Annotated in this window: 54 protein-coding genes and 2 tRNA genes (2 of these 56 only partly in view); 25 read left to right on the top strand and 31 right to left on the bottom strand. The window is 63.5% G+C overall.

The genetic code is table 11. The features are described 5' to 3' along the window. On the top strand, positions 1-112 hold the 3' end of the coding sequence (locus tag PAF18_RS09670; protein ID WP_271115534.1) for a GntR family transcriptional regulator. 587 nt of this gene lie to the left of the window's left edge; the window shows 112 of its 699 coding nt (coding positions 588-699); the start codon falls outside the window, past its left edge; the stop codon is at positions 110-112. Positions 113-151: 39 nt separating this feature from the next. Here PAF18_RS09670 and PAF18_RS09665 read toward each other — a convergent pair whose 3' ends face one another. The 4 genes from PAF18_RS09665 to PAF18_RS09650 all read right to left on the bottom strand — a co-directional run bounded on the left by PAF18_RS09665 (position 152) and on the right by PAF18_RS09650 (position 6,236). Next, complete coding sequence (locus tag PAF18_RS09665) at positions 152-1,225, bottom strand: DUF475 domain-containing protein (RefSeq protein ID WP_271115533.1); 1,074 nt, start codon at positions 1,223-1,225, stop codon at positions 152-154. A gap of 198 nt (positions 1,226-1,423) precedes the next feature. After that, positions 1,424-2,569: an OpgC domain-containing protein gene (locus tag PAF18_RS09660; protein WP_271115532.1), complete on the bottom strand. Its 1,146-nt coding sequence runs from the start codon at positions 2,567-2,569 to the stop codon at positions 1,424-1,426. Position 2,570: 1 nt separating this feature from the next. Continuing rightward, positions 2,571-4,616, bottom strand: a complete 2,046-nt coding sequence (mdoH, locus tag PAF18_RS09655) for a glucans biosynthesis glucosyltransferase MdoH (RefSeq protein WP_271115531.1) — start codon at positions 4,614-4,616, stop codon at positions 2,571-2,573. Between the two features lie 60 nt (positions 4,617-4,676). After that, on the bottom strand, positions 4,677-6,236 hold the full coding sequence (locus PAF18_RS09650; RefSeq protein WP_271115530.1) for an OpgD/OpgG family glucan biosynthesis protein: 1,560 nt from the start codon (positions 6,234-6,236) through the stop codon (positions 4,677-4,679). 326 nt (positions 6,237-6,562) lie between these two features. Between PAF18_RS09650 and exbB the strand changes: the two genes are divergently transcribed. From exbB to PAF18_RS09635, 3 genes are read left to right on the top strand one after another with little or no spacing between them, the layout of a single operon-like run. Next, on the top strand, positions 6,563-7,393 hold the full coding sequence (gene exbB, locus PAF18_RS09645) for a tonB-system energizer ExbB (RefSeq protein ID WP_271115529.1): 831 nt from the start codon (positions 6,563-6,565) through the stop codon (positions 7,391-7,393). Between the two features lies 1 nt (position 7,394). Continuing rightward, the gene (gene exbD / locus PAF18_RS09640; RefSeq protein WP_271115528.1) at positions 7,395-7,856 is read left to right on the top strand and encodes a TonB system transport protein ExbD; all 462 of its coding nucleotides are present in this window, start codon (positions 7,395-7,397) and stop codon (positions 7,854-7,856) included. Continuing rightward, positions 7,853-8,821 carry an energy transducer TonB gene (locus PAF18_RS09635; RefSeq protein WP_271115527.1) on the top strand — a complete coding sequence of 323 codons (969 nt, stop codon included), beginning with the start codon at positions 7,853-7,855 and terminating at the stop codon, positions 8,819-8,821. The genes exbD and PAF18_RS09635 overlap by 4 nt, the downstream gene beginning before the upstream one ends. A gap of 28 nt (positions 8,822-8,849) precedes the next feature. On the opposite strand, the gene PAF18_RS09630 is transcribed toward PAF18_RS09635, so the two are convergent. Genes PAF18_RS09630 through PAF18_RS09620 form a run of 3 tightly spaced genes read right to left on the bottom strand, consistent with a single transcriptional unit; the run spans position 8,850 to position 14,177 of the window. Beyond that, positions 8,850-12,206: an error-prone DNA polymerase gene (locus PAF18_RS09630; protein ID WP_271118101.1), complete on the bottom strand. Its 3,357-nt coding sequence runs from the start codon at positions 12,204-12,206 to the stop codon at positions 8,850-8,852. A gap of 32 nt (positions 12,207-12,238) precedes the next feature. Next, positions 12,239-13,717: a Y-family DNA polymerase gene (locus PAF18_RS09625; protein ID WP_271115526.1), complete on the bottom strand. Its 1,479-nt coding sequence runs from the start codon at positions 13,715-13,717 to the stop codon at positions 12,239-12,241. Then, positions 13,659-14,177 (bottom strand): ImuA family protein, encoded by a 519-nt coding sequence (locus tag PAF18_RS09620; protein WP_353620647.1) that lies wholly within the window; start codon positions 14,175-14,177, stop codon positions 13,659-13,661. Before PAF18_RS09620 ends, PAF18_RS09625 begins: the two co-directional genes overlap by 59 nt. A 377-nt stretch (positions 14,178-14,554) precedes the next feature. Here PAF18_RS09620 and PAF18_RS09615 point away from each other — a divergent pair, with 377 nt between their 5' ends. After that, positions 14,555-15,715 (top strand): LysR family transcriptional regulator, encoded by a 1,161-nt coding sequence (locus PAF18_RS09615; RefSeq protein ID WP_271118100.1) that lies wholly within the window; start codon positions 14,555-14,557, stop codon positions 15,713-15,715. 114 nt (positions 15,716-15,829) lie between these two features. On the opposite strand, the gene dctP is transcribed toward PAF18_RS09615, so the two are convergent. The 5 genes from dctP to PAF18_RS09590 all read right to left on the bottom strand — a co-directional run bounded on the left by dctP (position 15,830) and on the right by PAF18_RS09590 (position 19,599). Further along, entirely contained in the window at positions 15,830-16,921 is a 1,092-nt protein-coding gene (gene dctP, locus PAF18_RS09610; RefSeq protein ID WP_271115524.1) for a TRAP transporter substrate-binding protein DctP, read from the bottom strand. A 25-nt stretch (positions 16,922-16,946) separates the two neighbouring features. Continuing rightward, positions 16,947-18,245, bottom strand: a complete 1,299-nt coding sequence (locus PAF18_RS09605) for a TRAP transporter large permease (RefSeq protein ID WP_434802254.1) — start codon at positions 18,243-18,245, stop codon at positions 16,947-16,949. 88 nt (positions 18,246-18,333) lie between these two features. After that, positions 18,334-18,849, bottom strand: coding sequence for a TRAP transporter small permease subunit (locus PAF18_RS09600; RefSeq protein ID WP_271115523.1), 516 nt, complete (start codon positions 18,847-18,849; stop codon positions 18,334-18,336). A gap of 211 nt (positions 18,850-19,060) precedes the next feature. Then, positions 19,061-19,134 (bottom strand) — tRNA-Gly (locus PAF18_RS09595). 42 nt (positions 19,135-19,176) lie between these two features. Next, positions 19,177-19,599 (bottom strand): DUF1489 family protein, encoded by a 423-nt coding sequence (locus PAF18_RS09590; RefSeq protein WP_271118098.1) that lies wholly within the window; start codon positions 19,597-19,599, stop codon positions 19,177-19,179. A 50-nt stretch (positions 19,600-19,649) separates the two neighbouring features. Between PAF18_RS09590 and PAF18_RS09585 the strand changes: the two genes are divergently transcribed. The 5 genes from PAF18_RS09585 to PAF18_RS09565 all read left to right on the top strand — a co-directional run bounded on the left by PAF18_RS09585 (position 19,650) and on the right by PAF18_RS09565 (position 27,118). Continuing rightward, positions 19,650-20,813, top strand: a complete 1,164-nt coding sequence (locus tag PAF18_RS09585) for an AI-2E family transporter (protein ID WP_353620646.1) — start codon at positions 19,650-19,652, stop codon at positions 20,811-20,813. A gap of 6 nt (positions 20,814-20,819) precedes the next feature. After that, positions 20,820-21,506 (top strand): P-loop NTPase family protein, encoded by a 687-nt coding sequence (locus PAF18_RS09580; protein WP_271115521.1) that lies wholly within the window; start codon positions 20,820-20,822, stop codon positions 21,504-21,506. 123 nt (positions 21,507-21,629) lie between these two features. Next, entirely contained in the window at positions 21,630-23,795 is a 2,166-nt protein-coding gene (locus PAF18_RS09575; RefSeq protein ID WP_271115520.1) for an RNA degradosome polyphosphate kinase, read from the top strand. 51 nt (positions 23,796-23,846) lie between these two features. Next, positions 23,847-25,373 (top strand): Ppx/GppA family phosphatase, encoded by a 1,527-nt coding sequence (locus tag PAF18_RS09570; protein WP_271118097.1) that lies wholly within the window; start codon positions 23,847-23,849, stop codon positions 25,371-25,373. A gap of 149 nt (positions 25,374-25,522) precedes the next feature. Beyond that, the gene (locus PAF18_RS09565; RefSeq protein ID WP_271115519.1) at positions 25,523-27,118 is read left to right on the top strand and encodes a solute:sodium symporter family transporter; all 1,596 of its coding nucleotides are present in this window, start codon (positions 25,523-25,525) and stop codon (positions 27,116-27,118) included. A gap of 188 nt (positions 27,119-27,306) precedes the next feature. Here PAF18_RS09565 and groL read toward each other — a convergent pair whose 3' ends face one another. Next, positions 27,307-28,959, bottom strand: a complete 1,653-nt coding sequence (groL, locus tag PAF18_RS09560) for a chaperonin GroEL (RefSeq protein ID WP_271115518.1) — start codon at positions 28,957-28,959, stop codon at positions 27,307-27,309. A 53-nt stretch (positions 28,960-29,012) separates the two neighbouring features. After that, a complete protein-coding gene (gene groES, locus PAF18_RS09555; RefSeq protein ID WP_271115517.1) occupies positions 29,013-29,300 on the bottom strand; it encodes a co-chaperone GroES in 288 nt (95 codons plus the stop codon). 183 nt (positions 29,301-29,483) lie between these two features. Here groES and PAF18_RS09550 point away from each other — a divergent pair, with 183 nt between their 5' ends. The 7 genes from PAF18_RS09550 to PAF18_RS09520 all read left to right on the top strand — a co-directional run bounded on the left by PAF18_RS09550 (position 29,484) and on the right by PAF18_RS09520 (position 35,502). Beyond that, positions 29,484-30,497 (top strand): TraB/GumN family protein, encoded by a 1,014-nt coding sequence (locus tag PAF18_RS09550; protein ID WP_271115516.1) that lies wholly within the window; start codon positions 29,484-29,486, stop codon positions 30,495-30,497. Between the two features lie 128 nt (positions 30,498-30,625). Then, on the top strand, positions 30,626-31,543 hold the full coding sequence (locus PAF18_RS09545) for a manganese-dependent inorganic pyrophosphatase (RefSeq protein WP_271115515.1): 918 nt from the start codon (positions 30,626-30,628) through the stop codon (positions 31,541-31,543). Positions 31,544-31,607: 64 nt separating this feature from the next. Then, positions 31,608-32,474 (top strand): TIGR01459 family HAD-type hydrolase, encoded by an 867-nt coding sequence (locus tag PAF18_RS09540; protein ID WP_271115514.1) that lies wholly within the window; start codon positions 31,608-31,610, stop codon positions 32,472-32,474. 3 nt (positions 32,475-32,477) lie between these two features. Next, positions 32,478-32,999: a gamma-glutamylcyclotransferase family protein gene (locus PAF18_RS09535; RefSeq protein WP_271115513.1), complete on the top strand. Its 522-nt coding sequence runs from the start codon at positions 32,478-32,480 to the stop codon at positions 32,997-32,999. 93 nt (positions 33,000-33,092) lie between these two features. After that, positions 33,093-34,022 carry a bifunctional riboflavin kinase/FAD synthetase gene (locus PAF18_RS09530; protein ID WP_271115512.1) on the top strand — a complete coding sequence of 310 codons (930 nt, stop codon included), beginning with the start codon at positions 33,093-33,095 and terminating at the stop codon, positions 34,020-34,022. Beyond that, complete coding sequence (locus PAF18_RS09525) at positions 34,022-34,462, top strand: YcgN family cysteine cluster protein (protein ID WP_271115511.1); 441 nt, start codon at positions 34,022-34,024, stop codon at positions 34,460-34,462. The genes PAF18_RS09530 and PAF18_RS09525 overlap by 1 nt, the downstream gene beginning before the upstream one ends. Continuing rightward, positions 34,459-35,502 (top strand): threonine aldolase family protein, encoded by a 1,044-nt coding sequence (locus PAF18_RS09520; protein ID WP_271115510.1) that lies wholly within the window; start codon positions 34,459-34,461, stop codon positions 35,500-35,502. The genes PAF18_RS09525 and PAF18_RS09520 overlap by 4 nt, the downstream gene beginning before the upstream one ends. On the opposite strand, the gene PAF18_RS09515 is transcribed toward PAF18_RS09520, so the two are convergent. Together PAF18_RS09515 and PAF18_RS09510 are read right to left on the bottom strand one after the other, a co-directional pair. Next, positions 35,499-36,266: an alpha/beta fold hydrolase gene (locus PAF18_RS09515; protein WP_271115509.1), complete on the bottom strand. Its 768-nt coding sequence runs from the start codon at positions 36,264-36,266 to the stop codon at positions 35,499-35,501. The two genes, PAF18_RS09520 and PAF18_RS09515, sit on opposite strands and share 4 nt — an antisense overlap. Beyond that, on the bottom strand, positions 36,266-36,865 hold the full coding sequence (locus tag PAF18_RS09510; protein WP_271115508.1) for a 2-hydroxychromene-2-carboxylate isomerase: 600 nt from the start codon (positions 36,863-36,865) through the stop codon (positions 36,266-36,268). The genes PAF18_RS09515 and PAF18_RS09510 overlap by 1 nt, the downstream gene beginning before the upstream one ends. Before the next feature lie 99 nt (positions 36,866-36,964). On the opposite strand from PAF18_RS09510, the gene PAF18_RS09505 reads away from it, so the two are divergent. Beyond that, positions 36,965-37,984 carry a ribose-phosphate pyrophosphokinase gene (locus PAF18_RS09505; RefSeq protein ID WP_271115507.1) on the top strand — a complete coding sequence of 340 codons (1,020 nt, stop codon included), beginning with the start codon at positions 36,965-36,967 and terminating at the stop codon, positions 37,982-37,984. 15 nt (positions 37,985-37,999) lie between these two features. Here the strand turns inward: PAF18_RS09505 and PAF18_RS09500 are convergent, their stop codons facing one another. From PAF18_RS09500 to rpmH, 10 genes are all read right to left on the bottom strand, one after another. Beyond that, entirely contained in the window at positions 38,000-38,518 is a 519-nt protein-coding gene (locus PAF18_RS09500) for a SixA phosphatase family protein (protein WP_271115506.1), read from the bottom strand. Positions 38,519-38,656: 138 nt separating this feature from the next. After that, complete coding sequence (argB, locus tag PAF18_RS09495) at positions 38,657-39,556, bottom strand: acetylglutamate kinase (RefSeq protein ID WP_271118096.1); 900 nt, start codon at positions 39,554-39,556, stop codon at positions 38,657-38,659. Positions 39,557-39,658: 102 nt separating this feature from the next. Next, positions 39,659-40,309 (bottom strand): ribosome biogenesis GTP-binding protein YihA/YsxC, encoded by a 651-nt coding sequence (gene yihA / locus PAF18_RS09490; protein WP_271115505.1) that lies wholly within the window; start codon positions 40,307-40,309, stop codon positions 39,659-39,661. Next, positions 40,306-41,112: an MOSC domain-containing protein gene (locus tag PAF18_RS09485; protein WP_271115504.1), complete on the bottom strand. Its 807-nt coding sequence runs from the start codon at positions 41,110-41,112 to the stop codon at positions 40,306-40,308. Before PAF18_RS09485 ends, yihA begins: the two co-directional genes overlap by 4 nt. Next, entirely contained in the window at positions 41,112-42,986 is a 1,875-nt protein-coding gene (gene yidC, locus PAF18_RS09480) for a membrane protein insertase YidC (protein ID WP_271115503.1), read from the bottom strand. The genes PAF18_RS09485 and yidC overlap by 1 nt, the downstream gene beginning before the upstream one ends. A 253-nt stretch (positions 42,987-43,239) precedes the next feature. Beyond that, on the bottom strand, positions 43,240-44,037 hold the full coding sequence (locus PAF18_RS09475) for an EAL domain-containing protein (protein WP_271115502.1): 798 nt from the start codon (positions 44,035-44,037) through the stop codon (positions 43,240-43,242). Positions 44,038-44,097: 60 nt separating this feature from the next. Further along, positions 44,098-44,997, bottom strand: a complete 900-nt coding sequence (ttcA, locus tag PAF18_RS09470; RefSeq protein WP_271115501.1) for a tRNA 2-thiocytidine(32) synthetase TtcA — start codon at positions 44,995-44,997, stop codon at positions 44,098-44,100. 29 nt (positions 44,998-45,026) lie between these two features. Further along, positions 45,027-45,275, bottom strand: a complete 249-nt coding sequence (gene yidD, locus PAF18_RS09465; RefSeq protein ID WP_271115500.1) for a membrane protein insertion efficiency factor YidD — start codon at positions 45,273-45,275, stop codon at positions 45,027-45,029. Continuing rightward, the gene (gene rnpA, locus PAF18_RS09460) at positions 45,272-45,709 is read right to left on the bottom strand and encodes a ribonuclease P protein component (RefSeq protein WP_434802213.1); all 438 of its coding nucleotides are present in this window, start codon (positions 45,707-45,709) and stop codon (positions 45,272-45,274) included. Before rnpA ends, yidD begins: the two co-directional genes overlap by 4 nt. Positions 45,710-45,756: 47 nt before the next feature. Beyond that, positions 45,757-45,894 carry a 50S ribosomal protein L34 gene (gene rpmH / locus PAF18_RS09455; RefSeq protein WP_271115499.1) on the bottom strand — a complete coding sequence of 46 codons (138 nt, stop codon included), beginning with the start codon at positions 45,892-45,894 and terminating at the stop codon, positions 45,757-45,759. A 253-nt stretch (positions 45,895-46,147) separates the two neighbouring features. On the opposite strand from rpmH, the gene PAF18_RS09450 reads away from it, so the two are divergent. Together PAF18_RS09450 and PAF18_RS09445 are read left to right on the top strand one after the other, a co-directional pair. Continuing rightward, complete coding sequence (locus PAF18_RS09450; protein WP_271115498.1) at positions 46,148-47,572, top strand: sensor histidine kinase; 1,425 nt, start codon at positions 46,148-46,150, stop codon at positions 47,570-47,572. Between the two features lie 53 nt (positions 47,573-47,625). Then, positions 47,626-47,702: transfer RNA gene (locus PAF18_RS09445), tRNA-Arg, on the top strand. A gap of 323 nt (positions 47,703-48,025) precedes the next feature. On the opposite strand, the gene trpS is transcribed toward PAF18_RS09445, so the two are convergent. Then, positions 48,026-49,045 (bottom strand): tryptophan--tRNA ligase, encoded by a 1,020-nt coding sequence (gene trpS, locus PAF18_RS09440; protein WP_271115497.1) that lies wholly within the window; start codon positions 49,043-49,045, stop codon positions 48,026-48,028. A gap of 81 nt (positions 49,046-49,126) precedes the next feature. Between trpS and PAF18_RS09435 the strand changes: the two genes are divergently transcribed. Continuing rightward, on the top strand, positions 49,127-49,828 hold the full coding sequence (locus tag PAF18_RS09435; protein WP_271115496.1) for a rhomboid family intramembrane serine protease: 702 nt from the start codon (positions 49,127-49,129) through the stop codon (positions 49,826-49,828). A gap of 204 nt (positions 49,829-50,032) precedes the next feature. On the opposite strand, the gene PAF18_RS09430 is transcribed toward PAF18_RS09435, so the two are convergent. Both PAF18_RS09430 and PAF18_RS09425 read right to left on the bottom strand, forming a co-directional pair. Continuing rightward, positions 50,033-51,337, bottom strand: a complete 1,305-nt coding sequence (locus PAF18_RS09430; protein ID WP_271115495.1) for an MFS transporter — start codon at positions 51,335-51,337, stop codon at positions 50,033-50,035. 95 nt (positions 51,338-51,432) lie between these two features. Beyond that, a complete protein-coding gene (locus tag PAF18_RS09425) occupies positions 51,433-52,269 on the bottom strand; it encodes an enoyl-CoA hydratase (protein ID WP_271118094.1) in 837 nt (278 codons plus the stop codon). Between the two features lie 15 nt (positions 52,270-52,284). Here PAF18_RS09425 and PAF18_RS09420 point away from each other — a divergent pair, with 15 nt between their 5' ends. Continuing rightward, a complete protein-coding gene (locus PAF18_RS09420) occupies positions 52,285-52,704 on the top strand; it encodes a PaaI family thioesterase (RefSeq protein ID WP_271115494.1) in 420 nt (139 codons plus the stop codon). On the opposite strand, the gene PAF18_RS09415 is transcribed toward PAF18_RS09420, so the two are convergent. Then, a complete protein-coding gene (locus PAF18_RS09415; protein WP_271115493.1) occupies positions 52,701-53,363 on the bottom strand; it encodes a DUF8692 domain-containing protein in 663 nt (220 codons plus the stop codon). The genes PAF18_RS09420 and PAF18_RS09415 overlap by 4 nt on opposite strands. A 239-nt stretch (positions 53,364-53,602) precedes the next feature. On the opposite strand from PAF18_RS09415, the gene rplM reads away from it, so the two are divergent. Further along, the gene (gene rplM, locus PAF18_RS09410) at positions 53,603-54,067 is read left to right on the top strand and encodes a 50S ribosomal protein L13 (RefSeq protein ID WP_271115492.1); all 465 of its coding nucleotides are present in this window, start codon (positions 53,603-53,605) and stop codon (positions 54,065-54,067) included. A gap of 2 nt (positions 54,068-54,069) precedes the next feature. Next, positions 54,070-54,582 carry a 30S ribosomal protein S9 gene (rpsI, locus tag PAF18_RS09405; protein WP_271115491.1) on the top strand — a complete coding sequence of 171 codons (513 nt, stop codon included), beginning with the start codon at positions 54,070-54,072 and terminating at the stop codon, positions 54,580-54,582. A gap of 113 nt (positions 54,583-54,695) precedes the next feature. On the opposite strand, the gene PAF18_RS09400 is transcribed toward rpsI, so the two are convergent. Beyond that, a complete protein-coding gene (locus PAF18_RS09400) occupies positions 54,696-55,598 on the bottom strand; it encodes a DMT family transporter (RefSeq protein WP_271115490.1) in 903 nt (300 codons plus the stop codon). 163 nt (positions 55,599-55,761) lie between these two features. On the opposite strand from PAF18_RS09400, the gene PAF18_RS09395 reads away from it, so the two are divergent. Then, a protein-coding gene (locus tag PAF18_RS09395; protein ID WP_434802212.1) for a DMT family transporter crosses the window boundary here: on the top strand, positions 55,762-55,763 show a 2-nt sliver of it. The gene runs 415 nt beyond the window's last position; a 2-nt sliver of its 417-nt coding sequence is all that appears in the window; only part of the start codon is in view: it crosses the right edge, with 2 bases visible at positions 55,762-55,763; its stop codon lies beyond the right edge, outside the window.

Genomic DNA, 55,763 nt, shown 5'->3' with positions numbered 1-55,763 from the left:
GGCGGCGCGGGATGCCGTGCAGGCCGAGACGGCGATGCGGCGGCATATGGAGCGCGCGCAATTCGCCCGGCTGAAGCGGTTGCGTGAGGCGGAGGCAGGTCGCGGCGCCTAAGGTCGTTTCCGGAACGCAACCTGCCACTCTGTGGGGCGCTCAGGCCTCGTCGTGACTATTCGCGCGGTTCCAGCGGATCGAGGACCACAGCGAGATCCCGATCAGACCTGCGCCGCCCAGGCCGGTGATGACTTCGGGAATCTTGATCAGCGACTGCATGAACATGATTACCGACAGCGCGATGATCGCATAGAAGGCGCCATGCTCGAGATAACGATACTCGGTCAGCGTGCCCTTCTCGACCAGCATGATGGTCATCGAGCGCACATACATCGCCCCGATCCCCAGCCCGATGGCGATGACGAACAGGTTCTGGGTCAGCGCGAAAGCACCGATCACCCCGTCGAAGCTGAACGAGGCATCGAGCACTTCCAGATAAAGAAACGCGCCGAGCCCGCCCTTGGCCGCCGCGCTGGTCGCCTCCTGCGTGCTGTCCAGCAACCCGCCAAGCACCTCGACCAGCAGGAAGGTCAGCAGACCCCAGATCGCCGAGCGGAAGAACACCTGCGACTCTTCCCCTTCGAGGAAGCGGGAAAACACCAGAACGGTGACCAGAACCACGGCGACTTCGATGCCGCGGATCGTCGCGTATTTCTGCATCTTGCCTTCCAGCCAGCGGACCCAGTGCACGTCCTTTTCGTGGTCGAAGAAGAAGGACAGCCCGACCATCATCAGGAAGGTGCCGCCAAAGGCTGCGATCGGCAGGTGGGCGTCATGCATGATCTCGGCATATTGTTCGGGCTTTGCGGCCGCGAGCACGATCGCCTCCCACGGGCCGATCCGCGCGGCGATCACCACGATCAGTAATGGAAACACGATCCGCATGCCGAACACGGCGATCAGGATCCCCCAGGTCAGGAATCGGCGCTGCCAGACCGGGGTCATGTCCTTCAGCTTGTTGGCGTTGACGATGGCGTTGTCGAAGCTGAGCGAGATTTCCAGCACCGCGAGCACCGCGCAGATGAAGAAGATCGTCAGCATGCCGCCAAGCGTTCCGGTCATCTGCCAGCCGAGCACCGCGCCAAGCGCCAGCCCGGCGATGGTCACGATAAACGCCCATTTGAAGTAAGACATCATGCCGCGGGCGGGCATGTCCTGAGTCGCAGTATGCATGAAAGCATTCCGTCGCGGCTGGTGAGAAAAGCAGTGCCGACATCACGGATGTGCCGCCACATCCGCCAGAGGGGCCCGGTCACCTCAGACTGCGTCCGCCTGTGCGGATGGGCGCAATCTAGGGTAGCTGGCGGGATTTGCAATGGGGCATGGCCGACCGCTCGGAAGCGCGCGGAACCTAGCCGTCCCGCCACTGGCTCAATGCGCGGCAGTCGGCGGGCCAGGTAGCGGCGCGGCCGGTTTCGGTTTGCCCCTGGACCTGTATCGATCTGCCAGGATACCCGCCAGCCAGAGCGCTCCGATCGTCCAGATGTCGACCGACAGGCGGTAGCCTGTGCCGGCCCCGTCCGGAAGGCTCATCAGCGCATCCCCGATCACCGATAGCATCACGCAGGTGACGAAGGTGACCAACCCGCCGCGACCGATCACGCCCAGCGCGCGCCCGAGACGTGTTTCGGCCAGCCAGGCGAATGCGGGAGCAAAGGGGATAGCGACCAGCCACGCCGAGATGAGGATGCCGACATAGCGCACCCAGTCGAGTGACCATTTATCGATCGGACCTATTAACTCCTTGATCGACGCCAGGAGTTCCGCCCCTTGCGGCCCCATCCGCCAGAGCTGGGTCAGCAACGCCATGCCGATCAGCCCGATCAGCGCGACCACGGCGAAGGCCCTGCTGTTGCGGCGCAGCACCGGCATGATCTGCTCGCGAAACGCGCCCATGGCGACGCCGGTGTAGAACAGCAGCTGCCAGCCGAACGGATTGAACAACATGCCGCCATCGGCGCGGTGATTGGGCAGCATCTCGTTCAGCGGTATGGCGAAATACCAGACCAGCACCGAACCCGCCGCAAAGGCGAAGGGGAAGCGCAGCATCAGCGGCAAGGTGATCGGGGTAAATGCCAGAACGACCACGTAAAGCGCCAGCACATCCAGCAGGTTTGGTTGCAGCCACATCAGCCCCAGCGTGCCGACATAGCCAAGCGGGTTTTCGATGATCCAGCGGGAATATTGCGACCAGATCGCGGTGTGATCGAAGCCGATTTCGAACAGGCCGCGCGACAGCAGCGCCACCAGAACCCCGCCCAGCACGAGCGCGAACCAGACTTGGATGGCGCGCTTGAGGAAACGAAGCTGCGCGGCGCGGCGACCCTGTTTCGCCTCGACCGAGATCCAGACGAGACCGACAAGGAAGCCGGAGAGCAGGACGAAAAGCTCGGCCGCATCGAAGACCGCGAAGCGTGCGAGCGTGAAGCCGCGCAGCACCCCATCCGGCATATGATCCACCATGATGGCGACGAGCGCGTATCCGCGCAGCATGTCCAGTGCGGCTATTCTTTTCATCTCACCCAGGCAAACGCGACCACTGTTCAATCAGATCAGGGTCGTTGAGTAGTGCCTGCCGCTCGGAGCGGTCAAGGAAGCCCAGTGCCTCGGATCGGCTGCTTGCCGCCGCTATCTTGGCGGAAGCGGCAATATCCGGCAGCCGGTCGGCGACGCTCCGCTCAATCTGCGGCGGGATCGTGCCGATATAGGCGTTCCTCGCCTCGGGGTTGCGGCCGAGTTCGATGATCGCGTCGGCGGGACCGCGCAGGTGGCGGGCTTGGTTGACCGAGTCAGCCATGATGTCGGGAATCAGCCGCTCTTCCGGTGTGACCAGCAGACCCGCCGCGCGCGCCCATCGCCCGAGCACGGGCGAGGCACTCCACCGCGACGTGAAGGGAGCAAGCACCAGCCCGGCAAGGATCGGCGACAGCCAGATGATCTGCCCCGGCGCCAGATAGGTGATCGCCACGGTCGTCGCCACGCCCGCAGCGACATGGATCCAGTGGCGGCGCAGCACTACTCCCCAGCCAGGCATCGAGCCCTTGCGGACCTGACTTTCCCAGCCAGAGTTGCGGCCCATCAGGATTTCGGCGATCTGCCTTGTCTGAATCAACATCTGCACGGGCGCGATCAGCGCGGACATGATGATCTCGAACACGGCGCTCAGAAGCACGCGCGGCGGGCCTCCGGCGCTTCTGGCAAGGGGACGCCGCCATGCCCTCAGAATGGCGATGAATTTCGGGATCAGCAGCAGCGCGGCCGAGGCCGCCAGCAGCCAGATCATCCGCCGTGCGTCGAAGGTAGGCCAGTCGGGGAAGAGCTGATAGGTGGACGGGAAATATTCCGGGCTCGACAAAATCACATTGGCGGTCAGCACCAGCCCGGCAAGGATCAGCGCCAGCCAGACCGGGCTCATCAGGAAGCCCATCACGCCGATGACGAAATGCACCCGGCTGATGGCCGTGAAGCCGTGCGCGCCGATGAGCCGCAGATGCTGAAGATTGCCCTGCGCCCAACGCCGCTCTCGCAGCGCCATGTCCAGCAATGTGGGCGGGCTGCCCTCATAGCTGGCACGCAGATCCCAGTCGAGCCGCACCTTCCAGCCCGCCCGGCGCAGCAGCGCCGCCTCGACAAAGTCATGCGACAGGATCGTGCCGCCCCAGGGCGCGCGCCCGGGCAGCTCGGGCAGGCCGCAGCATTGCGCGAAGGCGCTGGCCCGGATCATCGCGTTATGGCCCCAGAAATTGCCGTTATCCCCTGACCAGGCCGCCACGCCGCGCGCGATGGCCGGGCCATAGATCCGTCCGGCGAACTGAATCACGCGTGCGAATATCGTCTGCCCGTGGACGAGGATCGGCATGGTCTGGATCAGCGCCAGCGCGGGGTCCGCCGACATCCGCGCAGACATCTCGCGGACCACCCCGCCCGAAACGACGCTGTCCGCATCAAGCACCACCATCTGATCGTAGCGCCCGCCCCAGCGCCGGATGAACTCGGCGATGTTGCCCGATTTACGGCCGTTATTGTCCAGCCGGCGGCGATACCAGACGGGGATCGGGGCCCGTTCGCGCAGCCTTGTCACGGCAAGAGACTCGGCCGCGACGAAGTCAGGATCGTGGCTGTCCGACAGGACGAAAATCTCGACCCGGTGACCGAGTCCCTCCGCGGCAAGCTGCTCCGCTAGCGCCCCAAGCAGCCCCAGACACTCCGCCGGTTCCTCATGATAGACCGGCATGACGATGGCGATGCGGGCGTCGCCATTTTCCGTCGGCGTTTCCTGCTGTCGCACCATCAGTCCGGCCAGCATCGAGGCAAAGCTGAACCCGATCCAGGCAAATGTAATGGTGAAGAGGAATAGCAACACATATTGCATCGGCTGAATATTGGTCCCGAAGGCGGCCCACATCTGCCACGCCCCGAGCGCGGTGATGATTGCCGCACCGCCAAAGGCGGTAAGACGCGCCAGCCGCACTTCCGGGGCAGGGCTGACGAAACCCGGACCCTTGGGCGGTGGGGCGCGGAAATCCTGAACCGGCATCGCCATCTGCGCCTCTGGCGGTGTCATGGGTGTCCGCTGCTTCGACGGAATCCGCACTACGCCCTGCTGCGAAGCGGAGGACATGGCTTAGCCCTCGGACCAGCGATAAAGCCAGCTCTCGGAGAGGTTGACGTCTTCGGAACCCTGCAAGACGGCGCTCAGATCCGCGACCTCGGCACCGTCGGGGACATATTCGAACGAGAGCCGCATCAGCCCATGCTCGGGCAGGCGCAGCAGATAGGGATGCTCGATCGTGCCGCGCGCTGCATTCACCCGCGCCGCCGGGTCGTCCCGCCCTTCGAACGGGGCGAGCTCGAAATCGATGACGAAGCTACGGACGTTCTCGCGGTTGATCGAGAGCCCTGACCGGGTTGAGACAATCCGCGCCATCGTGCCCGGTTCGACCACCTCTGCGCCGAAGCTCAGAACATAGCCGAAATCGGAACGATTGCCTGCCGTCAAAGGCTGGGCAGGTTGCCAGAATGCGACGATATTATCGTGGAATTCGCTTTCGACAGGGATCTCAATCAGGGAAACATTGCCGCGCCCCCAGTCGCCTGTGGGCCGGATCCAGGCCGATGGGCGGCTTTCATATTTCGCTTCGGCATCCTGATAATCTGAGAAATCGCGGGGACGCTGGATCAGACCGAATCCGCGCGGGCTTTCATCTACGAAGGCCGAGATCTGCAGCTTGGCCGGATTGCTGAGCGCCCTCCACAGACGCGCGCCCGAGCCGGTGATCATCTGCAAGCCGTCACTGTCATGCACGGCCGGGCGATAATCGTCGAACCGCGCCCCGTCCGCGGGTCCGAACCAATACATCGAGGTGAGCGGCGCAATGCCCACCTCTGCCAGTTCGCGGCGCGGAAACAGTGCGACGCGGGTTGTCAACATCGTCTCGCTGCCGGGCATGATGACAAACTCATAAGCGCCCGCCACGGATTTGCTGTCGAGCAGCGCCTGCACGGTGACACGGCCTGTCCCGGCATCGGGTTGGTGGATCCAGAATTCGCGGAACACCGGGAACTCTTCGCCTTCGGCGCTGCCTGTGCCGATGGCGAGGCCGCGCGCCGAAATGCCGTATGTATTGCCTCGCCCCAGAACCCGGAAATAGGAGGCGCCCTGAAACACGGCCAGCTCATCCAGAATATCGGGCCTGTTCAACACATGGCGAATGCGGAAACCCGACCAGCCCATCTCGTCCGGCGTGGCCTGAGCGGCGTCATCGGGGAAGAAATTCGGATCGAAATCGAAAAGCGAGGGATCGAACGGCATCGGCTGCGGGACACCCTCGCGCACCAGATTGATCCGCACCGGCTCGTGATAGATCATCCCCGGAGGCAGCAGGTCGAGACCGAAGCCCGCGATCTCGCGCCATGGGTCTGCGTCACGCCGGAAACGGATCGCGCGATAGGCGTCGTAATCGATATCGGCAAAGGGTCCGGTCAGTTCGCGAGAGGGATTTTCCCAGTCGCGTCCCGCCCAGTTCGCGGCAATCGCCGCCACGCTTTCAAAGCCGAACGGCGCTGCTTCGGCAGTCTCCTCGCCTGCATCGCCGCTGCCGGAATCACTTTGTCCATAGCTGCGCGCTGCGCTGCCGAGGGCGATGGCGGCGCTAACGGTTCCAAGGAAATTTCGACGTTTCACGCGGGCAATTCCGGGCAGAGGGAGTCATTTGCCTGTTATGGCATCGTCGCAGGGACGGCAAGAATTCGCGATACGTCATATGACGCTAGGCGGAAAATCACGCAGAACCGGCGCATCACGCATCGAAACTGCGTCGCCCCTGTTCAAAATCAGAACATTTTATTGCCTTCCGAAGGGCGCACCGCTGACGCGAAAGCGCGCAACAGACAGCTCGCGAAAGATGTGGCTTGGCCGAATTTCTGCTATGTTGACAGTAATACTCAGATTTGAAATATCCGGCCAAAGAAGGCCGGTGCTCTCAGCGCTATCACTCAGGCGAGTTCAGAATGTCGCAGCATATCTTCAGCTTCTCTCCATCCCGTTTCCTGTTGATGCTCGCGCTGACGCTTCCCGGTGCGGCTGCTGCTCAGGCTCCGGAGGGTGCGGAGGCTGATGCGGGCGTCGATGGCATAGGTTTCTCCGGTACGGCGCTGCCGCATGACCTTTCCCCATGGGGGATGTTCATGAATGCCGATATCGTCGTAAAGTCGGTGATGGTCGGTCTGGCTTTCGCGTCCGTGGTGACCTGGACAATTCTCGTCGTTAAGATGTTTGAAATATACTCGGCCAATCGCAATGTGCGCCGAAGTGCCGAGTTGATCGCCCGCGCGCCGAACCTGCGCGATGCCGTCTTGCGGAGTGAAAACCGGCGCGACCCCGCGAGCAGAATGCTGCGCGCAGCCGCGATCGAGTTGCAGCGTTCTGATGAAACAATCTATTGGGGTGCTGCGGATGGCCTGAAAGAGCGCATATCGTCCTATCTCTCCAGCATCGTATCCTTCTCAGGCCGAAAGGCAGGTGTCGGAACCGGTCTGCTGGCGACGATCGGCTCGACCGCGCCTTTTGTCGGGCTGTTCGGGACGGTTTGGGGGATCATGAACAGCTTCATCGGCATCTCGGAGGCGCAGACGACCAATCTCGCCGTGGTTGCGCCCGGTATCGCGGAAGCGCTTCTGGCGACGGCGCTTGGTCTGGTGGCCGCGATCCCTGCCGTTGTGATCTACAACCTTTTCGCCCGCCAGATCACCGGCTACCGTCTGCGCCTCACCGAGGCTGCCGCAGGCGTCGAACGGCTGGTGAGCCGCGATCTCGATTTCCGCGCGGCGCAAGGAGCCTGAGATGGGCGCGCGGTTTCAGGACGGGGATGATCTAGACGATAATCACGAAATCAACGTGACTCCCTTCATTGACGTCATGCTGGTGCTGCTCATCATCTTTATGGTCGCTGCACCGCTGGCGGCGGTGGATATCAATGTCGATCTGCCCGCCTCGCGCGGGGCAGCTTCCGAGCGTCCGGACCAGCCGGTCTGGCTCACCGTGGCGCCGGATCTGTCGCTGACGCTTGGGCAGGATCCGGTGACTGCGGCCCAACTTCCCGACGCGCTCAATGCTTTGACCGAAGGGGACCGAGAGACGCGGATCTATCTGCGCGCAGATCAGTCGGTCAGCTATGGCGAGGTCATGGGCGTCATGAACGCGTTGCGCGACCTCGCCTATACCAAGATCGCGCTTGTCGGGCTGGATGGCAGTCAAGGCGGCGCAGCGCCCGAGGCCTCAGCGGCCGCGGGTGCGCAGGAATGAGCAGCGCGCTTGGCGATACACTGCGCTGGGGTGCGGCCGGGGCAGTGGTGCTCGGCCTGCATTTGGCGGGCGGCGTGTGGCTGATCGAACGGATGCAGCGCGCTGAAGCGCTTCAACCGCCCGAGCCCATTTTCATCGATCTCGCCCCGGTTCCCGAACCCGCGCCCGGCCCACAAACCGCGCCTGAGCCGCAGGCAGAGGCGGCAGAGCAGGCCGAGGCCGCATCCCAAGCCCAGGCAGAGCAGTTGGAAGTGGCAGAGCCGGCTGCCGAAATTCCCTCTTTCACCCCGCCCGAGATGAGCGAATTGCCTCCCGTCGAGGATTTTGCCGATCTCGTGCCGGTCCCGTCCTTCGAGCCGCCGCCAATGACAGAATTGCCGCCGGTGTCAGATTTCGCCGAGCTTTTGCCGCAGTCTGCTCTGGCGCTGTCCGCTTCCGAGCGTCCGACGGCTCGGCCCGCGCGACGTCAACCCCAGCCGGCACCCCAGCAGGCCCGCCGCGAGCCGCCGCGCGAAGAGCCACGGCAGCAGGCGCAGCCCCGGCAGCAGGCACCACAGCCCGCGCAACGACAGCAGGCCGCCCCTGCGCAGCTCCGGCAGCAGGCTCAGCCCACGCAGCGCCAGCCCAGCAGAGCCGCCTCGGGCGGTGGAGGTGCGGCGCAATCTCAGGGCAGGGGGGTGAGCCGCCAGCAGATGGCCAACTGGCAGTCCCGTGCCGGCGCTCGGATCGCGCGCCATATGAGCCGCACGAGGGTCCCCGGCGTGCGCGGCGGCACGGTTACGGTGCAGATTTCGGTGACGGTGTCGCCTGGTGGCGGGGCCTCGGCGCGGCTGGCCAGTTCGACCGGGAATGGACAGGCCGATCAGGCGCTTGCACGGCAGGCGGCACGGATGCCGGGGGTCGGGGCTCCGCCGAACGGCCAGTCCGTGTCCTTTGTTCTGCCGATCCAGGTGGCATTGCGCTGAGCGCGGCAGTTCGTCACCCGAGGGCGCGCTAATGAAAATCCCGGCTTGGGAAAAGCTGCTTTGCCTGATCTCGCGGATGCATGGCGCGCGGCTGTGGGAGCGGTCGCGGCGTGTTGTCGGTCTTGGTGTCCATACCACCCACTGCCCACTCCATCGGATGGCCGAGATCAGAGAGATGATGTGAGACATCCTCGATATGCTCCGCGATCAGATGCGCGACGATCCCCTCACGTTGCAGCCTGCCGGTGACCCGCAGCAGCCGCCCGCCCATCACGGCACGGCGGAATTTCTCGAAAACCTGTTTCCATACGACCACGTTGCTCACCCCGGTTTCATCTTCCAGCGTGAGAAATATCACCCCCGAGGCGGTGCCGGGGCGCTGCCGGGTAATCACCAGTCCGCAGACCGTCACGCGACGAAGCGGCGCATCCTTCAGCGCGTCGTGCCGGGTGAGGCCGGACATGGCCGGGCGCAGAAGCTCCATCGGATGGGCGCGAAGTGTCAGGCGGGTCGAGACGTAATCCTCCACCACCTCTTCACCAAGATGCATAGCGGGCAGGATCACCTCGGGCTCGTGGATCGCCTCGCCGTCGATTGGATCGTTGAAGAGCGGCAGAGGCTCGGTGCCGCGTATGGCGCGGACCTGCCAGAGTGCGTCGCGGCGGGTGAGCCCCATGCTGCTGAACCCGTCCGCTTCAGCGAGGCGTTCCAGCGATGACGGGGCCACTCCGGCGCGCAGCCAGACCGATTCGGGGTCGGGATATCCATTGCCCCGCGCGGCGGCGATCCAGTCGGCGTCCTCTTTTCTGAAGCCCTTGATCTGGCGAAAGCCAAGGCGCAGCGCCAGGGCGCCATCGGCGCGGCGTTCCAGCGTGTTGTCCCATTGGCTGGCATTCACGCAAATCGGCCGCAGCTCGACATGATGTTCCCGCGCGTCGCGCACGATCTGTGCGGGAGCATAGAACCCCATCGGCTGCGAGTTCAGCAGCGCGCAGGCAAACACCGCCGGGTGGTGGCGTTTCAGCCAGGCCGAGACATAGACCAAAAGCGCAAAGGCCGCTGCGTGGCTTTCGGGAAAGCCGTAATCGGCAAAGCCCTCGATCTGGCTGAAACAACGCTCGGCGATGTCGCGGCTATAACCCCGGCCGAGCATGCCGTTGATGAATTTTTCCTTATGTTCCTCGATCGTGCCCATCCGCCGGAACGAGGCGAGTGCACGGCGCAGCTGATCGGCATCTTCTGCGCTGTATCCCGCACCCACCACGGCGATCTGAAGCGCCTGTTCCTGAAACAGCGGCACGCCGAGCGTGCGCCGGGTGACTTCTTCCAGCTCGGGGCCGAACGGCTCGGACGCCTCCAGCCCCTGACGCCGCCTTAAATATGGCTGTACCATCCCGCCCTGGATCGGACCGGGGCGGACGATGGCGACCTCGATCACCAGATCATAGAATTTCTTGGGCTTCATGCGCGGCAGGAAATTCATCTGCGCCCGGCTTTCGACCTGAAAGACGCCGACCGCATCGGCCACTTGCAGCATCTGATAGGTGGCGGCGTCTTCAGGCGGAACGGTCGCCAGGGTGAGCTCTTTGCCCTCATGGTCGTGCAGCAGGCCAAAGGCCTTGCGGATACAGGTCAGCATTCCCAGTCCCAGCACATCGACCTTCAGGATGCCAAGCGCGTCGATATCGTCCTTGTCCCATTCGATGACGGTTCGATCCTCCATCGCGGCATTTTCGATGGGGCACAGCTCATCCAGACGGCCCTTTGTGATCACAAATCCCCCGACATGTTGAGAGAGATGGCGTGGAAACCCGATCAGCTCACCGATGAGATGCAGCGTTTGCGAGAGACGGCGATCGTCGGGATTCAGACCCAGCTCGCGCACCCGGTCCATATCCGGCCCTTTGCCCGAAAAGCCCCAGATCGAGCCCGACAGCCCCGCCGTCACATCCTGTGAAAGGCCCATAACCTTGCCTACCTCGCGGATCGCGGCGCGGGACCGGAAATGGATCACCGTGGCACAAAGCCCGGCCCGCTCGCGGCCATATTTTTCATAGATCCACTGAATGACCTCTTCGCGGCGCTCATGTTCGAAATCCACGTCGATATCGGGAGGCTCGCCGCGATGGCGCGAGACAAAGCGTTCGAACACCATGCCAATCAGATCCGGAGAGACATCGGTGATGCCCAGCAGATAGCACAGGATCGAATTGGCCGCGGAACCGCGCCCTTGGCAGAGGATGCCCTGCGAGCGCGCATATTTGACGATGTCATGAACGGTCAGGAAATAGGCCGGATAATCGAGCTCCTCGACCACGGCCAGCTCTTTGGCCATCAGCTCTCGCGGCCGTTCTGGCGCGCCATCCGGATAGCGATGCTTTAGCCCCTCCTGTGTCAGCCGCCTGAGCCGCGCCATCGGGGTCTCGCCGCCCTCGGTGATCTCGTCGGGATATTGATAACTCAGCTCACTCAGGCTGAAAGAACATCGCCCGGCGATCTCCAGCGTGCGGCGCAGAGCGGCCGGATATCGGTAGAACACCCGCTCCATATCGGCGCGCCCCTTCAGCCGCCGCTCGGCGTTCAGCAGCGCACGGGTGCCGATATTGTCGATGGTGCAGCCGATGCGCATGCAGGTCAGCACATCGGCCAGCGGACGGCGGGCAGCGCGATGCATCAACACATCGCCGACCGCCACCATCGGCGTTGAACATAGCTGCGCCAGAGTTGCGCAGGCATCGAGATGCGCCTGATCCGATCCGTCATAGCGCGGGGCTGCCCCCAGAAAGACGCAGCCGGGAAAACGGCGCTGCATGGCCTGAATGTCGGGGGCATTCTGCCGCCCGCCATGTTTCGGCAGCGCGATCAGGATCATGCCGCTGCAATGCATCCGCATATCCGCCTGATCGAGATGGCACTCGGCCTTGTCCGCACGCCTCTTGCCCAGTGTCAGCAGCCGCGCGAGCCGCTTATAGGCAGCCAGATCCATCGGCAGGGCGATCCATTCCACCTCGCTGTCACGCAGCACCAGGCGGCATCCGGTGATCAGCTTGGGAAGATGCAGCACATCCGGCCGCGCAATGTCGCGCGGCGCGCCGATTTCCTGGCGTGTGCAGCTATCCATCAGGCTCTGCGAGCGAATACGGATATCTTCGCCCAGCTTCTCAGAGAGGATCTTCAGCGCGGAATAGGCCCGCACGACCCCGGCGAGCGAGTTCCGGTCGGTGATGGCGATGGCCTCGAGCCCCAGCTCGGCGGCCCGCGCGATCAGTTCCTCGGGATGCGAGGCGCCCGTCAGAAAGGTGAAGTTGGTGGTGACGCAAAGCTCGGCATATCCGCAAGAGCGCGCCCGTGCCGCTATGTGCTGAGGCGCGGAGCCGTGATCCATGCTTTCAGTGATGCGGGATGCTTCGCTGTCGGTCATGCGAATTCTCCCTGCACGAACCAGCCGGGATTCTGCGGCGTATAAAACATCCAGAGCCGCCGCCCTTCCCGAGTCTCGATGCGCCAGTAGTCGCGGATGCCATTGCTCCAGCCTTCATCCTGTCGCCACCATTCCGGCATGATCCGCTCTGGCCCGGTGGTGCGCATCGTGGTGAAGGACATGCGCCGCCAGCGGAATTTATGCGGCGGGCTTGCACCGCTGGCCGAAATGGATTCGGGCGGAAACATCACCAGAGGACGCGGCCGTGTCCTGACCCAAGCGCCGGCCGGGCTGGTATATGCGGCCGGGGCGAGGGTAAAGCTGCGCTCTGGCACATGGCTGTCGGCGGGCAGGAAACGCTGGACATTTTCCAACCCGATCCGGGTTCCGATACGGGTGATGAGATCGTCAATACGATCGCGCCGGTCCGAGCCGACATGGCTGATCTGTTCGCTTGCCAGCGCTTCGACCTGGGTAGCTTCCAGCCGAAGCTGGTCGATGCCGTATCCCGCATCCAGATCGGCCACGTCCCGCGCAAAGAGCGACAAAATTCGCGCAGGCTCGCGTAAGGGGCGTGCCAGGCGCAATGTAAGATGCAGCGCCTGCTGGTCGACCCGGCGCAGTGTCAGGCACAGCACCCGCGCCCCGGTCTGTTGCTGTTTCAGCTTGTCGCACAGGCGGATCAGAAGCCTGTTGGTGCCCTCCATCACGTCACTGGTCAGGCCGATCGGTTCGGGCAGGCTCATACGCACACCGTAATGCGGCGGATCTGACTGTGGCGAAACCTGTTCAGGCTGCGCTCCGGTGGCCTGATCCAGCCGCATCATCAGGCCCGGCCCAAAACGCCGCGCCAAGGGCGCGCGCGGCGCCTCGGCAAGCTGGCGGATGCTGTTCAGCCCCAGCCTTTGAAGAGAGGTTACGGTGCCGGAATCCAGCCGTAATGCCGCCACCGAAAGCGGACCAATCTTATCCAGAGCATGCCCTGGCCGCGCCACGCCCTCGCCATGGCGGGCCAGCGCCCATGCTGCACCGCGCGTATCCGCGATCCCGATCCTCACGGCCAGCCCGATGCGGGAAAGCCGGTCGCGCAGATCGTCACGCAGCATTTCCTCGCCGCCGGCAAGATGGGCCGAGCCGGTGATGTCCATCACCAGCCCGTCGCGGCCCTCCAGCCCGACCCAGGGACAGTATCGTGTCGCCCATCGGCGAATCCGGGTCAGAAATTCTTGATCCGCTATCTGATCGGCCGATCGGCTTTGCAGCTCGGGGCAGAAGGCTCGCGCATCCGAAAACCCCATGGAGCGATACAGCCCCCGGGCCTCGGCTTCGGCATTCAGGCAGAAGATTCGATTGGTGTTATCCTGCTGAAGAGTTAGCGCGAAAGGCCCTTCGACAGGCCGTGCGCGCAGAACCCGGTCACTGGGAAGTCTCGGAAACCACAATGAGACGACGCGCCGATTGGCTCCACCGAACATGCCAGACACCTAATGTTCCTGATTTGTTCTTAATAAGCTCCCATTTTTGCAGAGTCGAGTCTTCTGGCATGCTGCCCGGATCGGGCAGGGCCGTGCAGCGCCACCGCGTTTCGGCGGCCGGGCTGCCCATTTTTTCGGAAATCAGGCACAACCCGGTAGAGCCTCCGGCCTTCGCCGCCAGTTGCAACCTCCGCCCCGCGGTCAGACCAATCGGTGCGGTCAGTTCGATCACCACGAGCGGCACACAGCCATCGCGCAATGCCTCTTCGGCGACTGCCAGCGTGTCGATCTGGCTGGCTGTCTGAGTGACCAGAAGCCGAGCTGGGTCGATATAATCGGCCAGAGCGGCAGGAGAGATCATCCACGATGGCCAGCTTTCCCTTGCCCACAGCGCATCCCCCGCCTGCGCAGCCAATATCGCCGCGAAATGCGGGGATTGAGATCCGCTGGCCTCATGCACCCTTGCGGCGGCAATCGAAGGCCGGGTTGCGATTGGAATTGTGTCATACATCAAAAGCGGCCAGAAAGTTCTTCTTTTGTTCTATTTGCCGGAGCGTGCCCGAGTCAATTCGGTCCCGTCACCTCACGATCAGCGGCAACTTAAGCCGACGCTGCGAAATGGTTCATCAGAGAACCTGCTTCGCAAATCATGGCATCTGGTTCGCTATGGTCAGCAGGTAAGCTAATTTCAACCTGTGGATGGGAAGTTCATCATAAGAAATATTCGAATTTTCCCAATTTTTCTTTTGTCTAACTCGCTAAATACGTGGAACCTGGTCTGAGAGCAGTATAGGGTTTCGCAACCTGGAGGTTACGTTGCAGCCCAGCATCAGACATATGCGCATGTTCCAGACCCTGTCCGAGACTCACTCGGTCACGCGTACTGCAGAAACCTGCCACGTCTCGCAGCCGGCCGTCACGCAGGCGATGAACAAGCTGGAACGGGATGCCGGCCAGCCTCTGTTCCAGCGCAGCCCGAAGGGGATATTTCCCACCGAAGCTGGTGAGATGATGGCACGGCGCACCCGCCGGGCGCTGTCGTTTCTTGATGCCGCAATGAACGACATGGCCAGCACGGTGCGATTTCAGGCGACGCGGCCCCAGCTCGCGGCGCTGATCGCGGTCAGCGAATCCGGGAATTTCACGCTTGCTGCGCGGATGCTCGGGCTTGCGCAGCCGACCGTGCATCGCTCCACCTCGATGCTGGAACAGGCGGCCGGGGTCCAGTTCTTCGAACGCACGGCGCATGGTCTGATAGCCACGCGCGCGGCGCGGCAGCTGGCGCAGGCGGCACGGCTGGCCTTTGCCGAGATGGATCAGGCCGAGGCGGATCTTGCTGCGATGGCCGGGCGCGAGGTCGGGTCCATGGTGATCGGGGCGCTGCCGCTGTCCCGGTCGCGCCTTCTGCCCGCGGCGATGCTGCGCTTCCGCGAGACACGGCCCGGATTTTCATTCGATGTGATCGACGGACGCTATGAAGAGCTTCTGGCCGGTCTAAGGCGAGGCGAAATCGACATGATGATCGGCGCGTTGCGGATGCCGGTACCTGTCGACGATGTGGCGCAGGAACGATTTTTTGACGATTCGGTCGTGGTGGTGGCGCGGCAGGATCATCCACTGACGCGCCGTAAAACACTGCGGGCCGAGGATCTGACCGATTACCCCTGGGTGATCGCCCGCGAGGGAACGCCGCTCCGCGCTGCGCTGGAATCGGTGCTGCCAGGCGAGGTGATCCGGAACGGCATCAGCACCTCATCGGTGATGCTGATGCGTGAGCTTCTGAGCGGTTCGGATTATCTGGCGGCGGTCTCGTGCCTGCATATCAGCGGCGAGGCCGAATCGCTGGCGGTGCTGCCGGTCGATCTGCCCTGTTCGAGCCGCGCGATCGGCATCACAACCCGCGCCGGATGGGAGCCTACGGCTGCGCAGCGCGCCTTTCTCGATCTGATCGGTGAGGAAGCGGCGAAACTGCGATGGGCGTATCTGCCGGATTCTTGAACGGTCTGCCGCCGCATCCCCTGCCTTGAAAGCCTGAAACGAAGAACACCCGCAGCGCAGGGCTGCGGGTGTCGGGTTTTCAACGGCCGCTGCGTCGACCGGCCTGCTGCCATGTCATTCGGCGGCGCATTCCTCGATCGCAGCCAGGTCCGGTCCTGCCGGCGTGCGGCCCAGATTGAACGGAGCCGACGCGTCGCGCCATTTGCCGTAATCCTCGAGATAGGTCAGCATCGAGCTGTAGACCTTGGCCGAGTTCGCATTTTCACAGGCGACTTCGACGATGGTCTCGTTCGCCATGGTCTGGATGTTTTCCAGCGTGGCGTCGTCCAGCCGGGTGATCTCGATCCCGGCATCCTGGAAGCTCTGATAGGCTTCGGTCGCGCGCTTTTCGGTGTTCGCCAGCGACCACAGCATGGTGGCGTCCGCCGCAATCTTCAGCATCTCTTGCGCTTCCGGGGTCAGCGCGTCCCAGGAGGACTTGTTGATCATCACTCCGAAGACTGACGAGGACTGGTGCCAGCCCGGCGTCGACCAGTATTTCGTCACCTGATCGAAGCCGCCCGACAAATCCACGTTTGGGGTCGAGAATTCGGCCCCGTCGATCACGCCGCGTTCCAGCGACTGGTAGATCTCGCCCCCGGCCATACTGACCTGGCTGCCGCCGAGTTTTTCCAGCAGCTTGCCCTGTTCGAGCCCCGACAGCCGCAGGCGCATACCCTGAAGGTCGTCGGTCGTCCGGATCGGCTTGTCGACGGTGCGGAAGCCGGATTCGTTGTTGGTCACGCCATAAGGCAGATAGACCATGCCGAACTGGCCATAGATCTCGTTATAGATCTCGGCGCCGCCCCAGCCCTTGATCCAGTTCACATAGTCGACCGCGTTGAACAGGCTGGCGGTGGTTGCGAGCGGCGAGAAAGCGGCGTCGCGCCCGGCCCAATAGCCCGGCCAGTCGGCGCCGGCCTGGATGGTTCCGGATTCGACCGCGCCGAATACCTCACCCGCCGGGACCAGTTCGCCGCCGTCGAAGAACTCGATGGTGAGCTGATCGTCGGGGATCAGCGCGTTGGCCGTCTCGACGAATTTCTTGTCGATCTCGATCAGTTCCAGCGAGGAAGGCCAGGTCGAGGTCATGGTCCAGTTTTCCGCCAGTGCCGGAGCGGCCATCAGTGCAGCCGCCGCAACGCCGGCCAGATAGGTTTTTTTCATTTGGTTATCCTCCTTGTTGAGTATTTTATGCCCCGTAGAGCTTTCCGGGCAGCCATGTGATCAGGCTGGGGAAATAGACGATCAGCGCGCACATGATGAGCACCATCAGAATGAAGGGCAGCACGCCGCGGATGATGTCGCCGGTGGTGATCTCGGGCGGTGCGATGGCACGCATATAGAACAGCGCATAGCCGAATGGCGGCGACAGAAAGCTGGTTTGCAGCACAACCGCCATGAGCACGACGAACCAGAGCGGATCGATCTGCATCTCAGAGACGATGGGCAGGAAGATCGGGAAGCAGAGCAGCACGATCCCGGTCCAGTCGAGGAACATGCCCAGGACGAACACCGATGCCAGCATCACCACGAGCAGCGTATTCGGATCCTCGGCCAGGCCGCGGATCAGGTTCTGTGTCGCGCTGAGACCGCCGGTGATGTTGAACACGCCGGTAAAGGCGGTGGCGCCGACGACGATGAACAGGATCATCGCCGAGGTTCGCCCGGTCTCCAGAAAGGCGCTGTAGAAATTCGTCAGGGTGAACCTGCCCCGGGCGATCACGATCAGCAGCGCCAGCGCCGCGCCGATGGCAGAGGCCTCGGTCGCCGTGGCGATCCCGCCCAGCATCGTGCCGAGGATACCAAGGATCAGCACCAGCGGTGGCACTGCCTCGACGGCGAGCATCTTCCACAGCTCACCGCGGCTGATCTGTTCCTCTTCCGCGACTTTCGGAGCGAGATCGGGCCGGATCAGCGCCACCCCGAATACATAGAGGCCATACATCAGCCCCAGAAGAATGCCGGGCATCATCGCGCCGGCAAACAGCTCGCCCACCGACAGACCCGGCGCGTAGGAGGCCATCAGGATCAGCATGATCGAGGGCGGGATCAGGATTCCCAGACAGCCGGACGCGCCGATCAGACCGGTGGTCAGGCGTTTGTCATAGCCGTAATCCAGCATCGGCTTCAGCGCCATCACGCCCATCACGGTGATCGAGGCGCCGATGATCCCAGTCGTCGCAGCCATCAGGATCGAAATGAACACCACCGCCAATCCCAGCCCGCCCGTCACGCGGGCCATCAAATGTCGCAGCGCCTCGAACATTTTGTCGGTGACACCGCTATCCGACAGAAACCGCGCCATCAGAACGAAAAGCGGGATCGCGATCAGCGTGTAATTGTCCAGCACATCGCCGAAGATCCGGTTAATGGTGATGCCAAGAACCATGGGTTTGCCGGCGATAAACGCGCCCAGCACCGCCGTTCCGCCGAGCACGAAGGCCAGCGGGTGTCCCATGAAAAGCCCGATAATCAGCAGCCCGGCCATGATCAGCGCGATCGCCTCGCCCCCGATGCCCGGAATGGCCATCCAGCCGAGCATGCTGTTCAGGATGGAGATCCCGCCACTGACGATATTATCGAGCATCCAGAGGCTCCTCGGCGGGGAGGTGGTCGGCACGGTCGAAGATCAGCTTCAGCAGTTCGGAAATGCCCTGAAGGAACAGCAGGCACGCCGCGACGCCCATCGCCAGCTTGATGGGATACACCGGAAGCTGCACCGCACCATAGGTCAGCTCGCCTTGCGCCAGCGAACGCAGACCGAATTGCCAGCTATACAGCATGAAGACCAGGCTGAAGGGCAGGAAGAAGATAATATAGCCAAGGATCTCGACCCAGCGGCGCGTGCCGCGTCCCAATGTCGCGGTCAGCAGATCGACGCGCACATGGGCCTGATGCCGCAGCGCATATCCTCCGAGCATGATGAAATAGAAACCGAAGATCATCTTCGTCATGTCGAAAGCCCAGGGGGTCGGCTCACGCAACACATAGCGCATGAAGACATCGTAAATCACGATGGCCGCAAAGACGCCGGCGAAGAGCGAGACAACCCTTCCGACTGCCTCGTTCAGCCCGTCGATTATCCTGATCATGCCTCCCCCGTTTTTTGCTTGGCACGATAACATCGGCTGCGCAGGACAGTGTCAACCGCCGTCATGCAGATGCAGGGCGCCCCGGCTTGCATCACAAGCTTTAGCGCCGGAAGACTAACAGGAGGTTACGGAATTGAGACAGACACCAGGCCAGCCACGATAAATCGCGGCATCGAAACTGGGCGAACATGGTCGGGTTGGAGAAAGAGGATGGAGCGGGTGAAGGGAATCGAACCCTCGTCGTAAGCTTGGGAAGCTTCTGCTCTACCATTGAGCTACACCCGCGTCAGCGTTGCGGTATCCCGGAAGCCGTGCCGCGTCAAGCCTTCAGCGCAGCCCCATCTCGGCCAGTTCGGCGGCCAGATGCGGGGGCAATTTGTCATCATGGGCGCGATGCTGGGGAAGATCGGGCGGGGCATCCTCGATCTGAAGATAGCGCCAGCCCTGGAACGGGCGGCGCGGAACGGCGGCGACGCGGACCAGCTCTCGGTCGAGGATCAGCGCGCAGCGGCGGATGCCGTCGTCGCCGATACGCTCTTCCAGCCCGATCAGCCTCTGGCGTGCCAGCATCGTGCCCTTGAACACCCAATAGACCGATCCTCCGGCCAGCAGCTCGGATTCGCGCTTGGGCCACATCCGTGTCACATGGCTGGCCGGCGCCTTGCCGAAGCGGCGTTTCTGAAATGCCTCCAGATCCTCCGGCCCCTCGGCGCCGACGCAGAGTTTCATCAGATTGACGTAATTGCCCATGCGCCCGATATAGAGGGCCAACACGGCTGCGCAAAGGGCACATCATGCAGATGTCAACGAGGTCACAGGTGATTTGGTGGGGCGCGGCGGCGATCACGCTGTTTCTCGGGCTGTGGCTGCTTGGCCAGGCCATTCTTCCCTTCATCATCGGGGCCGGCGTGGCCTATCTGCTGGATCCGCTGGCCGACCGGCTGGAGCGTGCAGGGCTGAGCCGGATCTGGGCGGTGGTGCTGATCACGGTGATTGCGCTGCTGGCCTTCGCGACCTTTATCCTGTTCCTCGCGCCAATGATCATCCGCCAGGCCACGCAGCTCATCAATGCCGCGCCTGGCATGATCGACGAATTCCAGGCCTTTATGGTGGCGCGCTTCCCCGGCCTTCTCCCGGAAGGCGGCACGATTCGCGCCGGGCTGAGCAACCTGGCCACGCTGATCGGCGAGCGGGGCGGTGATATCCTCAGTTCGGTGCTCGGATCGGTGGCCGGGGTGGTCAGCGTGATCGCGCTGCTGGTGATCGTGCCGGTGGTGGCGTTCTATCTGCTGCTCGACTGGGACAATCTGGTCGCGCGTGTCGATGCGCTGCTGCCCCGGCAGCATGCGCCGGTGATCCGCAGGCTGGCGGGCGAGATCGACGAGACGCTGTCGGGTTTTCTGCGCGGGCAGGGGACGGTCATCCTGATTCTCGGCATATTCTATTCGCTGGGGCTGATGGCGGTCGGTCTGCCCTATGGGCTCGCCATCGGCATGGGTGCTGCGATCCTGTCCTTCATCCCTTATGTCGGCGTGCTGATCGGCGGTGCGACCGCCATCGGTGTGGCGCTGTTCACCTTCTGGGGCGAGCCGGTCTGGATCGGCGCGGTCATCGCCATCTTCGTCACCGGGCAGGTGGTCGAGGGCAATTACCTCCAGCCCAAGATCGTCGGCAACCATGTCGGTCTGCACCCGGTCTGGCTGCTGCTCGCGCTGTCGGTCTTTGGCTCGCTCTTCGGTTTCGTCGGGCTGATGGTGGCGGTGCCGCTGGCGGCGGCGCTCGGGGTGCTGGTCCGCTTCATGACCGAGCGCTATGTCGAGAGCCCGCTTTACACGGGGCAGACCCGCTTGCCCGATCCGCCGCCGCCGATCCTTGTCGAGATCGCGCCCGAGGGCACGCTGGCCGGTCACAAGCTGAACGCCCGCCCGAACGAGCCCGCCCGCCACGATTTCGACGCCGGCTGACCGGGCTTGGCACGTCAGCTCACACTCGATCTGGCGCATGAGCCGGCCTTGGGGCGCGACGATTTTCTCGTCACACCAGCGAACGCGCTTGCGGTCCAGACGCTCGATGCGCCGGAGCACTGGCCGCAGGGCCGGATGTTGCTGACCGGCCCCGAGGGTTCGGGAAAGACGCATCTTGCGAGCATCTGGCGGGCGGAAACCGGCGCAGGGCGGGTTATGGCTTCGGCGTTGCGACCCGATTATGCCGACCGGCTGGCCGCCGAGGGAGGCGCTGCGGTGGTCGAGGATTGCGACCGCGTGGGGAATGCCGCCGGGGCCGAGCAGGCACTGTTCCATCTGTGGAATCTCTGTGCGACGCGGGATTGCTGGCTGCTGTTGACGGCACGCCACCCGCCGCGAGACTGGGGCCTGTCACTGCCCGATCTGGCCAGCCGAATGTCGGCCATGCCGCAGGTGCGGATCCGGGCTCCGGACGAGGCGCTGCTGGCGGCGGTCCTGGTCAAGCTGTTCGCGGATCGTCAGGTGACGGTGCCTTCCGGGCTGATCGACTGGCTGGTGCGCCGCATGGACCGCGACCTTGGGCTGGCCCGCCGGCTTGTGGCGGCGCTCGATACCGAGGCGCTGTCGGCGCGCAAACCGCTGACGCGGGCGCTCGCATCGGATATACTCGCGCGGATCTCCGGCCAGGGGTGAGTCCTGCTGAATGGCCGCTGAGCGAGCTGCCGCGCGGCACCGCTTTCCGTTCGAATTGTTGGCGAAATATACTCGCCTTTTCAGACAGCTAGTTATATGGGAGGGCCAGCAAAGACGACGCCCATGACCAAAGCTGACTTCCTTAGATATCGTGCGCCCGAGCCGGTGACGCTGCCAGCCGGGCCGCCGCGCGGTCCTTCGCGCTTTTTCAACCGTGAGCTGAGCTGGCTCAGCTTCAATTGGCGCGTCCTGGACGAGGCGCGGAATCTGCGCGTGCCGCTGTTGGAAAGGCTGCGTTTTCTCGCCATTTCCGCGGCGAATCTGGATGAGTTCTACACTGTGCGGGTGGCCGGGCTGCGCGAGCTGATGCGCGAGGGCAATACCATCCCGTCGCAGGACGGCAAGACCCCGGCTGAGCAGTTGCGCCTGATTCATGCAGATGCTCGGCGCCTCATGCGAGCGCAGCAGACCGTGTGGAACGGTCTTCGCGCCGAGCTGGAGCAGGAGGGCATCATCATTCTCTCTCGCGACCGGATCACGCCCGAAGAACTGGCCTATCTGCACGAGCACTTCACCGAGCAGGTGCTGCCGGTTCTGTCCCCGCTCGCGATCGACCCGGCGCATCCGTTCCCGTTCATCCCGAATGCCGGTTTCTCGCTTGCGCTCGAACTCGCCCGCGAATCCGACGGGCGGCAGATGCAGGCGCTTTTGCCGATCCCGGCGCAGCTCTCGCGCTTTGTCCGGTTACCGGGCGGGTCGCGATTCGTCCGGCTGGAGGATCTGCTGCTGATGCATCTCGGCAGCCTGTTTCCCGGCTATCGGGACACGGGGCATTGCGCCTTTCGGGTGCTGCGCGACTCTGATCTTGAGGTCGAAGAGGAAGCCGAGGATCTGGTCCGTGAATTCGAAACCGCGCTGAAACGCCGCCGCCGCGGCAGCGTGGTGCGGCTGAAGATTACCGAGGGCGCGCCCGAACGGCTGCGCCAGATCGTCATGAACGAGCTGCATGTCGATCCTGACGAGGTGGTCCAGGCCTCTGGCCTGCTCGGCGTGTCCGACCTGAAGGAGCTCATCCTCGATGATCGCCGCGACCTGCAATGGCCGGCCTTCAATCCGCGCGTGCCCGAGCGGGTGCAGGATCACGGCGGCGACATGTTCGCGGCGATCCGGCAGAAGGACATGCTGTTGCAGCACCCATACGAGACTTTCGACATGGTGGTGCGCTATCTCAAGCAGGCGGCGCGCGATCCCGATGTGCTGGCGATCAAGCAGACGCTTTATCGCACCAGCCGGGAAAGCCCGATCGTCGAGGCGCTTTGCGAAGCGGCAGAGGCCGGGAAATCGGTCACGGCGCTCGTCGAACTCAAGGCGCGCTTCGACGAGGCTGCCAATATCCGCCAGTCGCGGCGGCTGGAACGGGCCGGGGCGCATGTTGTCTATGGCTTCGTGAACTACAAGACCCATGCCAAGATCAGCACGGTGGTCCGGCGCGAGGGCGACGCGCTTGTCACCTATACCCATTACGGCACTGGCAATTACCACCCGATCACCGCGCGGATCTATACCGACCTGTCGCTGTTCACCTGCGACCCGGCGCTCGGGCGGGATGCGACCAAGGTCTTCAATTTCCTCTCAGGCTATGTGCAGCCAGAGGGGCTGGAGAATCTCAGCATTTCTCCGACCGGGATGAAGGACCGGCTGATCGAGATGATCGGGCGCGAGGCCGAGATGGCGAAGGCCGGGCGCCCTGCGGCGATCTGGGCCAAGATGAACTCGCTGATCGAGCCCGACGTGATCGACGCGCTTTATGCCGCGAGCCAGGCCGGGGTGCAGATCGACCTCGTGATCCGGGGCATCTGCGGCGTGCGGCCGGGCATCGCCGGTTTGTCTGAGAATATCCGGGTGAAGTCCATCGTCGGCCGCTTCCTCGAACATTCCCGCATCGTCTGTTTCGGGGCAGGGCACGGGCTGCCATCCCGCAAGGCGCGCGTGTTTATCAGCTCGGCGGACTGGATGGGGCGCAACCTCAACCGGCGTGTCGAGGCGCAGGTGGAATGCAAGAACGAGACGGTGAAAGCCCAGATCGTCAGCCAGATCATGGCTGCCAACATGGCGGATGAAGCACAAAGCTGGGTGCTGCAACCGGATGGGCGCTATCTGCGCCACTTGCCCGCCGGGCGCGACGACCTGTTCAACTGCCATCGCTTCTTCATGGAGAACCCCTCGCTCTCGGGCCGGGGCCGTGCCGGGGCCGGCGATGTGCCCGCCTTGACCCATAGTGCTGATTGAGGAAGAACCGGGATGAACGAAAATGCCCCGACCGGAATCAGGAGCTTTCCAATGAACGGCAAGGCGAAAACCGACGATCCGTTCGAGGGGCTTTTCGAGGATGCCTCGGCACGCGCGCTGTCCCGCGTGGGGGTGGTCGATGTGGGGTCCAACTCTATCCGTCTGGTGATCTTTGACGGCGCCGCCCGCTCACCGGCCTATTTCTACAATGAAAAGGTGATGGCGGGGCTGGGAAAGGACATGGCCTCGACGGGGCGGCTCAACCCTGAAGGGATCGAGCGTGCTTATACTGCGCTGTCGCGCTTCGCAGCCATCGCCGAAGGCATGAAGGTGCGCCCGATGACCGTGGTGGCGACCGCCGCGGTGCGCGACGCCGAGGATGGGCCGGAGTTTCGGAAGCGGGTCGAAAAAGAGACCGGGCTCAAGCTGAACGTCATCGACGGCGAGGAAGAGGCACGTTTTTCGGCGCAAGGGGTGCTGCTTGGCTGGCCAGAGGCGAAAGGGCTCGTTTGCGACATCGGCGGCAACTCGATGGAGCTTGCAGTGCTCGACGGCAAGGGCAAGGTCGGGCGCCGCGCGACATCGCAGCTCGGGCCGTTCCGGCTGCAACAGGTCAAGGGCGGCGAGGATGGTCTGCGCAAACATATCCGCAGCGTCATGGAAGAGCTGGCTCAGAAGGTCGGCACCGATCACGACCGGATCTATCTGGTCGGCGGGTCGTGGCGCGCCATTGCCCGCCTCGATATGGAACGCACCGCCTATCCGATGACGGTGCTGCATGAATATGTGATGACCCCTCAGGCGGTTGAACAGACGGTCAACTGGATCTCGAAAAGCGATCTTCAGACGCTGCGGTCGCGGGTTGGCATCTCGAATTCGCGGATGGAGCTGGTGCCGCTGGCGAGCCTCGTGCTGCGCCAGCTGGTCGAGACCTTCAAGCCGAAAGAACTCGCTGTCTCCTCCTATGGTATCCGTGAAGGGCTGCTTTACGAACATATGTCGGGCAGCCTGCGCGGTCGCGATCCGTTGCTGGAATCGGCGCGCTTCACCGAACGGCAGATGGCGCGGATGCCGGGTTTCGGCAAGAAGCTGTATCAGTTTCTGCTGCCGCTGTTCGAGGACGCGCCGCCGGAACGGGCCCGCCTCATCCGGGCCGCCTGCCTGCTGCATGACACGGCCTGGCGCACCCATCCCGATTATCGCGCCGATGCCTGTTTCGACAATATCACCCGCGCGAATATGGCAGCCCTTTCCCATCCCGAGCGGGTGTTTCTTGGTGTCTCGCTGCTGCACCGCTATAAGAACTCCCGCGCCACCTCGCCCATGGCACCGCTTTTCGCGATGCTGTCGGATGAGGAGCTTCGCGCGGCCGAAGTGCTTGGCAAGGCGATGCGCTTTGGCGCGATGTTCTCGATCAAGGATCCGTCCGAGGCTGGCGCGCTCAGGCTGTCGCGCAAGAAGGAAACGCTGGAACTGTCGCTGACCAAGACCGGCCGCGCCTTGTTCGGCGAGGTGGCAGAGGCGCGATTCCAGTCGCTTTGCAAGGCGATGGGTGTCTCGCCCGCGATCCGGGACTGAGCCTCGGCACGGCCCCTGTCTCTCGCCGATGGGCAATTTTGTCGCGCGTGGCGGGGGCGCGCGGACCGGCGTATGGACCGCGGAAATTTCTCACCATAGAGTTGTCGGAATTAAGGTGAATTAACCCCAGATTCTCGGGAGGAGACTCCATGGGCGCGTTTAATTTCATTATATTTCTCGGTTTCACAGCGCTTGTCGCCTATTTGTCCTATCGCTGGACACGCGGCACGGACGAGCATCATTCCGACGGTTATTTCCTCGGCGGGCGCTCTCTGACGGCTCCTGTCATTGCCGGTTCGCTGCTTCTGACCAACCTGTCGACCGAGCAGATCGTCGGCCTGACCGGCCAGGCCTACTCCGAAGGCATTCTCGTCATGGCGTGGGAGACGCTGGCCGCGATCTCTATCGTGGTTGCCGCGCTTGTCTTGCTGCCGCGCTATCTGAGATCGGGCATTTCGACCATCCCCGGCTTCCTGCGCGAACGCTATGACAACGGCACCAAGACGGCGACCTCGCTGCTGTTCCTTTCGGGCTATGTGATCGTGCTGCTGCCCATCGTGCTTTATTCGGGGGCGCTTGCGCTTTCGACGATGTTTGACGTGCCAGGCGTGCTTGGCGTCGGCGATACGACTGCGCTGTGGATCACTGTCTGGGCCATCGGCATCGTCGGCTCGATCTATGCGATTTTCGGCGGGCTTAAGGCTGTTGCCGTGTCCGATACGATCAATGCGGTCGGGCTGTTCCTGGGTGGGTTGCTGGTGCCGATCTTCGGCTTGATGGCGATTGGCGGCGGTAGCGTCTTCGAGGGGCTGAACATCCTCTGGACCGAGAACCCCGAGAAATTCGACGCGATCGGCGGACCGAACGCCTCGGTGCCCTTCGCGACCATCTTCACCGGCATGATGCTGGTGCAATTGTTCTACTGGGGCACGAACCAGGCGATCATCCAGCGGGCGCTCGGTGCCCGGGACCTGAAAGAGGGGCAGAAGGGCTTGATCCTCGCCGCCTTCCTCAAAATCCTTGGCCCGATCATTGTGGTGCTTCCGGGCATCATCGCTTGGCATTTGTTCAATGGCGAGCTCGATGTGGCCGATGCCGCCTATCCGATGCTGGTGACCGAGGTGCTGCCCTTCCCGCTGCGCGGCTTCTTTGCGGCGGTGCTGTTCGGCGCGATCCTCAGCTCGTTCAACTCGGCGCTGAACAGTTCCGTGACGCTGTTCGGCGTGGATATCTATCGACAATACTTCAATCAGGACGCCAGCGACGCCCAGACGGTGAGCGCGGGCAAGAAATTCGGCGCCATTCTGGCCATTGCTGCCATGACGATTGCGCCCTTCATCGCCAACGCGCCACAGGGTCTGTTCGGCTATCTGCAAGAGGTGAATGGCTGCTATTCGATCCCGATCCTGACCATCATCCTGGTCGGTATCTTCACCAGGCATGTGCCGCCGATTGCCGCCAAGATCGGCCTTGCCTCGGGCGTGGGGCTGTACATCCTCAGCCAGTTCGTACTGAAACCCTATGTCGTCGGGGCCGAAAACTATCCGCATTACCTGCACGTCATGGCGATTCTGTTCGTGCTGAATATCTGCATCATGCTGCTGATCGGAAAGCTGCGCCCGATGGAGCCGGCTTATATCGCACGAGACAGCAAGGCGGTGGACATGACGCCCTGGCCATTGGTCAAGCCGATGGGGGCGACGGTGGTGCTGATCGTGATCTCGACCTATTTCATCTTCACCTGAGCGGGCTTGCGCTCGCTCAAGACGGCCCGCTTCGCACTGCCGGGGCGGGTTTTCCCATCGGGTGGCATCAGCCGAGACACCGCGGCGCCGCGGATGCGCCAGCCTTTCCGGAAAAGCTGCAACGCCACGCCAAGCAAAAAGGCCGCCCCGAAGGACGGCCTTTTCGTTTCTGCCATGAGGGCAGGGGATTACATCATCCCCATACCGCCCATGCCGCCCATGCCGCCCATATCGGGGGCGCCGCCGCCGGCGCCTTTCGGCTCGGGCTTTTCGGCGACCATGGCCTCAGTGGTGATCAGCAGGCCAGCGACGGAAGCGGCGTCTTCCAGAGCGGTGCGGACGACCTTCGCGGGGTCGATCACGCCGAACTTGAACATGTCGCCATATTCTTCGGTCTGCGCGTTGAAGCCGAAAGCGTTGTCGTTCGATTCGCGGATCTTTCCCGCAACGACAGCGCCGTCGACACCGGCGTTCTCGGCGATCTGACGCATCGGCGCTTCGAGCGCGCGGCGCACCAGCGAGATGCCAGCGTCCTGATCGGAGTTCGCCCCGGTCAGACCCTCAAGCGCTTTTGCACCCTGAACCAGAGCAACACCGCCACCCACGACGACGCCTTCCTGAACCGCAGCACGGGTCGCGTTCAGAGCGTCATCGACGCGGTCCTTGCGCTCTTTCACTTCGATTTCGGTCATGCCGCCGACGCGGATCACGGCAACGCCGCCGGCCAGCTTGGCCACGCGTTCCTGCAGCTTTTCCTTGTCGTAATCGCTGGTGGTTTCCTCGATCTGCTGACGGATCTGGCCAACGCGGGCTTCGATCTCGGCCTTGTCACCGGCGCCATCGATGATGGTGGTGTTGTCCTTGTTGATCGAGACTTTCTTCGCGGTGCCGAGCATGTCGATGGTGACATTCTCCAGCTTCATGCCGAGATCTTCGCTGATCACCTGGCCGCCGGTCAGGATCGAGATGTCCTGCAGCATGGCCTTGCGGCGATCGCCAAAGCCCGGAGCCTTGACGGCCGCGATTTTCAGACCGCCACGCAGCTTGTTGACGACCAGCGTGGCCAGAGCCTCGCCCTCGACGTCTTCCGCGATAATCAGCAGCGGCTTGCCCGACTGGATCACCGATTCCAGCAGCGGAACCATCGGCTGCAGCGACGACAGCTTCTTCTCGTGCAGCAGGATATAGGCGTCTTCCAGTTCGGCGACCATCTTGTCGGGGTTGGTCACGAAGTAAGGCGACAGATAGCCGCGGTCGAACTGCATCCCCTCGACGACTTCGACTTCGGTCTCGAGGCCCTTGTTCTCTTCGACGGTGATGACGCCGTCATTGCCCACGCGCTGCATGGCGTCGGCGATCTGCTTGCCGATCGATTCCTCGCCATTGGCCGAGATGGTGCCGACCTGAGCGACTTCGGCCGAATCATTCACCGGGCGCGAGGCGTTCTTGATCGCTTCGACGACTTTCGCGGTGGCAGTGTCGATGCCGCGCTTGAGGTCCATCGGGTTCATGCCGGCGGCGACCGCCTTCATGCCTTCCTTGACGATGGCCTGAGCCAGGACCGTCGCGGTGGTGGTGCCGTCGCCAGCTTCGTCATTGGTGCGCGAAGCGACTTCGCGGACCATCTGGGCGCCCATGTTTTCGAACTTGTCGGACAGCTCGATTTCCTTGGCAACCGTCACACCGTCCTTGGTGATGCGCGGTGCGCCGAAGGATTTGTCGATGACGACGTTGCGGCCTTTCGGGCCGAGGGTGACCTTCACTGCATCGGCGAGGATGTTCACGCCTTTCAGCATGCGGTCGCGAGCATCGGTGTTGAACTTGACGTCCTTACCAGCCATGTTCTCTCTCCTAGAATATCGTTTGAATTGAAGCGTTTGTCAGGGCGTGGCGATCAGCCGACGATGCCCATGATGTCGCTTTCCTTCATGATGAGCAGCTCTTCGCCGTCCAGCGTGACCTCGGTGCCCGACCATTTGCCGAACAGGACGCGGTCGCCAGCCTTGACGGCAGGTGCGATCAGCTCGCCCGAATCTTTCCGGGCGCCTTCGCCGACGGCGACGACTTCGCCTTCAGCGGGTTTCTCTTTCGCGGAATCGGGGATGATCAGCCCGCCCTTGGTCTTTTCGTCGGATTCGACGCGCTTGACCAGAACGCGGTCGTGCAGCGGTTTGAAGGCCATGTTAACACTCCGGTGTTTCAGGTTGCAGTGTTGCTGTTGGCACTCGACACCAGTGAGTGCCAATGGCGCCGATTTAGGATGCGATAACGCGGCTGTCAACGGAAATGACGGGAAAAATTTTCGCCGCTCTGGCCTTGCGGCGCGGGCTGTGTGACCCTCCGCGCAACAGGATGGAGAGACCCCATGAAGACCGCCATCGCCGCCCTCGCATTTTGCTTCGCCGCAGGCTCCGCCTCTGCGGCGTCCTGCGTCGGTAACAATCTGATCGACGCGCTGCCTCAGGATCTGCAGGCAGAGATCGCATCGCGGACCGAGGCGGTTCCATATCACGAAGGGCTTTACTGGCAAGCCGTGAAGGGGAACGCAACCATATCCCTGATCGGCACTTTCCATTTCGACGATGCTGGTCATGCGGCGATCGTCGAGGGGCTGGAGCCTGCAATCGCGGATGCAGCCCTCCTGCTGGTCGAGATGGGCCCCGAGGAAGAGGACAGGATGAAGGCGCGCATGGCCAGCGATCCTTCGCTGATGGTCGACCCAGACGGCCCGACCCTGCCCGAACGTCTGAGCGACGAGGACTGGGCGGCGCTTTCTTCCGCCCTTGAAGAGCGCGGCCTGCCCGCAATCATCGCTTCGCGGCTGAAACCCTGGTATGCGGCGACCATGTTGGGCCTCGCCCCCTGCATGATCCGGGAGATGTCCGATCCCGACGCAAATCGTGGGCTCGACTGGCGGCTGATGGATGTCGCCGAGGCTCGGGGCGTGCCGATCCGGGCACTTGAGCCATGGGATACCGTGCTGCGCATGTTCGCAGAGCTCACGCCCGAAGAAGAGATCGAGATGATCCGCTATTCGCTTCCCGGCGCGGCACATGCCGATGATTACGCCGTCACCATGAGCGATGCCTATGCGGAGGAAAATGTCTGGCAAATCTGGGAGTTCGGTCGGATCGATGCCTATCGCAATACGGGCCTCAGCGAGGCAGAGGTCGACGAAATGACAGCGGAAGCCCAGCAGATGCTGATGATTGACCGCAATCAGAGCTGGATCGCGCGCCTGACCGAGGCGGCATCGGATGCAGCCGGCTCTGGCAAGGGCGTGGTCGCTGCATTCGGGGCGCTGCATCTTCCGGGCGAAGAGGGAGTGCTGCGGTTGCTGGAAAAGGATGGCTGGACCATCGAGAGGCGCGCGCTTTGACCGGGCGTTGCGCCGATGCATGGCAGCGCCGGAAACGATGCTGTCGTGCCCTGGCATAATGGACTTTGCCAGGCCGAACCGATAGGACAGCGCCGAATTCCGCACCGATCTCTGTACAGGAGCCCGCCATGATTACCGTTCTCGCCCATAAATCCCCCGACACCGACGCAACCGGCTCGCCCCTGATCTGGGCCTGGTATCTCAACGAGATCCGCAAGACCCCGGCGCGGGCGGTCTTGCAGGGTACCACCAATACCGAAGCGGCCTGGATGCTGTCGCGTTGGGAGCAGGAGATGCCCGAGATCGTCACCGAGCTGGGCGAGGGCGATCAGGTGGTGATCTGCGACACCAACAATCCCGCCGAACTGCCCGAGAAGATCAACGACGCCGAGATCATCGAGATCATCGACCATCACATGCTGTTTGGCGGACTGAAGACCCGCGCGCCGATCAATATCACCATCCGCCCGCTCGCTTGCACTGCGACGATCATGCATGACCTGATCGGCGAGGACATGGCGCAGGCCCCGGACTGGGTGAAGGGCGTGATGCTGACCTGCATCCTGTCGGACACGTTGGAATTCCGCAGCCCCACGACGACCGGCCATGACCGCGCCGTTGCCGAAAAACTGGCCGGCGAACTGAAGATCGACATCTCCGAATACGCCGCCGAAATGTTCGCGGCGAAATCCGATGTCTCTGCCTTCTCGGACGAGGATCTGCTGCGGATGGACAGCAAGGAATTCGATCTGGAAGACACCAAGCTGCGGGTCTCGGTACTGGAAACCACCGCGCCCGGCGTATTGCTGGAGCGCAAGCAGGCTCTGATCGACGCCATGCCGGCGGTCACCTCTGCCGACAAGGTGGACGAGCTTCTGCTGTTCGTCGTCGACATTCTCAAGGAAGAAGCGACTTTGCTGGTCCCGAATGATCGCGTGAAGCAGATCGCCGAGGCCTCTTTCGACGCAAAGGTCGAGGGCGACTCGGTCGTGCTGCCCGGTATCATGTCGCGCAAGAAGCAGATCATTCCGGCGCTCAAGCTGTGATCTGACGAAAGCCGGGGGCTGTCTGCCCCCGGACCCCCGAGGATATTTCTGTCAGGATGAAGAGATGACACGGATCATCCGGTCTCTGGACGAGATCGCTGCGAATTACGATGTGCTGTTCTGCGATCTCTGGGGTTGCGTCCATAACGGGATCAGCGCCTATCCTGCGGCGGTCGCTGCGTTGCAGCGCTTTCGTGAGGGTGGGGGGCAGGTCTGTCTGCTGACCAATGCGCCGCGCCCGGCGCCCCTGGTCGAGGCCGGTTTCGGGCGGCTCGGCATTCCTGCGGAGGCTTATGACAGCATCGTCACCTCTGGCGATGCGGCGCAGGACGGTCTGTTCGCCGGGGCGGTCGGAAGGCGGGTCTGGCATATCGGCCCGGCGAAGGATGACGGCTTCTTTGACGCGCCGCCGGAATGGAATGATGCCGCGCCGATCACCCGAGTCGGGCTGGAGGAGGCCGAGGGCATCGTTTGCACTGGCCCCTTTGACGAAAATTCCGACACGCCGGAAGATTATCGCGCACAGCTTATGCTGGCGCGGGAGCGAGGGCTCAAGCTGCTCTGCGCCAATCCGGATATCGTCGTGGATCTGGGCGACCGGCGGATCTATTGCGCAGGCGCGATTGCCGAGTTCTATGAGCAGATGGGCGGCGAGTCGCTTTATTTCGGCAAGCCGCACCCGCCGATCTACGATCTTGCCCGGCGGAGGCTGGCCTTGCGCGATGGCGCGCGCATTCTGGTGATCGGCGACGGCATCAGGACCGATATCGCGGGGGCTGTCGGCGAGGGGCTGGATTCGATCTTCATCACCGGCGGATTGGCTGCCGAGCATATGGGCGATGATGTCGAGAATCCCGACCAGGCGCGGCTCGACAGCTGGCTGGCAGGGCAGGGGATGGATGCGACCTTCTCGATGGGCCGCCTGCGCTGAGCGATGCTGTATTTCGCCTATGGCTCGAACATGCTTCATGCGCGGCTGGCGGCGCGATGTCCCTCGGCAGACGCGATCGGGCGGGCCGAGGCTCCGGGTTTTGGCATTGCGTTCGACAAGATCGGGCAGGATGGCTCGGGTAAGGCGACGCTGCGACAGGACAGCACCGAAGCGGCGCAGGGTGTGCTTTACGAGATTACGCCGGCCGAAATCGCGCTGTTGGATAAGATCGAGGGCGTTGGGCGGGGCTATGACCGCGCCGAAGTTGCGGTCCGCAGCCAGCATGCTGAGATCATGGCCTTCAGCTATATCGCAGCGCCCGCATTTCGCCAGCAGGGCTTGTTGCCCTTCGCTTGGTATCGGGGGCTCGTTCTGGCCGGCGCCCTTGAGAACGACCTGCCCGAGGCGTGGGTAAGCAAGCTCGCAGCCCAGCCCTATACCGAAGATCCGGAGCCGCACCGTCCCCGCCGCATCGAGGCGCAGCACCTGCTGGCGGCTCTGCCCGCGGAGTGGCGTCTCGGCTGATGCTTGCAACCCGTGACGCGCTGCGCGATACGACCGGAACGCGGGTGTGAAGCGGACCGGGCACCATTGTGGGTTCGTCCGGAAGGGGGCAAGTTGCAGATCCATCGACACTGGACCACTGTGCCGGAGGCCACGCGCGGGACCACCGTCGCGATGGGCAATTTCGATGGTGTGCATCGTGGTCATCAGGCGGTCATCGACGCTGCCCGGGCCGCAATCGAGGCCCCGCTGGGCGTCATTACCTTTGAGCCGCATCCGCGCGAATATTTCGCCCCCGACGCGCCGCCTTTCCGATTGATGAATGCCGAGGCGCGGGCCAACCGCCTGCGCCGTCTCGGCGTTGACCACCTGTTCGAACTGCCGTTCGGCCCGGTTCTTGCCGGGCAAAGCCCCGAGGCTTTCGCCCGCGAGGTGCTGGCCGATGGGCTTGGTGTGCGTCATGTCACGGTCGGGCAGGATTTCCGCTTTGGCAAGGCCCGCGCAGGCGACGCCGAAACGCTGCGCGAACTGGGGGCGCGCTTTGGCTTCGGGGTCACGGTGGCTGAGCTGATCGGGGAAGACGGGGCCGAGTTTTCCTCGACCGCGACCCGCGAGGCGCTGGCCGAAGGGCGCCCGCGCGATGCTGAACGGATGCTGGGCCATTGGCACCGGATCGAGGGCGAGGTCCTGCACGGCGAAAAGCGTGGCCGTGAATTGGGCTATCCCACCGCCAACATGTCGGTCGAGGGGCTGCATCTGCCCAAGCTGGGTGTCTATGCGGTGCTTGCCGATGTGCTCGGCGGGCCGCATCAAGGCCGCTGGCCCGGCGTGGCGAGCCTTGGGGTGCGGCCGATGTTCGGCGAGAACCGGCCCAATCTCGAAGTGCATCTTTTTGATTTCGAGGGCGATCTTTATGGCGAGCATCTTTCCGTCGCGCTGATCGAGTTTCTGCGGCCGGAGGTGAAGTTCGACGGTCTCGACGCGCTGATCGCACAGATGGATCGGGACAGTGCCGAGGCCCGCGTGGCCCTGGCGGAAATCTGATGCGACCGCGGTTCTGGGAACTGCCGCTCGACCAGCTCGACCCGCAGGAATGGGAGGCGCTTTGCGATGGCTGCGGCAAATGCTGCCTCAACAAGCTGGAATTCGAGGACACTGACGAGCTTGCCTTCACCCGCGTGGCCTGCCGTTTGCTGGATGGCGAGACCTGCCGCTGCACGCGCTATCCGATCCGTCATTTCTACGTGCCCGAATGCGTTTCTCTGACGCCGGAGAAGATCGCCGATATCAGCTATTGGCTGCCCGCAACCTGCGCCTATCGCTTGCGCCATGAGGGGCGGGCGCTTTACGACTGGCATTACCTGATCAGTGGCGATCGCGAGGCAGTCCATCGCGCGGGCGTCTCGATGCGGGGCCGAATCGTGTCCGAGGCCGAGGTGTCCGAGGACGACTGGGAAGATTACATCATCGAGGATCAGTCATGAATTTCGCATCTGACAACTGCTCTGGCGCGCATCCTTCGGTGATAGCGGGTCTGGCGGCGGCGAATGACGGGCATGTGGCCTCTTACGGCGCTGACCGTCTGACCCGCGCCGCGGCGGATCGCGTGCGAGAGGTTCTCGACGCACCCGAGGCCGAGGTGATGTTCGTGGCGACCGGCACGGCGGCGAATGTGATCTCTCTCAGCGCCGTGACGCAGCCATGGCAGCGGATCTTCTGCCACGAAGAGGCGCATATCGAGACATCCGAATGCGGCGCGCCCGAGATGTTCACGGGCGGTGCGAAGCTGACGCTGATCCCCGGCGAGGGGGCAGTGATGGACGCCGATGCGCTTGAACATGCGGCCAGTTTCTGGGCTGGCGAGGGACTGGGCGGCGGACAGCCTGGCGCGGTGTCGATTACCAATTCAACCGAATGGGGGCGGGTCTGGACGCCGGATATGGTGGCTGAAATCTCCGCGGTGGCGCGGCAGCATAAGCTTGCGCTGCATATGGATGGCGCGCGCTTCGCCAATGCGGTGGTCGGCACCGGGGCCGATCCGGCCGATCTGACCCATCGCGCGGGCGTCGATCTTTTGTCCTTTGGCGGGACGAAGAACGGTGCACTCGGGGTCGAGGCGGTGGTGGCCTTCGATGGTGAACATGCCGAGCGGCTTGCCTTCATGCGCAAGCGCAGCGGCCATCTTCTGTCGAAGCATCGCTATCTGTCGGCGCAGTTCCATGCGCTGCTCGAGGACGGGCTGTGGCTGCGGCTGGCGGCCAATGCCAATGACATGGCGACGCGGCTTGCGCGCGGGCTGGAGGATATCGAGGGTGCCCGGCTGGCGCAGCCTGTCGAATCCAGTCAGGTCTTCGCTGTTCTGCCTGTCGACGCCGAGGACCGCGCGAGGGCAGCGGGCGCAACGTTCAACCGCTGGGCCTCAATCGGCGAGGACACCGACGAGGAGGTCACGCTGCGCTTCGTGTGCAGCTGGAGCACCACCCCCGAGGAAGTCGACCGGTTGATCGAGGCATTGCGCGGCTAGGCGCGTTCGAGATTCATTCTTGTCAGATCGGCGAACTGCTCGGCATGGGTCAGCGGCAGCATATGCCCTGCGCCGGGGATTGTCGCGCGCCCGACATCGGGCAGACGGGCCGCAAGCGCCTCGGAGATGTCATGCACGATATCGGGCGATTTCGCCCCGGCGATCAGCATCACCGGCGCGGCAATCTGTTCCAGCCCGTCAGGGCGCAGAATATCGGCGCGATCTTCCATGAGCGCGGCATTGGTATCGACCACCATGCGCATCTGTCGGCGCAGCCGGTCGGCCTTCGGTCCATCTGTCGGGATCTCGCCCGGAGAGCCCCAGTCGCCAAGGAACTGACGCAGCATCCCGTCCCAGTCGCCCTGTTGTTCGAAGCGGGCAAGCCGGTCCTGTTCGTCGCGTCGCGCGGCGGCAGGGGCAGCAGCGAACAGCACCGGCTCGACGAGGGTCAGGCTGCGGATCGCCTGCGGAACGCCCACCGCGATGCGCAATGCCACGGTGGCGCCGAAGCTGTGGCCGATCAGATCGACGGGCCGCTCGATCATCCGAGCAGCGTGGCGAGTGACCTTGGTGTGCAGGTCGACGCCTTCTTCCGGCTGCCAGTCGGGGCTGCGGCCGTGGCCGGGAAAGTCAAACGCATGCAGATCGATCAACCCGTCGAGATGCGCGGCCAAGGGCTCGAACAGCCGGCCGCTGCCCATCATGCAATGCAGCCCGATGGCGGGACGTTCTGGATCGCCCGGATAATGTCGCGCGTGCAGCATCACAGGCTGGCAAGATGGTCTGACAGCATGTCCAACCGGTCCTGACCCCAGAATTTCTGGCCACTCTCGCGCACGATATAAAAGGGCGCGCCAAAGACACCTGCCGCGACGGCCTCTTCGAGATTGCGGCCATATTGCTCGGCCCCGGCCAGCAGGCCCTTATCGGCGATTCCGGGATCGAACCCTGCGCTCTCCAGCACATCGCGGATCACCCCATCGTCGGAAATGTCACGTTCATCGGCCCAGACCGCGCGCAGAAACCCCTGCACGAGAGCGCCGACGTCACCTTCCCCCGCCTGCTGCGCCGCGATGACCGCATAGGAGGACGGTGCCATATTCACCGGGAAATGCGCAGGCTTCAGCGTCAGCGGCAGGTCCAGCCGGTCGCGCCAGCGCTCCAGCTCCTGCATGCGGTAGGCGAGGCGGCTTTCGTGCCGTTCGGCGGGTGCCACTCCGCCGGTGCGGGCGAAAAGCTGCATCAAATCGATGGGCTTGTAGGTGATGGTGGCGCCGTTCGCCTTGGCCATCCGCTCCAGCCGGTCCCCGGCGAGGTAACACCAAGGGCTGATCGTGCCGAGATAATAGTCGATATGTGCCATTTGCCGTCCCGTCTCTGGCGGTAGAGGTTTGCGGGAAGGCTAGCGCGGTGCTAAGTCCGCTGCAATCGCCCGAATCCTGCCTGCGAAGGACCGACCCCAATGCCCGCGATGACCGAACCCAAGCTGATTTCCGGCAACGCCAACACGCCGCTGGCGAAATCCATCGCAAGGCGCATGTCGATGCATCGTGGGATGAATGTGGCGCTCGTCGATGCCCGTGTCGAACGCTTCAACGATCAGGAGATCTTCGTCGAGGTTTTCGACAATGTCCGTGGTGAGGACATGTATATCATCCAGTCCACCTCGAACCCGGCGAATGACAACCTGATGGAGCTGCTGATCATGACCGATGCGCTGAAGCGTTCATCGGCCAACCGGATCACCGCCGTCATTCCCTATTTCGGCTATGCGCGCCAGGATCGCCGCGCCAAGGCGCGCACGCCGATTTCGGCCAAGCTGGTGGCGAATATGCTGACCACGGCGGGGGTGGACCGGGTGCTGACGCTGGATCTGCACGCGACCCAGATCCAGGGCTTCTTCGATATCCCGGTGGATAATCTTTACGCCGCGCCGATCTTTGCGCTTGATATCAAGCATCACTTCAAGGGCCGGTTGGACGATCTGATGGTGGTCTCGCCCGATGTCGGCGGGGTGGCCCGCGCGCGAGAGATCGCGCAGCGGATCAACGTTCCGATGGCGATCGTGGACAAGCGCCGCGAAACCGCGGGCGAGGTGGCCGACATGACCGTGATCGGCGATGTGACCGGGAAGAGCTGCATCATCGTTGACGATATCTGCGACACCGCGGGAACGCTGTGCAAGGCGGCGCAGCTTCTGACCGATCACGGCGCAACCGAGGTGCATGCCTATATCACCCACGGCGTTCTGTCCGGCCCGGCGGTCGAGCGGGTGCAGAAATCGGTGATGAAATCTCTGGTCATCACGGATTCGATCGATCAACCCGCGCCGGTGAAGGATTGCGACAATATCCGCATCGTGCCGACAGCGCCGATGTTCGCGCAGGCGATCATCAATATCTGGAACGGCACCTCGGTCAGCTCGCTTTTCGATCTGGACACGCTCGGCCCGATCTACGAGGGGCTGTACAGCGACGGTTGACCGCGCCGCGACTCGTCAGTCGCGCCCGTCGATCCGGACGAAATCCATGAGACTGCCGGTGCCGGGCTTCACCTCTGACCAGGACTCGATCTGGAAATCGACGACCAGCGTCGCCGCGGTCGGAAACCGACGGAAATCGGGGTCCATGGGCGGGCGCGCCGGCAGGCTCTCGGCGAATTCGGCGATGCCGGGATTATGGCCGATCATCATCACGGTCTGCTGGGTCGCGGTCTTCAGCACCTCCAGCATATCCGCCGGGCGGGCATGGAACAGCCGGTCCTCAAAACGGATGGCCGGACGCACTTCCAGCCCGGCACTGGCCACACGCTCCCATGTTTCGCGGGTCCGCTGCGCCGGAGAGCACAAAACCTCTTCCGGCTCATATCCGCGCGAGGCCATGAAGTCGCCCAGAAGAACCGCCGCGCGGCGGCCGCGCGCGTTCAGCGGGCGATCGAAATCCTCTAATGTCGGATCGTCCCAGGCGGATTTGGCGTGACGGGTCAGGATCAGACGTCGGTATCCGAGTGGGGTCATGTGGGGCCGGCCTCATCTGGCTCTTGGGTTAACGAACCCTGCCACAGGTCGCGCGGCCAGAGCAAGCGCGTGCATCGGCGGGAGGTTCGGGAAAATCCGGGCGCATCAAGGTGATGCGCCCGGCGCGGTTTTCATGATTTACGGTGCCAGCGAGGGCTGTCGCAGACCCCGCGGCTTGATTCGCGGTTCGGTCGAGCGGATCAGGCTTCCCGCGCCATGTTCGGTGAACAGCTCCAGCAGGCAGGCATTCGGCACCCGACCGTCGAGGATCACCACGGCGCGCACCCCGTCCTCGATTGCCTTCAGCGCGGTCTCGGTCTTGGGGATCATGCCGCCGGCAATGGTGCCGTCCGCGATCATGCTGCGGACCTGATCCGGCGTCATCTGGGTAATGACCTCTCCCGAGCCGTCCTTCACGCCCGAGACATCGGTCAGCAGCAGCAGCCGGTCGGCCTGCAACGCCCCGGCCACGGCGCCGGCGGCGGTGTCGCCATTGACGTTGAAGGTCTCGTTATCGGCCACGCCCGTCGCCACCGGCGCGATGACCGGGATCAGCCCGGCCTGATAAAGATCGCGGATGATCTGTACATTCATCTCGACCGGGCGGCCGACAAAGCCCAGCTCGGGATCGTCGGCCTCGCAGACCATGAGGTCATCATCCTTGCCGGATATCCCGATAGCCCGCCCGCCCGCATCGTTGATCGCCTGCACGATACGCTTGTTCACGAGACCCGACAGGACCATCTCGACCACTTCGACCGTCTGCTTGGTGGTGACGCGCTTGCCGCGGACGAAGCTGCTCTCGATACCCAGCTTGCCGAGCAGATCGTTGATCATCGGCCCGCCGCCATGGACCACGACAGGGTGGATGCCAACCTGTTTCATCAGCACGATATCAGAGGCGAACTTGGCCATCTCGGCCTCGTCGCCCATGGCATTGCCCCCGAATTTCACCACCACGACGGCGTTGGAATAGCGCTGCATATAGGGCAGTGCCTCGGACAGGGTCGTCGCGGTCGCCGTGAAATCTCGGGTCATGTCCTGCTGTCTCATGCTGCTGTCCCTGTTATTGGCCGGCAGGTTAGGGGCAGCTTCCCTCAAGGTCCAGAGCCCAGAGAAGCGCCGCCGCGCCGCCGGGTTTCAGTCGAGCCCGGCGATGATCGCGCGCAGAATGTTCAGACCGTGTCCCTTGTCGGATGAGGTCACCACCAGCTCGGGATAGGCGGCGGGGTGTTTCTGCAACTCGTCCTCGACCTGTGACAGAACCGGCTTGATCGCATTGGGGCCGAGCTTGTCGGCCTTCGTCAGCACCACCTGAAACGGCACCGCCGAACGGTCGAGCAGCGTCATGATCTCGTGATCCACCGGCTTTATGCCGTGCCGCGCGTCGATCAGGCAGAAGGCGCGGCGCAGCGTGGGCCGTCCCGCCAGATAGGATTTCAGCAGTTCCTGCCATTTTTTCACGACCTGCAGCGGCGCCTTGGCAAAGCCATAGCCGGGCAAGTCGACCAGATAGCTCGTATCGCCCAGGGTGAAGTAGTTGATCTCCTGCGTGCGGCCGGGCGTGTTCGAGGCGCGCGCAAGTCCCTTGCGCCCGGTCAGGGCGTTGATGAGACTCGACTTGCCGACATTGGATCGCCCCGCGAAACAGACCTCGGGCCGGTCGGCGGGTGGCAGCCCGTCCATCGCGACCACGCCCTTGACGAAATCTGCGGGCCCGGCAAACAGCCGCCGCGCCGCGTCCGCCGCAGCCGTATCAGGCTCGGGCGCAACCGGAAAGGCGACCTTCATGCCTCATGATCCGCGTCGGGCGCGGCTTCGCTTTCGTCGAGCGTGTCGCCGACGACGACCTCGGCCAGCTCGGCCAGCTCGCCACCTTCCAAAACCTCGGCATAGACACCGAAATCGCCCTTGCCGTATTGTTCCGACAGCGCACGGACCATGTCGCGATCCGGTTCGCCCGTCGCGGTATCGACGGCGGTCGCGGCGCAGCGGCCGATGGGCTCGCGGATCACCAGGCGGGCCGGGCCGATACGGATCTCGCGCCCGATCCAATCCTGTTCGGCAAACGGCTCCAGCCCCTCGAGCCAGAGATTGCCGCGCCAGCGTTCCACGCCAAGCCGCTCGCCCACCTTCGATTCGAGCGCGCTGAGACTGTCCAGAGAGTTGATCGAGATGAAGGGCTTCTTCGTATCGGTCAGGGCCGCAGGCCCGGACACCAGGGCCGCAGGGGCACCCTTGCCCTCGGGCCAAAGCGGGGAGAGCCACTTCAGGAAGGCCGCGCGGTCCTCGTCGCTACATGGATCGACGGTGATCGCGCCCGCATCCGGGTGGTCGAGCCGCAGCTTTCCGTCATCGTACCCGCCGCTGATCGCCTGAAGCGCAGGACTGGCCGCACCGCGCAGGAAAGCAGATTTGGGCAGCCATTGGGTCAGCTCGCCATTCTCGTCCAGCTTGTCCAATGCCGCCTCGTGCATCACCGCCCAATGCCGGTCGAAGGGCAGCTTTCCGCCGCGTTCCAGCCTGACGCGGTCCAGCCTCTGGCGCCCGATGGCCTTGACCGGATAGCGCCAGATCTGGGACAGCCGCGCCATTATTTTTTCTTCCGGCTTGGCATGCTGTCACGGATATTGCCGAACAGGTTCGGCCTGCTGCCATGCATCGACATGATGGCATATTGCTGGATGATGGTGATGACGTTGTTGGTGATCCAGTAAAGCACCAGCCCCGAGGCAAAGCCGCCCAGCATGAACATGAAGACCCAGGGCATCCAGGCAAAGATCATCTTCTGGGTCGGATCGGTCGGCGCCGGGTTCAGCTTCTGCTGGAGCCACATCGAGATGCCGAGAATGATGGCCATGATCGACAGCGAGATGATGCCGATCAGGCTGTCCCGCGCCGGTGCCGCGTAAGGCAACAGCCCGAACAGGTTCAGGATCGAGGACGGGTCGGGCGCAGACAGATCCCGGATCCAGCCGATCCAGGGTGCCTGCCGCAGTTCCAGCGTGACGAAAATCACCTTGTAGAGGCTGAAGAAGATCGGGATCTGGATCAGGATCGGCAGACAGCCAGCGGCCGGGTTTACCTTTTCCTTCTTGTAGAGCGCCATCATCTCTTGCTGCATCTTGGCGCGGTCGTCGCCGACACGTTCCTTGATCGCCTCCATCTGGGGCTGCAACTCGCGCATCCGTGCCATGGAGATGTAGGATTTGCGCGCCAGCGGGAAGACGATCGCCTTGAGGATGAAGGTCAGCGCGATGATCGACCAGCCCATATTGCCGATATGGGCGTTCAGCCAATGCAGGACCCGGAAGATCGGCTTGGTCAGGAAGTAGAACCAGCCCCAGTCGATAGAGTCGACGAAACGCTGGATGCCGGGGCTCTCTTCATAGCCGCGGATGGCTTCCCATTCCTTGGCTCCGGCAAAGAGATAGGACTGGCTCGACGCGCTCTGACCAGCGGAGACGGTGACGGTCGGAAACCGGGTCTCGGCCTGATAGATATCCGCACCCTCGGCATATTTCACCACGGCGGTAAAGGGCTGTCCCGGTGCCGGGGCGAGTGTGGTCATCCAGTATTTGTCGGTAAAACCGACCCAGCCATTTTCGGCCACCTCGATGATATCCGCGCGGCCTTCGCGCGCCACCTGGTCGAGATCGGTGAGATCGCCGTAATCGGCCTCCATCAATTCGCCATCGGTCATGGCGACGGCCCCTTCGTGGAGCACGAAGAAATTCTGCGTGTCCGGCTCACCGTGACGGGCGATGATCCCGTAGGGCGCGGCGGCGAAAGCCGCGTCGCCGGTATTCTCGACCGATTGGGTCACGGTGAACAGATATTTGTCGTCAAGCGCGAAGCTCCGGCGGAAAATCTGGCCCTGCCCGTTATCCCAGCGCAGGGTGACAGCGCTGTCCGGGGTCAGGGACTCGCCCGATTCCAGCTCCCAGACGGTGCTGGCATTGGGAACCGCCCCGGGGTCGGTGCCGGCCGCCGCGCTCCACCCATAGACGGCGTAATAGGGTTTCTGGAGCACTGGCTCCGGGTCGCCACCGGGGGCGACCGGGCTGCCGGTGTTTTCGGCCCGGAGATTCGACGAATCGGTCGGGGTCAGCAGCCGCACGAAGGGCGAATTCTCGTCCAGCGTCTCGCGATAGCCGGTCAGCAGCAGATCGTCGATGCGCCCGCCGGCGAGCGAGATAGAGCCTTCCAGCGATGGGCTTTCGACGGCCACGCGCTGAGCGCTCGTGGAAGGATCCTGCGATACCGGTGCCAGATCCGCGCCGCCGGTCGCGGCGGTGCCGCCGGTGCTGCCGGCGGGGGTCGCCGGGGCGCCGGCCTCGGTCTGAGCAGTGACCGCTTCTTCCGTGGCGGGTGGCGGCGGTTCGGGGGCGAAGAAGGTGAACCAGACCAGCACCACCAGCATGGACAGCACCATGGCGAGGATGAGATTGCGGTTATTGTCTTCCATGCGGATGAGAGCCCCCTGTTGTCAGGGGAGGGTTCAACAGAAGGGGCGGGCAAAGGTCAAGGCGATTCCCGCTCTTCCGGACGTCGATATGGCTGGAAATGGCCGGGTTTTCGACAGCGGACGCGCGACGGGACCGATAGCCACAGCCCGGCAGGCGATCCTCGGACCGAAACCCGATCGTGATGCGCGTGCAGTCCGACTGTCTTACGGGCCGCGCATCCTCAAATCCAGGCTTGCCAAATATCCCCGCAGGTCAGGCAGCCGGACGGGGAATCGCATTTTGCCTTGGCGCTGCCGAGGTCGCGCGCAGGAAATGCGCCGTCGCGTTCGCATCGAGTACTGGGGCCACTGCCGCGCCCTCGACCACGCTGCACCCGATCTGGGCCAGGAATCCGTGCTCTTCGCGCGTGTCGACTCCTTCGGCGAGGCTGTCGGCACGGTATTGTTCGGCCAGAGAGAGCATCGCAAGGGTGTGTTTTCCGCAATGCGGGTCGCTGTCGCAATCGCGAAAGAACGCCTGCGGGATGCGCAGCCGGGCAAGGTCGGGCTGCTCGTTCTCCAGCAGACGCAGGCCGGGCTGATCCAGGCAATTCATTTCGATCGCGCAGCCAAAACGCGACAGCAGCAGCAGGCCGTCCAGCGGATCGCTGCGCCCGCGCGAGGGCGGCGCGCTGAACATCACCCGGTGCTTGTCGGCTTCCTGCCGGTCGATCTCCCAGATCAGCGGCTCGGCCAGCCGGGCGCATTCGGCCATGTCTCGTGGAATGTCGATCACCATTGTCGGCGAAGCCTGCCCGGCGGCCTGCCATTCGCGGCTCTGGCGCAGGGCCAGCCGCAGCACCGCATCTGCATCGCCTTCCATATGCGGTGGCGGCACCGTGCGCAGCGAGGCCACCATTCCGGTGTCGCAACAGATCTGCGGACGATAGCAGAGCCGTTCTGAGCGTGGCAGGGCCGACGCTGCAGGGGTCCGCCGCGTCTTTGCGCGCAGACCTTGCCGCCACTGCGCCAGATGCCCGTAGGCAGTTGCCAAGATTTCGATCAGCCGCATAGTGTCCCGATTCGCTTTTCGCTCTGTCGGGCAAGTTAGCGGCCGAAGGTTTTCTAAAGGTTAATCGCCGCCGAGATCCGGCACGCCAAGCTCGCTCGCAGGCACGCCTGCTGGCCAGAGACCGGCAAAATCAAACAGCTTCGGATCGGCCAGGTGCGAGGGCCGCGTGTTCATCAATGCACGGAACATGACCTGGCGGCGCCCGGGGCTGCGTGCTTCCCACTCATCCAACAGACGCTTCACCTGCGCGCGCTGCAGCCCCTCCTGCGAGCCGCAGAGATCGCAGGGAATGATCGGATAATTCAAATCCCGCGCAAATTTCTCGCAATCGGCCTCGGCAACATAGGCAAGCGGGCGCAGGACCAGAAGGTCTCCGTCTTCATTCAATAGCTTGGGCGGCATTGTTGCCAAGCGGCCGCCGTGGAACAAGTTCATGAAAAATGTTTCGAGCATGTCGTCACGGTGATGACCCAGAACCACCGCGGAACAGCCCTCTTCCCGCGCTATGCGATACAGATTGCCCCGCCGCAACCGCGAGCACAGGCTGCACATCGTGCCGCCCGGGGCGATCTTGTCGGTGACGATCGAATAGGTGTCCTGATATTCGATTCGATGCGCAACCCCGCGATCCGACAGGAATTCCGGAAGGACCGTGGCCGGGAAGCCCGGCTGACCCTGATCGAGATTGCAGGCCAGCAGCTCGACCGGCAGCAAGCCGCGCCACTGCAGCTCATGCAGGATGGCGAGCAGAGTATAGCTGTCCTTGCCGCCGGACAGGCAGACCAGCCAGCGGTCGCCGGGACGGATCATGCCGAAATCCTCGATCGCGGCGCGGGTCTCGCGGACGAGCCGCTTGCGCAGCTTCCGGAAGGAGGTCGTCGACGGGGCGCCGCGGAACAGTTCGTGGATCTCGTCGGCGGAATCCGGGGTGTGGCTGTCCAGCTCGGTAAGCTCGTTCATCTTGGCCTCATTGGGTCGCGAGAGGGTTTTCAGCGTCGGTCCCGGCTCGGCGCGTCGCCGGGCGGCACCGGATCATAACCGTCTCCGCCCCAGGGATGACAGCGCAGAATGCGCCGCGTGGCAAGCCAGCTGCCGCGGATCGCACCGTGTCTCTCGAGCGCCTCAAGCGCATAGGCCGAGCAGGTCGGCTGGAAGCGACAGCCATGCCCGACCCAGGGGCTGAAGAACAGCCGATAGGCTCTGACCGGAAGGGCGGCGAGATGGGCGAGTGGGCTCATCTCGGCGCTTTCGGTGCGTGGATACGTCGGATCGCTGTGACAAGATCGTCGCGCAAGTCACTGAAATTTCTAGAGACCGTCGCGTCGGGTCTTCCGACAAGGACATAATCCCAACCGGCACGTCCGAGGCGAGGGATCACCTCGCGAGCCAGGGCGCGCAGCCGCCGCTTGGCGCGGTTGCGCATCACGGCATTGCCAATCTTTTTCGAGCAGGTGAAGCCGACACGGATCGGTGTCTCGGTCAGTTCATCGTCGGCGCGGCGACGGGCCTGTAGCAGGAGACCTGCGGTACCGGCTCGCCGTGCCTTGGCCGCTTTCAGAAAGTCCGAGCGCTGGCGCAGCACAGACCACCGCGGTGCGGCCACGACGAAAGCCGCCGCATCGTCCCCGCGCTGCGTCATATCGACAGAGCTCTGGGGCGGATGCGGCGGCATCGTCAAATCCTGTCCGGCGCGCTCAGGCGCCGTGCAACAAGGGCGGATCAGGCCGACAGGCGCTTGCGGCCCTTAGCGCGGCGACGGTTGATAACCGCGCGGCCTGCCTTGGTGGCCATGCGGGCACGGAATCCGTGGCGGCGGGTGCGAACCAAGTTCGACGGCTGGAACGTGCGCTTCGACATCTCGTTTCTCCAATCTCGGGCGCGGAAGGTCTGGGTGAATGGTCAGCACGACCGCCCCACGCGACCGCGTCGGTTAATTCGAAGCCAGCCAGATAGGCGAAGCCGCACACGGAGTCAATGTCGCTTTCACGTCCGAACTTCTAAATCTGCAAAAGGATCCATATCGTCACACAGACGTTTGAATTCGCAAGAGCCGGGCGTTACCTCTGACGCCGAACGGCCCGAGGCGCCGACACAAAGAGACATACGACGCATGTCGATCGATACCCTGACTGGCCGTTTCGTGGCGCTGACCCTGCTTTTCGTTGCGTTGGCGGAAGCCTTCATCCTGGTGCCGTCAGTCTCGAATTTTCGTCTCGACTATCTTCAGACCCGGCTGGAAAAGGCCCAGATCGCTTCACTTTCGCTGTTGGCAACCGACGAAAATGAAAGCATCGCCGCCGATCTCGAGGCCGAGTTGCTGGAGAATGCCGGGGTCTATAACGTCGTGCTCCGCCGCGACGATGTGCGCCAGCTTGTGCTGTCCTCGCCTCTGCCGGGGCCGATTTCCCGGACCTATGATCTGCGCGAAAGCTCGATCTTCACCGGAGGGCTGGACGCGCTGCGCCAGTTGCTCGACACCGATGACGAGGTCATTCGGGTCATCGGCGCGCCGGTCAACCAGGCGGGCCAGTTGATCGAGATCACCTTGCCCACCGCGCCGCTGCGCCGGGCGATGGCGGATTATGGGCTACAGGTGCTGGTCTTCTCGGCGGTGCTGGTGGGGCTGACGGCGATGTTGCTGTTCCTGGCGGCGCAGCGGCTGATTCTAAAGCCGATCCGTCGGGTGATTTCTCACATGGCGAGCTATGCCGCCGCGCCCGAGGACACGCGCTCGATCATCCGCCCCGATGCCCGCATCGCCGAGCTGCGCGAGGCCGAAACGGCGCTTGCCACCATGCAGACCACGCTCACCCAGTCGCTCAAGCAGAAGGAACGCCTGGCCGGGCTCGGGCAGGCGGTGGCCAAGATCGCACATGATCTGCGCAATATCCTGACCACGACCCAGATTTTCGCAGACAGGCTCGAAGACAGCGACGACCCGGCGGTGCGCAAGGCTGCGCCGAAGCTGGTCAACTCGATCACCCGCGCGGTGAATCTCTGCGAGACGACGATGGCCTTCGGCAAGGCGGAAGAGCCCGCGCCGACGCTGTCGCGCTTTGCGCTGCGCGACATGGTCGACGAGATCACCGAGGCCGAAACGCTGCTGTCGGAAAGCGCCAGCGACACCGAGCCGGTGGAATTCGTCACCGATATCAGCCCGAATCTGGTTATTCGTGCCGACCGGGATCAGCTTCACCGTGTGCTCTCGAACCTGATCCGGAACGCGCGTCAGGCGATCGAGGCCACCCGCGCCCGGGGCACGATCGAGATCGCCGGGGCCGAGACCGATCAGGACTGGCGCATCCGTGTCGACGATACCGGACCAGGACTGCCCCAAAAGGCGCGCGATTATCTGTTCCAGCCCTTCACCGGCGGCACCCGCAAGGGCGGCACCGGTCTGGGTCTGGCCATCGCCGCCGACCTGATCCGGGGCCATGGTGGCAAGCTGGAATTGCTGCAAACCGATGGGAACGGCACGCAATTCTGCATCACGCTGCCCCGCGGGGCGTTGATTGAAAATATCGAGGCTGAATGATAATTTTGGCCTTGCATCCCAGATCGGGCGGGCCTAGATAGCCGCCCTACAGCGGACCCGTAGCTCAGCTGGATAGAGCACCAGACTACGAATCTGGGGGTCGGGCGTTCGAATCGCTCCGGGTCCGCCATTTCCTTGAATTTCATACGGTAAAGATATTCGTCTCGTTCGGGGACGGACGTCTTCTGTCAGTGTCGCGGGCGAGGTTCCGCTGCGCGGCGTCGGGTCAGCCGGCAATAGTCGCCACGGCGTCCGGCGCGAACGCTTGCCAATGGCGCGCGGAACCGAAATGTTTAACCAGCCCCGGGTGAAAAGCCAGTTTCAGGCGGGGGCTTCCAGAAGCTCATAAGTGGCATCGGGCCGGGTGATGATCTCTGCCGCCGGTGCGCCGATGCGAAAACCCCGGCCGCCATTGGCGGCCGGGGCCGGTTCTTACCCGCGTTGCAAGATTTCTCAGCGTGACAGGATCATCCCCATGATCTCGCGGGTCTGCGCAACGATGGGGGCAGAGATCTCCTCGGCTTTCACGGCGCCTTCGCCAAGGATACGGTCGATTTCGGCCGGGTCGGCGAGGAACTCGGCCATGCGCTGCGAGATCGGGCCGAGCGTCGAGACAGCGACCTCGGCGAGCGCCGGCTTGAAGTCTCCGAAGCCTTTGCCCTCGAAACGGCTGAGCACCGCATCCTGCGTCTCGCCCGAAAGCGCGGCGTAGATATTCACCAGATTGCGCGCCTCCGCGCGGTCGGTCAGTGCGTCCAAGCTGCCGGGCAGGGGCTCGGCATCGGTGCGCGCCTTGCGAAGCTTTTGCGCGATCATGTCGGCATCGTCGGTCAGGTTGATGCGGCTCATATCTGAAGGATCGGATTTCGACATTTTCTTCGAGCCGTCCCGCAGCGACATGACCCGCGTCGCCGGGCCTTCGATGACCGGCTCGGGCAGGGGGAAGAAGTCCACGCCGTAATCATGGTTGAACTTGGCGGCGATGTCGCGGGTCAGTTCGACATGCTGTTTCTGATCCTCGCCGACCGGAACATGGGTCGCGTGGTAGGCGAGAATATCCGCCGCCATCAGCGCCGGGTAGGCATAGAGCCCCAGGCTGACCTTCTCGGCATTCTTGCCGCCCTTTTCCTTGAACTGGGTCATGCGGTTCATCCAGCCCATACGGGCGACGCAATTCAGCAGCCAGGCGAGTTCGGCATGAGCGGGAACCTGGCTCTGGTTGAACAGGATCGAGCGCGTCGGATCGATGCCGGCGGCCATGAAGGCGGCGGCGGCCTCGCGCGTTTGCTGGCGCAGCGAGTCCGGGTCCTGCCAGACAGTGACGGCGTGCAGATCCACCAGACAATAGACGGTCGGGATGCCCTCCTCCTGCCGTTCGACGAAGCGGCGCAGCGCGCCGAGATAATTGCCGAGCGTCAGATGGCCCGAGGGCTGGATGCCGGAGAAGATGCGGGTGGTCGTCGCGTCGGTCATGTCATGCCTGCTTGGAAAATCCGTGAGGCTGGCTTAACCCTGCGCGGGACGGGGCGCAACTGTCCCGGCATAGGAGGTGCCATGAGGCCCGGATACGACGAATCGCCGATCAATGCGCTGCCGCCGGTGGTCTGGGCTGTGGTGTTGCCGATGATCGCCACCGAGGCCGTTTTCGGGCTGGGCGCGGTGGGCATGATCGGCGGCGCGCAAGGCATCGGGCTGCGGCTGAATGCCTTGCAGATGGCGGCCTATTTTCCTGATTTCACCCTGCGTATGCTGGAGTTCGGAATCTTCGATCCGCGCCAGTCGCTGAGAATTCTCACCTATTCATTTGTGCATGGATCGGTGACTCATGCGCTGTTCGTGATCGTGTTCACGCTGGCGTTGGGGAAGATGGTGGCCGAGCAGTTCCGGCCCTGGGCGCTGTTGGCGCTGTTCTTCGGCGCGGCGGTAGGCGGAGCGTTGTTTTACACGCTGGTCGGCACGGTGACCGGGCTGCCGGTCAATCCGCTGATCGGCGGATTTCCGGCGGTTTACGGGCTGGTCGGCGCCTTTACCTTCCTGCTCTGGGTGCGGTTGGGGATCGAGAATGCGAACCGGATGAGGGCCTTCTCGCTGATCGGGATGTTGCTTTTGTTTCAACTGGTTTTCGGCCTTATCTTCGGTAATTCCGGCTATGACTGGATCGCCGAGATTGCTGGATTCGGGGTTGGGTTCCTGCTGTGCTTCGTGCTTGTCCCGGGGGGCTGGCAAAGGGCACTCAACACGATCCGGCGGCGCTGACAGCGGAGACCGGGGGCAGTGGACGCGTCCCCGGTTCGACGTTTAGCGAGACGTGACGGGGTGCGGGCGCAGGGTGTTGCGCCGGAATGCCGGGCCCGGGGCCGCAGCCAGCGCGGGCTGGAAAACCCACAGCACAGCATATGCGCCAGCCCTACACAGCGCGTACACCGCGCCCGCGCATGCCTCGCGATCCGGCGGGGCTGATCAGCGCTGCATTTCGTGCCGGTCTTCGCCGTCTTTCTCGCCGGCATCCTCGCCTTCGCCTTGCTCTTTGGACTGGCTCGCGGACCAGCTTCCCGCCGCCGCGACCGTGATCTGGGTGGCGGAGGGGAGAACGCCGATATAGCTCTCGGTCTCGCTTGGCGGGGTGGGGACCTCGCGCTGGGTCATGCGGTAGAGCGCGAACAGCGCCACGCAGAGAAATGTCGCCCCGAGACTGACCCAGAACATATAGGCGCCGAAAATCTGCATGACGAAGCCCGCCGCGAGAGGTCCGAGGATCGCGCCCAGCCCGAAGGTCAGCGCCATCCCGCCCGAAGCGGCCGGCATGTCCTCGGTCGGCAGCCCGTCATTCACATAGGCCAGCAGCAGCGCATATAGCGGCATGGTGACGCCGCCGACAAGAAAGGCGGTGCCGAGCAGCGCGGCCTGTCCGCCGCCGATCAACCAGCCCGACAGGCAGAACACCGCGCCGAACGCCGATGTCGCAAAGATCACCAGCCGCCGGTCCACCCGATCCGAGATCCAGCCGATAGGCACCTGCAAGAGCAGCGGGCCGGTGAACAGCATCGCCATGAAAAGCGAGACCTGCTGCGCCGACATCCCGACCTGCACCCCGAAGACCGGCCCCATACCGGCCTGCGTGGCGTAGATCGTCCCGAGACAGAAGATCCCGAACGTGCCCAGAGGCGCACCGCGGAACAATTCGCTCAGGGCCATCGGGCGCGACAACTGCGCGGCGGGCGTCGGCGAAACCGAGAGCAGGATCGGCCCGAAGGAGATCGAGACCATGATCGAAGCGACGATGAACAGAGACGCCGTGGCCGCGTCCCCGAGGGCGAGCAGCCCCTGCGCGGCGATGGTGCCGAGCGTCTGGGCGATCATGTAGACCGACAGGACCGTTCCGCGATTTTCATTGGTCGCTTCGGCATTGAGCCAGCTTTCGGCGGTCACATAGATCCCCGCCATGCAGAAGCCGATCACCACGCGCAGCAGGGTCCAGGCGAAGGGCTCGGCGATCAGGGTCAGCGCGATCAGCGCCGCCGACATGAAGCTGCCCACGGCGGCAAAGACGCGGACATGGCCGACGCGGCGAATAAAACCCGGTGTGGAGCGCGCGCCCAGAAGATAGCCGACGAAATAGGCCGAAGTGACCACGGCGAGATCGGCGGCGGAAAAACCTTCGAGATCGCCGCGCAGCCCGACCAGCGTGAACTGCATCCCGTTTCCGAGAAGGATGAAGAAAATGCCGATCAGCAGCGGCATTATGCCAAGCAGGATCTGTTTCATGCCGGGACACCGATCAGGACGCGACTCAGACGGCTCTGCCTAGCATGGGCGCGGCGGGGCCGTCAGCCGGTTGGCGCGGGTTGGCGCGGGCGCCGTCATTCCGCGGCCCATTCGGGTTGGCGCTTTTCCAGAAACGCCTGAATTCCCTCGGCTGTGTCGTGGCGCATCATGTTGGCGCACATCGTATCGCCGGCGGCCTCATAGGCATCCGCGGTCTCATGAGCGAGTTGTTCATAGAAGCCGCGCTTGCCCATGGCGACGGCGGCGGGCAGCTTGGTCGCGATCTGCCGCGCGAGGGTCATCGTTTCGGCAGAGAGCTTGGTCGCCGCGACGACGCGGTTCACCAGCCCAAGCCGATGCGCTTCGGGCGCGTCGATGAAATCGCCGGTCACCAGCATCTCGAAGGCGGATTTGCGCGGAACGGCGCGCGAGAGCGCCACGGCAGGGGTCGAGCAGAACAGCCCGAGATCGATTCCGTTCACTCCAAATCTCGCCGCTTTCGCCGCAACCGCAAGATCGCAGGAGGCGACAAGCTGGCAGCCGGCGGCAGTGGCAACGCCCTGCACCTCGGCGATGACCGGCTGGGGCAGGGTGGGGATGAGCTGCATCAGCTGCGAACAGCCCTCGAACAGCGCCGCGAAACCGGCCCGGCCGTTATCGGGGTTGGCCCGCGCCGCTTGCATCTGGCGCAGGTCATGCCCGGCGCAGAACGCCTTGCCGGTGGCGGCAATGATGATGACGCGGACCTGATCATCGGTGCCGATCGTAGCCAGCATCGTATAGAGTGTGGCGATCATCTCGGCCGAGAGAGCGTTGTAATTTTCCGGGCTGTTCAGCACCAGCCGCGCGACGGCACCATCATCTTCTCTCAGGATCAGGTCGGACATCGTTGCTTTCCTTTGCTGGCTCGGCGCAGCATAGGCACAAAGCACAGCGAGGGGCAAACGATGGAACTGAAGATGGATGGGGCGGCGCTGAATGCGTTCATGGCCGCCGAGTTTCCGCAAGTGGCGGCAGATTTTTCCGTGACCGAGGTCTCGACCGAGGGGGTGGCGCTGCGGCTGAGCGTCGGCGAAGCGCATCTGCGGCCCGGCGGCACCGTGTCGGGGCCGAGCATGTTCGCGCTGGCCGATCTGGCGATCTATTGCGCGATCCTGTCGCGTCTCGGGCCGGTGGCGCTGGCGGTGACCACCAATGCGACGATGGATTTCATGCGCAAGCCCGCTGCGCGGACCGATTTGACCGGGCGCTGCCGTTTGCTGAAGCTGGGCCGGTCGCTGGCGGTGGGCGATGTGCTGATCTATTCAGACGGGGTCGCCGATCCGGTGGCGCGCAGTTCGATGACCTATGCGATTCCGCCGCGCTAGGCGCGGTTGCGCGATTCGGGCAGGCGCAGCGCATCGGCGGCGTGCTGCGTCCAGCAGGCGGCCCAGAAGGTCACGCCGGTGAATTTCAGCAGATCCTCGATCAGCGCCGCACCGCCATCGCCATGGGATAGCAGCATGTCCACCCCGAGCGAGCCGATCATTGCCATCAGCGAGATCCCGAGCAGCGGCTTCTGCCAACGGATCGCCGCCGCGAGAAACGGCCAGACCGCGACCAACGCGATGACGCCGTAGCAGAACAAGACAAGCTTTTCCGGAAGTCCGATGCGCGGCAGGAATGCCTCGTGCAGCATGAAGAGATCGTCGAGCGCCAGCAGAAGCGACAGGGTGCAGACCGGGATCAGCGTCTTGCGCAACATTGGCCGAACCGCCGCGGCAAGCCCGGTGACACTGCCCGCGATCAGCCAGCCCGCCACGCCGAGATAGGAGACGAAGCCGCCATAGATCGGAAATCCGAACTCTGCGGCCGGGTCACGCAGCACCTGCGCGGGATGCCAGACGCCTCGGGCGGCGCCGATCAGCACCACCGCGCCGACCAGCAACACGATCACGGCGGCGACGATGCCGAAAGGAACCTGAAACGCGCCGCGACGATGGTCCCGGAGATGAGTGACGCGACGCTCGTCGCTGTGAGAATACATTGCCGTCGTCCTGTGCGGCAGGCAACAAATGTTGTTACCTGCCTGATTTATTAATAGAGAATGGGCGCTTTTGACATAAAATCGTCATGTCTCCAACGGGAAATTATACGGTATTATTTTACCTATTTTTCAAGTTATTGATAATCAATGATAATTTGAGGTGCGTGTCGCTTGACCTTGCGCGCGTATTCTCGGATACACCGCCATCTCGAATTTGAACCCTCGAAAAGGGCAGCGACATGAAGACCTACACCGCAAAACCGGCGGAGATCGAGAAGAAGTGGATCCTGATCGACGCCGAGGGCGTCGTTCTGGGCCGTCTCGCCTCGGTCGTCGCCACGCGCCTGCGCGGCAAGCACAAGCCGAGCTTCACGCCCCATATGGATATGGGCGACAACGTCATCATCATCAACGCCGACAAGGTGCAGATGACCGGCGCCAAGCGCGATGACAAGAAATATTTCTGGCACACCGGCCATCCGGGCGGCATCAAGCACCGCACGGCGCGCCAGATCCTTGAGGGCGCGCATCCCGAGCGAGTCGTCATCAAGGCGGTCGAGCGCATGATCTCGCGCAACAAGCTGGGCAAGAAGCAGATGGCGAATCTGCGTGTCTATGCAGGGACCGAGCATCCGCATGAAGCTCAGCAGCCCGAAGTCCTCGACGTCAAGGCGTTGAACAAGAAGAACACCCGGAGCGCGTAATCATGGCCGAAGACATCAAATCTCTTGACCAGCTCAAGGACGTGGTCACCGACACCGCGCCGAGCGCTGGGAACGACGCTGAAACCGTCACCGAAACCTCTGCCCCGCGTGAGCCGGTCCGCGACGAGCAAGGCCGTTCCTATGCGACCGGCAAGCGCAAGGACGCGGTGGCCCGCGTCTGGGTCAAGCCGGGTTCCGGCAAGGTCACGGTCAACGGCAAGGACATGGCCGAATATTTCGCCCGTCCCGTGCTGCAAATGATCCTGCGTCAGCCCTTCGATGTTGCCGGGGTTGCCGGGCAGTATGACGTGATGGCCACCGTCGCCGGTGGCGGTCTCTCGGGGCAGGCCGGTGCGGTCAAGCACGGCATCTCGAAAGCGCTGCAACTGCACGAGCCGAGCCTGCGCTCGGCGCTGAAGGCCGCCGGCTTCCTGACCCGCGACAGCCGCGTGGTGGAACGGAAGAAATACGGCCGCGCCAAGGCCCGCCGCAGCTTCCAGTTCTCGAAGCGCTGAGTCAGTTCACCTGTTTGCGCAATCGAAACGCGGCCTCTCGGGGCCGCGTTTTTGTCTTTGTGCGGCGCTCAGGCTCGCGGAGCACGGAGCGTGACCGATGTGGGATTCGCCGCTTAGCCTGGGCCTGCGAGGATGCGCGCCTGCCGGGCTCGTCGCCGCTCGGCCTGGAAGGCGGCATAATTGGCCATCAGGATAATTCCCGCTCCGGCAAATAGGAAGATGTTGACGGTTTCGCCATAGAGCAGATAGCCGACGAGCGCCGCCAGTGGCACCCTGAAGAAGTCGATCGGGATTGCCACAGAGGCGTCCAGATGCAGGAAAGCCCGCGCCATCGCGTAATGCGCGCTCAGCCCGCTGAGCCCGGCCAGCACGATCCAGGGAAGGTTGTCCGCCGATACGGACCGCCAGTCGAAGAGCGCCAGCACCATGCCCATCGGCAGCTGAATGAAAACCATCCAGACCACGATGACCGCGGGCGAGCAGCTGCGTGTCAGCAGCTTGACCAGCACATTCGACATGCCGTAGCTGATGGCCGCCAGCAGCACGATCAGCGCGGCGGGATCGAATACAGCGATGCCAGGGCGCAGGATCACCAGCACGCCGACAAAACTGGCGATAATGGCGGCGGCTCGGGGTCTGGTGATGCGCTCGCCAAGCAAAAGCGCGGCGAAGATCGCGACCCAGACCGGCATGGTAAATTCCAGCGCGATTACCTCGGCCAGAGGCATCAGCGCAATGGCAAGAGTCCAAAAATACTGCCCGGTGAAATGCACCGCATTGCGCAGAAGGTTAAGCTTCAGGCTGGCGCGGCGTCGCAGCTCGGGGAGCAGTTTGCGCCCGAAGAGCAGCACCACCACGACTCCCACAACCGAGCGGAAGAACAGGATCTGAAAGGTGGAAAGATCGGCGGATAGCTCTCGCGAAGCGACGGCCATCGAGATGAACGAGCTGAGCGAGGCGATCATCCATAAGATTCCGATGGACAGCCGCGCGTCCCCGTTTTGATCCGTGCTCATCCTGACGACCTTAACCTGCCCAACGCCTGCGCCTTGGCATAGACTTGGCTGGCGCGATAGGCTTCAGAGCTTGATCGGACTGCATTCTCGCAGCCTTTGATTCGAGATGGTTGCCATTTTGCCGCCATCCGCCGCGACCTGATTTTGCCCGGGTCGCCACCGCTT

The organism is Paracoccus sediminicola, from assembly GCF_027912835.1.
In the GTDB taxonomy this organism is placed as follows: domain Bacteria; phylum Pseudomonadota; class Alphaproteobacteria; order Rhodobacterales; family Rhodobacteraceae; genus Paracoccus; species Paracoccus sediminicola.
This window is presented reverse-complemented; position numbering and strand designations above follow the sequence as displayed.

What these genes read in the sequence shown, in the direction of transcription:
- PAF18_RS09665 (WP_271115533.1), bottom strand. Translation starts at nt 1,225, where the DNA reads ATGCATACTGCGACTCAGGACATGCCCGCCCGCGGCATGATGTCTTAC.
- PAF18_RS09660 (WP_271115532.1), bottom strand. Translation starts at nt 2,569, where the DNA reads ATGAAAAGAATAGCCGCACTGGACATGCTGCGCGGATACGCGCTCGTC.
- mdoH (WP_271115531.1), bottom strand. Translation starts at nt 4,616, where the DNA reads ATGACACCGCCAGAGGCGCAGATGGCGATGCCGGTTCAGGATTTCCGC.
- exbB (WP_271115529.1), top strand. Translation starts at nt 6,563, where the DNA reads ATGTCGCAGCATATCTTCAGCTTCTCTCCATCCCGTTTCCTGTTGATG.
- exbD (WP_271115528.1), top strand. Translation starts at nt 7,395, where the DNA reads ATGGGCGCGCGGTTTCAGGACGGGGATGATCTAGACGATAATCACGAA.
- PAF18_RS09635 (WP_271115527.1), top strand. Translation starts at nt 7,853, where the DNA reads ATGAGCAGCGCGCTTGGCGATACACTGCGCTGGGGTGCGGCCGGGGCA.
- PAF18_RS09630 (WP_271118101.1), bottom strand. Translation starts at nt 12,206, where the DNA reads ATGGATCACGGCTCCGCGCCTCAGCACATAGCGGCACGGGCGCGCTCT.
- PAF18_RS09625 (WP_271115526.1), bottom strand. Translation starts at nt 13,717, where the DNA reads ATGTTCGGTGGAGCCAATCGGCGCGTCGTCTCATTGTGGTTTCCGAGA.
- PAF18_RS09615 (WP_271118100.1), top strand. Translation starts at nt 14,555, where the DNA reads ATGCGCATGTTCCAGACCCTGTCCGAGACTCACTCGGTCACGCGTACT.
- dctP (WP_271115524.1), bottom strand. Translation starts at nt 16,921, where the DNA reads ATGAAAAAAACCTATCTGGCCGGCGTTGCGGCGGCTGCACTGATGGCC.
- PAF18_RS09605 (WP_434802254.1), bottom strand. Translation starts at nt 18,245, where the DNA reads ATGGCCGGGCTGCTGATTATCGGGCTTTTCATGGGACACCCGCTGGCC.
- PAF18_RS09600 (WP_271115523.1), bottom strand. Translation starts at nt 18,849, where the DNA reads ATGATCAGGATAATCGACGGGCTGAACGAGGCAGTCGGAAGGGTTGTC.
- PAF18_RS09590 (WP_271118098.1), bottom strand. Translation starts at nt 19,599, where the DNA reads ATGGGCAATTACGTCAATCTGATGAAACTCTGCGTCGGCGCCGAGGGG.
- PAF18_RS09585 (WP_353620646.1), top strand. Translation starts at nt 19,650, where the DNA reads ATGTCAACGAGGTCACAGGTGATTTGGTGGGGCGCGGCGGCGATCACG.
- PAF18_RS09575 (WP_271115520.1), top strand. Translation starts at nt 21,630, where the DNA reads ATGACCAAAGCTGACTTCCTTAGATATCGTGCGCCCGAGCCGGTGACG.
- PAF18_RS09570 (WP_271118097.1), top strand. Translation starts at nt 23,847, where the DNA reads ATGAACGGCAAGGCGAAAACCGACGATCCGTTCGAGGGGCTTTTCGAG.
- PAF18_RS09565 (WP_271115519.1), top strand. Translation starts at nt 25,523, where the DNA reads ATGGGCGCGTTTAATTTCATTATATTTCTCGGTTTCACAGCGCTTGTC.
- groL (WP_271115518.1), bottom strand. Translation starts at nt 28,959, where the DNA reads ATGGCTGGTAAGGACGTCAAGTTCAACACCGATGCTCGCGACCGCATG.
- groES (WP_271115517.1), bottom strand. Translation starts at nt 29,300, where the DNA reads ATGGCCTTCAAACCGCTGCACGACCGCGTTCTGGTCAAGCGCGTCGAA.
- PAF18_RS09550 (WP_271115516.1), top strand. Translation starts at nt 29,484, where the DNA reads ATGAAGACCGCCATCGCCGCCCTCGCATTTTGCTTCGCCGCAGGCTCC.
- PAF18_RS09545 (WP_271115515.1), top strand. Translation starts at nt 30,626, where the DNA reads ATGATTACCGTTCTCGCCCATAAATCCCCCGACACCGACGCAACCGGC.
- PAF18_RS09540 (WP_271115514.1), top strand. Translation starts at nt 31,608, where the DNA reads ATGACACGGATCATCCGGTCTCTGGACGAGATCGCTGCGAATTACGAT.
- PAF18_RS09535 (WP_271115513.1), top strand. Translation starts at nt 32,478, where the DNA reads ATGCTGTATTTCGCCTATGGCTCGAACATGCTTCATGCGCGGCTGGCG.
- PAF18_RS09525 (WP_271115511.1), top strand. Translation starts at nt 34,022, where the DNA reads ATGCGACCGCGGTTCTGGGAACTGCCGCTCGACCAGCTCGACCCGCAG.
- PAF18_RS09520 (WP_271115510.1), top strand. Translation starts at nt 34,459, where the DNA reads ATGAATTTCGCATCTGACAACTGCTCTGGCGCGCATCCTTCGGTGATA.
- PAF18_RS09515 (WP_271115509.1), bottom strand. Translation starts at nt 36,266, where the DNA reads ATGCTGCACGCGCGACATTATCCGGGCGATCCAGAACGTCCCGCCATC.
- PAF18_RS09510 (WP_271115508.1), bottom strand. Translation starts at nt 36,865, where the DNA reads ATGGCACATATCGACTATTATCTCGGCACGATCAGCCCTTGGTGTTAC.
- PAF18_RS09505 (WP_271115507.1), top strand. Translation starts at nt 36,965, where the DNA reads ATGCCCGCGATGACCGAACCCAAGCTGATTTCCGGCAACGCCAACACG.
- PAF18_RS09500 (WP_271115506.1), bottom strand. Translation starts at nt 38,518, where the DNA reads ATGACCCCACTCGGATACCGACGTCTGATCCTGACCCGTCACGCCAAA.
- argB (WP_271118096.1), bottom strand. Translation starts at nt 39,556, where the DNA reads ATGACCCGAGATTTCACGGCGACCGCGACGACCCTGTCCGAGGCACTG.
- yihA (WP_271115505.1), bottom strand. Translation starts at nt 40,309, where the DNA reads ATGAAGGTCGCCTTTCCGGTTGCGCCCGAGCCTGATACGGCTGCGGCG.
- PAF18_RS09485 (WP_271115504.1), bottom strand. Translation starts at nt 41,112, where the DNA reads ATGGCGCGGCTGTCCCAGATCTGGCGCTATCCGGTCAAGGCCATCGGG.
- yidC (WP_271115503.1), bottom strand. Translation starts at nt 42,986, where the DNA reads ATGGAAGACAATAACCGCAATCTCATCCTCGCCATGGTGCTGTCCATG.
- PAF18_RS09475 (WP_271115502.1), bottom strand. Translation starts at nt 44,037, where the DNA reads ATGCGGCTGATCGAAATCTTGGCAACTGCCTACGGGCATCTGGCGCAG.
- ttcA (WP_271115501.1), bottom strand. Translation starts at nt 44,997, where the DNA reads ATGAACGAGCTTACCGAGCTGGACAGCCACACCCCGGATTCCGCCGAC.
- yidD (WP_271115500.1), bottom strand. Translation starts at nt 45,275, where the DNA reads ATGAGCCCACTCGCCCATCTCGCCGCCCTTCCGGTCAGAGCCTATCGG.
- rnpA (WP_434802213.1), bottom strand. Translation starts at nt 45,709, where the DNA reads ATGCCGCCGCATCCGCCCCAGAGCTCTGTCGATATGACGCAGCGCGGG.
- rpmH (WP_271115499.1), bottom strand. Translation starts at nt 45,894, where the DNA reads ATGTCGAAGCGCACGTTCCAGCCGTCGAACTTGGTTCGCACCCGCCGC.
- PAF18_RS09450 (WP_271115498.1), top strand. Translation starts at nt 46,148, where the DNA reads ATGTCGATCGATACCCTGACTGGCCGTTTCGTGGCGCTGACCCTGCTT.
- trpS (WP_271115497.1), bottom strand. Translation starts at nt 49,045, where the DNA reads ATGACCGACGCGACGACCACCCGCATCTTCTCCGGCATCCAGCCCTCG.
- PAF18_RS09435 (WP_271115496.1), top strand. Translation starts at nt 49,127, where the DNA reads ATGAGGCCCGGATACGACGAATCGCCGATCAATGCGCTGCCGCCGGTG.
- PAF18_RS09430 (WP_271115495.1), bottom strand. Translation starts at nt 51,337, where the DNA reads ATGAAACAGATCCTGCTTGGCATAATGCCGCTGCTGATCGGCATTTTC.
- PAF18_RS09420 (WP_271115494.1), top strand. Translation starts at nt 52,285, where the DNA reads ATGGAACTGAAGATGGATGGGGCGGCGCTGAATGCGTTCATGGCCGCC.
- PAF18_RS09415 (WP_271115493.1), bottom strand. Translation starts at nt 53,363, where the DNA reads ATGTATTCTCACAGCGACGAGCGTCGCGTCACTCATCTCCGGGACCAT.
- rplM (WP_271115492.1), top strand. Translation starts at nt 53,603, where the DNA reads ATGAAGACCTACACCGCAAAACCGGCGGAGATCGAGAAGAAGTGGATC.
- rpsI (WP_271115491.1), top strand. Translation starts at nt 54,070, where the DNA reads ATGGCCGAAGACATCAAATCTCTTGACCAGCTCAAGGACGTGGTCACC.
- PAF18_RS09400 (WP_271115490.1), bottom strand. Translation starts at nt 55,598, where the DNA reads ATGAGCACGGATCAAAACGGGGACGCGCGGCTGTCCATCGGAATCTTA.